We start from the raw sequence: 55,340 nt of genomic DNA on the forward strand, positions 1-55,340 counted from the left end.
CATGGACGGTTTCGCCAGACCGTCTGGTCGACGAATTGTCCGGCGGCGAGCGCCAGCGCGCGTGGCTTGCCATGCCGGTGGCGCAGAACGCCGGCGTGATGCTGCTCGACGAGCCGATCTCCGCACTCGATATTGCCCACCAGGTCGAGGTGCTGGGGCTGGTCAAGGAACTCAGCCGCAAGCGCGACCTCTGCGTCGTCGTGGTGCTGCACGATCCCAACATGGCGGCGCGCTATTGCGACGAGCTGATCGCGCTGAAGGACGGCAAGCTGCTGACGCGCGGCACACCAGGCGAAATCATGCCGGGCGATGTGCTGAAAGGCATTTTCGGTGTGGACACGGGCGTGTTCGCGCACCCGGTCACCGGACAACCCGTCGGCTATGTGCCGTGACGAGATTTGATGCGGTGGCGCAATAGGAAGCGGCTGGTCGCCGCGAGAACAAGGAAGAAGCTGTTGTCTAGAACTCGTTTGTTGGCGGCGTTGGTCGCATCGGTGATCCTGGCAGGCGGCGGGGCCTTGGCCCAGGAGCAACCGGCCGGTACTGCTCCCGCAGCCGAGGCTCCTGACGCTCCCGCCGCACCGGCCACGATGGCACCCGCGCAGCAAGTTGGCCAGCCGGCCACGGCGATGCCTGCCGGAGCCGCGCCCTCGGGGGCGATGGAACTGAACCTGCCGCACGATTTGTCGCCATGGGGCATGTTCATGGCCGCCGACATCATCGTGAAGGTGGTGATGATCGGGCTGGCCTTCGCCTCGCTCGTCACCTGGACGATATGGCTGGCCAAGTCGCTGGAGATTTTCGGCGGCAAGCTTCGTATACGCCGGGCAGTCCGCGCGATCGGCGATGCCGCGACGCTGAAGCAGGCCAGCCGCGCGCTCAACCGCAGCGGCGGCCCCGGCGCGCTTCTGGTCAAGGCTGCGGAAGAGGAGACCGCGCTTTCGGCTGGCGCGCTCGACCATGTCGGCGGCGACGGACTGAAGGAACGCGTCACCTCGCGCCTGTCGCGCATCGAGGCGGCGGCGTCGCGGCGCATGTCGCGCGGCACCGGCGTGCTGGCGACGATCGGTTCCACCGCGCCTTTCGTCGGCCTGTTCGGTACCGTCTGGGGCATCATGAATGCCTTCATCGGCATCTCGCAGGCGCAGACCACCAATCTCGCCGTGGTCGCACCGGGCATCGCCGAAGCGCTGCTCGCCACCGCGATGGGGCTTGTCGCGGCGATACCGGCGGTGGTGATCTACAACGTCTTCGCCCGCTCGATAGCCGGCTACCGGCAGATCCTCGCCGACGCCTCGGCGGGTGTCGAACGGCTGGTCAGCCGCGACCTGGATTTCCGCACTGTCTCGCCAGCGACAGCCCTGGCGGCGGCGTAGCGGGGCGACGCCATGGGAAGCAGAATCCGACAGACCATGGATGACGATCTCGAGGAGAACCACGAGATCAACGTCACGCCCTTCATCGATGTCATCCTGGTGCTGCTGATCATCTTCATGGTCGCCGCGCCGCTTGCGACGGTAGACGTCAACGTCGACCTGCCAGGGTCGACGGCAACGCCCGCGCCCCGGCCCGAAACGCCGCTGTTCCTGACCTTGAAGGACGATCTTACGCTGGCGATCGGCAATGACACCGTGCCGCGCCCGGCCTTCGCAACCACGCTGGCGAGCAGGACCAAGGGCGACAAGCAGACGCGCATCTTCCTGCGCGCCGACAAGGCGGTCGCCTATGGCGACCTGATGGAGGCCATGAACCTGTTGCGGGGCGCCGGCTATCTGAAGATCGCGCTGGTCGGCCTGGAGACGGCGCCCGTGGCCAACGCACCGGCAGCCGCGGGAGCCGCCGCGCCATGACACAGTCCGCCGCCCTGCCCACGCTACAGCTGTCGCGCTTCGGCTGGCGCGATCTTGGTCTTTGGGCGGGGGCGGCGACGCTTATCCTTGGAGCCCATGTCGCGGTTGCCTATGCCGTGCAGACCTTCAGCATGGTCAATGAAGCGGATGGCGGTCCGCCACCGGCCCAGGTGATCGAAATGGCACCGATGACGGTGATGCCAGCCGTGGAGGAAGACGTCGCGGCGCTGGACGCAGTGATGCCTGACCAGAGCGAGCCAACGCCAACACCGACCACCGAGCCAACGTCCGAACAGGTCGAGAAGGCGGAGCCGGTTACCGAACAGCCGGAAGCGATCGCGCCCGAAGAGACCGAACCCACCCAGACCGAGAAGACGGACCAGGTCGATCAGCCGCCGCTGAACGAGGTGATTCCGGACATTGTCGAGGCTGTCGCCCCGGATGTGGTCATTCCGTTGCCGCAGGCAAAGCCGGTCGAGACGCCGAAGCAAAAGAAACCGGTCGAGGCTAAAGCCAAAAAGCCTGTCGACAAGCCCAAACCGAAGAAGGAAAAGACGGCACCGCCCAAGACGGTGACCGCCGCCAGCGCAGATGCCAAGCCAGCGGCCAAGACAGCGGCGCCTAAGTCGGCGGAAGCGACGGGGCGAACCGGCGACTCCAGCAAATGGGATTCAAAACTGCGCTCATGGATCAATCGGCACACGCGCTATCCCAGTGCGGCGAGAGCCCGACGCGCCGAAGGCAGTGCCTACGTCACGTTCACGGTCGACTCATCCGGCCGGGTTCTGTCCGCCAGGCTGACCCGTTCCTCAGGCAATGCCGACCTGGATCGGGCGGCCCTGTCCGTGCTCCAGGGTGCCACCGTGCCGGCACCTCCGCCGGAGCTTGGCGGGCGCCAAAGCCGCACGGCGCCGTTCGTCTTCAACCTGCGCAATTAGCGCGTCCTGGGGCGAAACGGTGGTGCCGTCGACCCTCGCGCGGACAGCGGCCGATCAGCAACTCATCGACTGGCAGAGCGCCTCGACCTGCTCCAGGTAGAAACGGCATTTCGTGCGCAGGACCCGGAGGTTCGGATCGTCGGCGCCGTTGATCTCGATGGTTTGCATCATGAAATCGAAATGGATGTGAAAGGCGTCCGCCGCGCCCCAGAGGCTGTCGGCCTGCCAGGTGTCGGTCATCGCCGTTGCGACCAGTTGCCGGGCCTCGACGCGCGCGGCATCCGGTGATGCCGGTCGACTGGCGATCAGGACATGGAGCCGGCCGAAGACGCTTTCCCCGACGTCGGCGCTCCTGATGGGTGCGATCATGTTCATTGGCGGATCCCCCTCGATTCTCTAGGCATGATGTCCATTCTGCGGGCTGCGGGCGATCAAGGCGGAGATTGCTGCGGTATCGGACGGCCGCCCCCTGATGATGTTGGCAAGCTCCGCGTCGGCCTGCTCGAACCAGTAGACCATGTCGGGGCGCTCAAGGTCGCCGGCTGCCTTTTTCAGGAGCGGCAGCAGGGTTTGCAGCGCACACACTGTCTCCCACCGGTTCGGCTGAGAGCCCGCCGGCGCGCACAGGGCTGACGGTTGCATCCGCTACGCTCTCCGTGGCTGAGCGTGTTCCTTTACATTCGGCCTGGGATGCATCGGGTTGCTGCTGAGCTGCGCATGCCTTGCAGGCCGCGCGCCGCGCAGGACGTCGAAGGCTTCGGCATAGGCCATGCCCAGCAGATAGGAGATCATGGGAAAACGGCTTGCTTCGGCCATCTGCACCAGCTCATTGGTCATCGACGCGATATATTGAAGACTATCGATCTCTGACTGCCTTAGTGAATGATTTGCCACGTGCTGCTCCTGTTATCGGATGGAACTCGGGGAACGCGTACTGGCTACACAGAATAGAGTAAGTCGGCTAATTAATAGACTGGCCCGCCGAATGCGGGCTTGGTTCCGGGGTCGAGAGGGTCAACGCGTAAACGGGTGCGTCCGTGAGGCGGTCTAGGCCAAGGAGGCGCTTGATCGCCGAATGGCTGAGCGCTGCCGTGGGACAGGCCGACAAGCCATGTCTGGTCGCCGCCAACATCATGTTCTGGCCGATATGGCCGGCCTCGATCAGCACGACACGATAGGCGTTGGCATCCTCATATTTCCACATGGTGCGGTCGAGCCTGGCACAAAGCAGGATCAGGCATGGCATGGTATCGGCCCATTCCTGCCCGCCGACCAGTTCGGAGATCTTCGGCAGATGGTTGGCAGGAATCCTGCCGAGGTCGTGATCGGCGGCGGAATAATGATAGACGCCGGGGTCCAGACCCTCGACACCAAGCGCGACCACATAGGCCTCGTAAGGATTCCGCGCGCCACCCGAAGGGGTCATGCCCAGCGGCAGGGCGCCAACGCAGTTGCTGGTCTCGCCGGTAATGCCCATACCCGCGAACAGGCAATCGGAGAGCTGTTTCGCGGTGATGGTGGGCGCGGCCGCGGTGCGGTTGGTGCGGCGCCGCGCCATCAGGCTCAGCAGTTCGTTGTCGTCGAGTGCGTTCGGCAGCCGGATGGCGCCGGCGGCATTCTTGAGCATGAGGTCGGGCTGCGCGACGTGCCCGGCGCGTTCGATCTGGCGGGCCTCGGCCTGTTCGATGGTCATGAACTCCGAGTCCTGGACGCAGAAATGCATCAGCGCGGTCGGAATGCCCCAGCTCCACTGCCCGGAGAACTGTGTTTCCTGTTCGGCTAGCGGCGAGCCGGCGGTGACCAGGGCGGAAAAATCAAGCAATTGCGGCACGACGGCATTGAGATCGGATTTCGACCATCCGTGGGCGCGTGCGATCTCCGCCGTGGAGGCCCATTCGTCCCAGGACGCAAGAAGACCGATCACCTCGGGGCTGCAGTCGAAGACGCTTCTGGTCAGGAAATTACAGGCCGTGACCTTGTTGGTTCCGGGATAGAAGACAAGCGTTTTTGAAGAGCGCATTTTCATGATGCTGAATGCCGTTTTGTGAATTTGAGGCGCCGACGGGCGAACATCCCGTCGGCGCCGAACGACTTCAGCGCTTGTTGTAGTGCATGCCCTGCGAAAAGAAGACGGTCTGCGTGCCCGCGGCAACCGTCAGCTTCGGGGCATTGTTCACTTTCTTGGCCATTTTCGTCCCTTTCCCGACCCCCCAATGGGATCTGTTGAAGGATCCCCACCGTGGGATCCGCGAGAAGAAAGGTAAGTTCGAAAGAGTTAATGATTTGTTAAAACCGTAGTAAAGGGCACGCGATCTAAAATATCTTTCTTCGCGACAAAGTTTAAAAATCGATTTTTCTCGGATAGTGAGTAGGTATACGCTAGCATACGCTCTTTCGAGGTATTCTTATTCTCATTTAGCGTAAATTGGATGCGCGAGATCAGCCCTGCCCGTCCCGAGCGAGGCTGACGACCAACGGATCGATGCCCGGATCGTCAAGCTTGACGACATGCGCCATGCGGATCGCATGCCGTGGCCGGATGCCGGACATGTCCTGCCGCATGATGACGGATACGAATGCCGGCCCGGCCTCGGTCAGGAGCATGGCCTTGCCGATCAGAACCGGTTCGGAGATCGGCGCCCATTGCACGGAGATCAGCGACGGCTCGCCGGTCTGGCGACGGTTGACGCCGCTGAAATAAATCCAGTTCAGGCGAGAGATCGCCACGCCATAATGATTGCCGCGCGCCCGAGCCCATGTCGAGCCACGGCGCTCCGACCACCCGGTGACTCTGCGGAATGTGACCAGTTCGACGTCGCGACGCACGAAGGTTACCGACCGCATCAAGAGGTCGGAACGGGTCGGGATCGAAAAATAGGTGAAATAGGTGCCTCCCGCGATCGATGGAGCGGGCGGGCGGATCATCTGCTTGAACAGGCTTTCCGAAATCGGCGGCAGGCCTGGGGCCATTGGCTCGGGAAGACCCGGGTCCCGGTACAGTTCGGCTTCATCGATGCGGAAGTAGTCGCAGATCAGTTTGGCAGTGGCCTTGTTCGGAACGGTCTGCCCCTGCAGGTAACGTTCGAACTGCGTGCGGTTGATACCCAACTCGCGGCACACCGCGCTGACGGAGGCATGGTTTTCGCAGAGCCGTCTGAGATTTGCAGCGAGATTCTCGCGAATGGACACGTCTTTGCTTTCGCAGGCGAATTCTTCATTCCGACTCGGAATCCATATAGCGCCTTCGGTCGCCCCCCGCCGAAACGCCCTGCCGCAACTCACAGAAAAAACTGATTTGAGAACGGCAGTCTAATGAGGCGGCTTTCAAAAAAAATAGCGCAATCCCGACAACGGCCATCGCCATAAGTCCAATTGACAATCTCTCTTGCCTCGGACTTCGCCAAATCGCCTATGGCTTTTTTGGGGGGGCTTTGGCGCGCCGAACGCCGCGTCGCCATGCATCGCATGTGCCTGCGCCCCGACGGCGCGCCAAAAAAGGAGAAGCGATTATTCCGATGGTGGAGCTGAGGAGGATCGAACTCCTGACCTCGTCATTGCGAACGACGCGCTCTCCCAGCTGAGCTACAGCCCCGTCCAACGGATGGCGCATTTATCGGGCGCGGCGGATTTCTGTCAAGGCGGCGTTTTGCCGAAATGCTCGTCGGCCGGCGCGGCGGCTGCCGGCCCTTGCCGGTTTCGCGTGCAATGGCTACATGTCGGCAACAATCGGAGACAGGCATGCTCGCCCTCATTCAAACCATCGTCATGGCGCTCGACATCTACTGGTGGATCATCATCGCCTCGGCGATCTTTTCCTGGCTCTACGCCTTCAACGTCGTCAATTCACGCAACCAGTTCGTCGGCAGCATCGGCAACATGCTCTATCGGCTGACCGAGCCGGCACTGCGGCCCATCCGCCGCTTCATGCCTGACCTTGGCGGCATCGACATCTCGCCGATCATCCTGCTTTTGATCCTGTTTTTCGTCAGGCAGTTCATTCTCACCACGGTAGCCCCGCTGGTGCTGTGATCCCGACAATTGCATGAGCGCGCCGCTGCGCATCCGCGAGAACGGCATCGATCTGTTCGTGCGGCTGACACCAAAATCTTCCGTGGACAGGTTGGAAGGCTTCGAAACATCGGCGGACGGGCGAAGCCATTTGAAGGCGCGGGTCCGCGCGGTGCCGGAAAACGGCGCGGCCAATCACGCGCTGGAGAAGCTGGTCGCCAAGACGCTGGGAGTGCCGGCATCGGCCGTGTCGGTCGTCGCCGGCGGCACGGCACGGCTCAAGACGCTTCGCATAGCGGGCGATCCAGGGGCGCTGGCGCAGCGTGTCGAGGCGCTGGGCTGATCCGCAATCAGTGCTGTGGCAACTCCGGACTGACTGTCGGCGGGACAGCACCCCCTCTCTGCCCTGCCGGACATCTCCCTCAGGGGAGATCGGCACCCTCGGCGTCGACCCTCAATCGCCCAGCGGCAGACGCGGGTCGTCGACCTTCAGCGTGTTCACGCTTTGCTTGATGCGGCGCAAATTCTCCAAGACCTTTGGGCCGCGCGTCTCGGCGACCGAAGTCACGATCATGTCCACGATCGCCAGCAGCGCGTAGCGCGACGACGTGGGCTTGTAGATGTTGCCATCCTCGAGCGGCTGCAGGTGTATGACCGTGTCGGCCACCTTGGCCAGTGTCGAATCGGGTGCGGTGACGGCCACCGTGGTGGCGCCGTATTGCTGCGCGACCTGCACCGCCTCGATGACCGAGCGTGCATAGCCGGACACTGAAAAGGCGACCAGCGTGGTTTCCGGCGTGGCAACGGCGGCGTACATGCGCTGCAACTGGCCGTCGATCTGGGCCAATACCGGCAGGCCGAGCCGGAACAGCCGGTTCTGCATCTCGGTCGCCATCATCGAGGAGATGCCGCCGGAGCCGATGCACAGCACATTGCCTGACGTCGCAAGCCGCTCGGCGACAGCGACCAGCGTCGTCATGTCGAGGTTCTCGCTGGCGCGCTGGATGGCCGAGATGGCGGCTTCGGTGATGGCGGAGGCGATGCGCTGTTCGCGGGCGTCGCGGCTCAGCGGCTCGGGCGACAGATACTGGCCGCCGATGGCGATGGCCTGCGCCAGGTAGAATTTGAAGTCGCGCAGCCCCTCGCAGCCGAGATTGCGGCAGAAGCGCGTCACCGTCGGCTCGCTGACGCCGACGCGCGCGGCGATCTCGGAGATCGCGGCCTTGGAGGCGAAATCGAGATCGGATAGCACGAGGCCAGCCAGCCGGCGATCCGACTTGGTGCCGTCCTGCGACATCAGCTGCAGCCGCGTGATGATGTCGGCCGGCGTCTTCATGCCCGTGTGTTCGTCTTCATGTCGGCACTTCTCGTTTCACAGCGGCAGGCCTGTCGCCTTGTCGAACAGATGGATGTTGCCAGGATCGACCGAGACCGGCAGCAGGTCGCCCGGCCTGACCGGCACCCTGTCGCGGAACACGGCGCGCACCGTATCGGCGCCGATGGCGCCATAGACGTGGGTTTCGGAGCCGGTCGGCTCGACGACATCCACCTTGAGCGCCATGGCGTCGGCGGCTTCACCGATGATGAAGTGCTCGGGTCGGATGCCGGCCTCCACGGCGCCGCCCGCCGGCACCGCCTTGCCGGCAAGCGCCAGCCGCCCGCCGCCCGCCGATTCGAACCATGTCTTCTCAGGCGTTGTCTTCAGAGCCCCGGACACAAAGCTCATCGACGGCGAGCCGAGGAAGCCGGCGACGAACTTGTTGGCCGGCCTGTCATAGAGTTCGAGCGGCGCTCCGACCTGCTGGATCCGGCCACGGTCCATCACGACGATGCGGTCGGCCATGGTCATGGCCTCGATCTGGTCGTGGGTGACGTAGACGATGGTCGATTTCAGCCGCTGGTGCAGCGCCTTGATCTCGGTGCGCATCTGCACGCGCAATTGGGCGTCGAGGTTGGACAGCGGTTCGTCGAACAGGAACACCGACGGTTCGCGCACGATGGCGCGGCCCATGGCGACGCGCTGGCGCTGGCCGCCCGACAATTGCCGGGGATAGCGGTCGAGATAGGAGAACAGGTTGAGGACGCCCGAGGCCTTCTTGACCTTCTGGTCGATGGTCGCGCGGGTCTCGCCGCGGATCTTCGGTCCGAAGCCGATATTGTCGGAGGCTTTCAGATGCGGGAACAGCGCATAGGACTGAAACACCATGGCGATGTTGCGCTGCTGCGGCGGCAGGTCGTTGGCGCGCACGCCGCCGATCAGGAGATCGCCCGACGTGATCGTCTCCAGGCCGGCCAGCATGCGCAGCAAGGTCGACTTGCCGCAGCCGGACGGACCGACCAGCACCACGAATTCGCCGCTCTTGATGTCGAGGCCGATGTCCTCGAGGATCCTGTGCTGGCCGAAGGATTTCGACAGGTTGCGAAACAGGACGTCGGTCATGGTCACGCTCCCAATATGTCGTCGATGAACGGCAGGCAGCCGGCGGTCAGCCCCGCATCCACGGGCATCACCACGCCTGTTACGCCCGAGGCACGCTCCGACGCAAGAAAAGCCACGGCTTCGGCCACTTCCGAAGCATTGACGATGCGGCCGAGCGGGTAGAGTCGCTGCAACTTGCCCAGGATTTCCGGATCCTTGGCCAGGCGATGGTCCCAGGCGGCGGTGCGGATCGATCCCGGGCAGACGACATTGGCGCGCACGCCGCTGCGGCCAAGCTCGACCGCGATCGATTTGGCATAGGCGTTGATGCCGGCCTTGGCGGCCGCATAGGCCGGATTGCCGAAATGCGCGATGGCGTTGACGGAAGAGATGAAGACGATGCTGCCTGAGCCGCGCGCGGCCATCGCCTTGGCGATAGGGTCGGCGAAGGTCATGACCCCGGTCAGATTGAGGTCGAGTTCATGCTCGATATTGTCGGCGTTGAGTGCGGAGATCGTCTCGGCGCGCGTCCAGCCGGCATTGTTGATCAGGATATCGGGCACGCCGTCCTTGTCCAGCACGGCGGCGATCCCCGCCTCGATCGAAGCACGGTCGAGAAGGTTGAAGACATGGCGCGAGGCAAGCCGCGGGCTTGCCAGCGCCTCCTCGGACTGGTCACAGCCGACCACCCGCGCGCCCCTGTCGGCCAGCAGCGCGACGATGGCTGAGCCAAGGCCGCCGCCGGCACCGGTGACGACGACAGTGCGGCCGGCGAATTCGGCTTTCGAAACCACGGCGCTTGCTCCTCCCGCAGGTCAGGCAGATGCCGGCAGGCTAAAGAAAGGAATGTAATTAAGCAACATGATAATCTGCTTGCATGGCACGAATTCATCGATAATGTAGGAAAGTCACATAAATCTTGTGCCCAGCCATCGGCACAGGGAGCGCAAATGCGCGAAACAAATGGGAGAGATCGGATGAGCCTTGCCAAATGGACTGTCGGCCTGATGGCCGGAATGAGCATGCTGGCCTTCGCGGCGCAGGCGAATGCGGGTGAGGTGCGCGTCACCGTCGCCGAATACAGCGCAAAGACCGGCCCCTATTTCGAGAAAGTGAAGAAGGAGTTCGAGGCAAAGAACCCAGGCATCACCGTCAAGTTCGAAGTCGTGCCGTGGGACGTGCTCCTGCAGAAGCTGACCACCGACATCACCGCCGGCACCAATGCGGACCTGTCGATCATCGGCACGCGCTGGCTGATCGACTTCGTCCAGCAGGATGTCGCCGAGCCGCTCGACAGCTACATCACGCCCGAATTCAAGGGGCGTTTCATCGATACCTTCCTGTCGCCCTCGATCATGAACGGCAAGACCTACGGCCTGCCGATCGCGGCGTCTGCCCGCGCCATGTATTACAACAAGGAACTGTTCGAGAAGGCCGGGATCGCCAAGCCGCCGGCAACCTGGACCGAGTTGCAGGACGATGCCCGCAAGATCAAGGCGCTGGGGTCCGGTACTTTCGGGTTCGGCCTGCAGGGCAAGGAGATCGAGACCGACGTCTATTACTACTACGCCATGTGGTCGCAGGGCACCGAGATCCTGAACAAGGATGGCACGTCGGGCCTCGGCACGCCGGGCGCGCTCGAGGCCGCCAAGCTCTACAAGTCGATGATCGACGAAGGCCTGACCGAGCCGGGCGTCACCTCCAACAACCGCGAGGATGTGCAGAACCTGTTCAAGCAGGGCAAGGTCGGCATGATGATCACCGCGCCCTTCCTGTCCAACCAGATCAAGGACGAGGCGCCGACCCTGAAATATGGCGTCGCCGCCATTCCGGCGGGCCCGACCGGGGCGCGCGGCACTTATGGCGTCACCGACTCGATGATCATGTTCAAGAACTCCAAGAACAAGGATGAGGCCTGGAAGCTGATGGACTTCCTGTTCACCACGGAGCAGCGCGCCAAGTTCACGCAAGGCGAGGGCTTCCTGCCGGTGAACAAGGAAGAGGCAAAGATGGACTATTACGTCAACAATGCCGACCTCGCCGCCTTCACCGCGCTCTTGCCCGACGCCCGCTTCGCGCCGGTCATTCCGGGCTGGGAAGAGGTCGCCCAGATCACGTCCGATGCAATGCAGAAGATCTATCTCGGTGGCGACCCCGAGGCAGGCCTGAAGGACGCGGCGGCCAAGGCCAACGCAGTGTTGAAGAAATAGGGGCCGTGCCCAAGAATAGGGCGTATCTCCCTGCGCCCGTGGCGCGCCTCAGATTCAGGCGGGGCGCGCCACTCCCCTTGTAAGAAGCATGCAACGGCTCCCCTATGGGGATGGCGAGGGCCGACAAGGCAATCACTCCGGACAAAAGGATAAATCGCCAACGTCAGCGCCGCCCCTCATTGCCCTGCCGGGCATTTCTCCCCGTATAGTGACGGGAGAAAGGGCTGGCCGCGATCTCGGCTCCTCTTTTGAGACGCCGGTGATTGGCGAAAGCGGCAACGAAGGCGCCCCTCTCCCCGTCACTATACGGAGAAGGATGCCGGCAGGCAGGTGAGGGGCGGCGCAAACGTTGGGAAGAGTTTGTGAACCGAGCGCCTAAGAAGAACAAGTCAGTATTAGCCTGGCTCGCAAGCCAGCGCCATTGATGCCTCGCAACGCGGTACAAACCAGCCGATGCAAAATCGCTTCTTGCCCTATCTCCTGACCTTGCCCAGCCTGTTCCTGGCGGCGGTCGTCATCTTCTGGCCGGTCTGGGACCTGATCCAGATCTCGACGCATGACGTCAACCGCTTCGGCCAGTTGCGCGAATTCAGCGGCCTTGCCAATTTCGCGGCACTTGCCGCCGATCCCGACTTCGTCGCGGCACTCTGGCGCACCGGCCTATGGACCGTGCTGGTGGTGGGCGGCGCACTGCTGCTGTCGGTGCCGGTGGCGATGATCCTCAACACCGATTTCTATGGACGCGGTCTTGCCCGTGTCATCATCATGCTGCCCTGGGCGGTGTCGCTGACCATGACGGCGGTGGTCTGGCGCTGGGCGCTGAGCGGTGAAAGCGGCATGCTGAATTCCGCGCTGCTCGGGCTTGGCCTGATCGACCATAACATCCAGTGGCTGGCCAGCGCCGAGACGGCGTTTCCGATGCAGGTGCTGATCGGCATATTGGTGACGGTCCCGTTCACCACGACGATCTTCCTCGGCGGCCTGTCGTCGATCCCGGACGATCTTTACGAGGCGGCCGCGCTTGAGGGCGCCACGCCGCTGCAGCAGTTCCGCGAGATCACCTTTCCGCTGCTGAAACCGTTCATCAACATCGCCATCGTGCTCAACACCATCTATGTCTTCAATTCGTTCCCGATCATCTGGGTGATGACGCAGGGCGGGCCGGCCAACTCGACCGACATCCTGGTCACCCACCTCTACAAGCTGGCCTTCCGCATCGGCAAACTGGGCGAGGCCTCGGCGGTGTCGCTGGTAATGTTCGCCATATTGCTGGTCTTCACCATGATCTATGTGCGCCTCGCCATGCGGGAGCAACGCGCATGACGCCCAAGCTCAAACGCACCGTCATCGCCTGGCTGCTTTTGGCGCCCTTGATCGTGGTGACGATCTTTCCCTTCGCGGTGATGTTCCTGACCGCGGTCAAGCCACGGCAGGAAGTGCTGTCACCGACATGGTGGCCGAGCGAGTTCCGCTGGTCGAACTTCTCCGACATGTGGGTGGCGACCGGTTTCGGCCAGGCGCTGGCCAACTCGCTCTATGTGTCGGTCATCGCCACGGTCGGCGCCATCCTCATCTCCGTGCCCGCCGCCTATGCGATGTCGCGCTTTCGCTTTGCCGGCTACGGGGCCTTTCGCCAGTTCCTGCTGATCTCGCAGATGATCTCACCGATCGTGCTGGTGCTGGGCCTGTTCCGGCTGATGGCCGCCTGGGGGCTGGTCGAATCGACGACGGCGCTGGGCTTCATCTACATGGCTTTCAACGTCGCCTTCACCGTGTGGATGCTGCAGAGCTATTTCGACACCATTCCGCGCGATCTCGAGGAAGCCGCCTGGATGGAAGGCGCCGGCCGCTGGCTGACCTTGCGCAAAGTGTTCCTGCCGCTCTGCCTGCCGGCGATCGCGGTCACGGCGATCTTCACCTTCATCAACGCCTGGAACGAATTCGTCGTGGCGCTGACCATGCTGCGCAGCCAGGAAAGCTACACGCTGCCGATCCAGGTCTTTTCTCTCGTCGCCGGCCGCTACACGATCGAGTGGCATCACGTCATGGCCGCCACTTTGCTGGCGACACTGCCTGTGGCGATCCTGTTCATCTGGCTGCAGCGCTATCTCGTGCGCGGGCTGGCGCTCGGGGCGGTCAAATAGCAATTCCAGAAAGGTGTGCAGCGGTTTCCCACTGGAATTGCAAGAAACAGATAGCGTCACCACGGAGTCTTCATGCGTATCTTCACCGCCTCGCTGGCGACGGAAACCAACACCTTCTCGCCGGTGCCGACCGACCGGGCCTCGTTCGAGATGGCGTTCTATGCCGGGCCGGGCAAGCATCCTGAGACGCCGACCTTGTGTTCCTCGCCGATCGTGGCCTTGCGCCGCCGCGCGGCCGCCGAAGGACTGACCGTGATCGAAGGCACCGCCACCTGGGCGGAGCCGGGCGGCCTGGTGCAGCGGCAGACCTTCGAGGCGCTGCGCGACGAGATTCTCGGGCAACTCGAGGCGGCACTGCCGGTCGACGCGGTCATCCTCGGCCTGCATGGCGCCATGGTAGCGCAAGGCTATGACGATTGCGAAGGCGACCTGCTCGAGCGCGTGCGGGCAATTGTCGGACCCAAGGTGGTGATCGCCTCCGAGTTCGATCCGCACAGCCATCTGACGCCAAAGCGCGTGGCGGCCTCCGATATCATGGCCTATTTCCTCGAATTCCCGCACACCGACTTCTATGAACGCGGCGAACATGTCGTCGAGCTTGGCCTGGCTGCCGCGCGCGGCGAGATCAAGCCGGTGATCTCGACCTTCGACTGCCGCATGATCCAGGTGCTGCCGACCAGCCGCGAGCCGATGCGCTCCTTCGTGGACCGTATCAAGGCCATGCACGGCAAGGACGGCGTGCTGTCGGTATCGGTCATCCACGGCTTCATGGCCGCCGACGTGTCGGAAATGGGCACGCGCATCCTCGTCGTCACCGACAACGACAAGGCCGCGGGCGATGCGCTGGCGCAACAGCTGGGACGCGAACTCTATGCCATGCGCGAAAAGACGGCGATGATGATGCTTGATACCGCCGACGGCATCGACCGGGCGCTAGCCGTACGTGCCGGGAATCCCGGCAAGCCCGTGGTCATCGCCGACATCTGGGACAATCCCGGCGGCGGCGTTCCCGGCGACGGCACCTTCGTCTTGCGCCAGATGCTGGCGCGTGGCCTGGACAAGTTTGGCGTGGCGACGATCTGGGATCCGATTGCCGTGACCTTCTGCCTGGCGGCAGGCGAGGGCGCTGTCATCGACCTGCGTTTCGGCGGCAAGGCAGGTCCTCAGGCGGGTGAGCCGATCGATGCGCGCGTCAAGGTGCTGAAAGCCGTCAACGAGGGATGGCAGAGTTTCGGGCCAAGCCGGGTGACACTTGGGCCGGCCGCCTTGGTCCGCATCGAAGGCACCGAGGTCGACATCATCCTCAACACCAATCGCACGCAGACTTTCGAGCCGGACATTTTCTCCAACATCGGCGTCGATCCGCTGGCCAAGGACATGCTGCTGATCAAGTCGACCAACCATTTCTATGCCGGATTCGAACCGATAGCCGCCGAGATCATCTATGTCTCTGCGCCGAGTTCCTATCCGAGCAATCCCGCGGTGACGGATTACAAGAAGTTGACACGGCCGGTGTGGCCGAGGGTGAAGGATCCGTGGAAGAACGGCGCTGATGATCTCCCCCGTTGAGGGGTAGATGTCGCCGAAGGCGACAGAGAAGGGCGCCTCACGCGAAGCGCCAACCCGCATCCGCTGCAGCAGGCCGAGCCCGGTCGGACCGACCCCCTCTGGCCGCTTCGCCGCCATCTCCCCCTCGAGGGGGGAGATTGGCTGGCGCTACACCAGCCCGCGCTTCACCATCATCGCTTCCGGCGAAGGCATCTTGCCGCGGAACGCAGTGTACAGCTCTTCCGGGTCCTTCGAGCCGCCGGCGGCGTAGATGTTCTTCCTCAGCCGCTCGGCCAGCGCCGGGTTGAAGGGATCGCCGGTCTCCTCGAAGGCGGCGAAGGCATCGGCGTCCAGCACTTCCGACCACATGTAGGAATAGTAGCCGGCCGAGTAGCCGTCGCCCGAGAAGACATGGCCGAAATGCGGGGTGCGGTGGCGCATGGCGATGGTGTCGGGCATGTCGAGCCTGTCGAGCGTTTCAGCTTCGAAACGAAGCGGCTCCGCCGGGGCATCGGGCCGAGCGTGATAGGCCATGTCCATCAAGGCGGAAGACGTGAATTCGACCGTGGCGAAGCCGGCCCCGAACGTGCGCGTGGCCAGCATCTTGTCGAGCAGCGCCTTCGGCATCGGCTTGCCTGTCTTGACATGCAGGGCGTGCTTTTCCAGCACCGCCGGCACCGTCAGCCAATGCTCGTAGAGCTGCGAAGGCAGCTCGACGAAATCGCGGCTGACCGAAGTGCCCGCGACCGACGGCCAGGTGACGTCGGTCAGCATGCCGTGCAGCGCATGGCCGAATTCATGGAACAGCGTCTTCGCCTCGTCGACAGACAGCAGTGCCGGCTCGCCGGCCGGCGGCTTGGCGAAGTTCATGATGTTGTAGATCACCGGCTTCGAGCCTTGGCCAAGCTTGTATCCGGACTTCAGCGCGCTCATCCAGGCGCCGGACCGCTTCGAGGGCCGCGCGAAATAGTCGGCAAGGAACAGGGCACGCTCGCTGCCATCGGCATTCTTCACCACGAAGACGCGCGCATCGGGATGCCAGGCGGCAATGCCCTTCTTCTCCTCGAAGGTGATGCCGAACAGTTTGGTCGCCACGTCGAAGCAGGCGTCGATGACCCGGTCGAGCTGGAGATAGGGCTTCAGTTCCGCCTCGTCGAAAGCGAATTTTTCCGCGCGCAGCTTCTCCTGGTAGAAGCGCCAGTCCCAGGCGGCGAATTTTTCATTGCTGCCGGCTTCCGCCGCCAGCCGTTCCAATTCCTTCTGGTCGGCGGCGGCCTTTTCCAGCGCCTTTTCCCACACCGGATCGAGCAGCGCGTGCACCGCCTTCGGCGTCTTGGCCATGGTGTCATCGAGCTTCAGCGCGGCGAAGGAAGCGTAGCCGAGCAGTTTCGCCTTTTCGGCGCGCAGCTTCAGCATGTCGCGCACCACGGATGTGTTGTCGCTGGCGCCGCCATTCTGGCCTCGCATGGTGAAGGCGCGGAATGCAATCTCGCGCAGGTCGCGGCGTTCCGAGAAGGTCGTGAACGGCTCGTAGATCGAGCGCGACAGGGTGACTGCGTAGCGGCCTTTCTGGCCGCGCATCTCGGCGGCCTCGGCCATCGAACTTTTCAGGAAATCCGGCAGGCCGGCAAGATCGGCCTCGTCGAGGAACAGTGCCCAGTCGCGCTCGTCGGCCAGCACGTTCTGGCCGAAAGTCGTGCCGAGCGAGGACAGTTCCTCATTGATCCTGGCCAGCCGCTTCTTGCCCTCGGCATCGAGCTTGGCGCCGGAGCGGACAAAACCCTTCCAGGTCCTCTCCAGCACCCGCAAGGTCTCGGCGTCGAGCCCGAGGCTCTCGCGGCGCTGGTAGAGATCGTCGATGCGGGCGAAGAGTTTCTCGTTCATCGAGATCGCCGAGAAATGCCTGGACATTTTTGGCGAGATGTCGCGCTCCAGCGCCTGGATCGTATCGTTGGTGTAGGCGCCGGCCCGGCACCAGAAGATCGACGAGACGTGATCGAGCGCCTCGCCGCCCAGCTCCAGCGCTTCAAGCGTGTTCTCGATGGTCGGTGCCTCCTTGTTGGCGGCGATCGCGTCGATCTCGGCCTCATGCGCCTTCAGCGCCGCGTCGAAGACCGGGGAAAAATCACTGTCGCCGATATGGGCGAAGTCCGGCAGGCCGAGCGGGCCTTCCCACGCGGTCAGCGGATGGGCGGCGAGGTCGACGGCTTTCGTGGAGGACATGGAGGGTCTTTCGCTGGCATCAATGAGGAGGGTGTCACCGATGTAGGGCGCGGTCCGCGGGGCCGCAATATGGCAGTTGGCCGATCCGCCTCAATAGTCTTCGCAGTTTTCGGCGATTGCCGCTTGCGAGCTTGCGGTGATGCGGCTGTCTGTCACCGCGAAGGTTTCCTGCATCAGCATGTCATTGTTGGGGAAGTCGTAGCAGGCGATCACCGTGGTGACACCGCCCTCGCTCTTCTCGATCCGGTGGCGGATCGCGGCACCCGCTACCGCGCCTTTCCACTCATCGAGCGAGGCGATGAACTCCTGCTTGCCTTGAACGATGCCGAGGTCATCGAGCTTGATGCGGACATCGTCGGCAAGCAGGTCGGCGAGTTCTGTACGGTCGGCGACCAGGAGCGCCGCATACCAGCGGCTGATGATGGCGCCGTCATCGGCTCGGGCGGCGATAATTGCCACCAGCAACGCGGCCGCCGTGAGAACGACCGACCGGACGTTCATCACCTGGCGCACCGCCCCGTTCATTCCAGCACCGGCCGCTCGAAATCGCCGGTGTCCTTGTTCATCACCCAGAGCTCCCCGGTCGAAATGTCGAACCAGGCCCCGTGCAGCGACAGCCGGCCCTTGCCCTCGAGGATCGAGACGCAAGGAAAGGTCCTGAGGTTGGCGATGGAATACCGGATCGAGATGCGCTCGAGTGCTGTCTGGCGCTCCGTTGCCGTCATGAAGGTGCTGGAGGAGACGGTCTCGGCGGCTGGCGCGATCAGGCTCATCCACTTGCCGATGAAGTCGCCGGGGGACAGCGGCGCCGAATTGGGGTCGAGCGCGGCGCGGATGCCGCCGCAGCGGCCATGGCCCATGACGACGATATTCTTGACCTTGAGGCTCTGCACCGCGAATTCGAGCGCCGCCGAGGTCGAGTGGAACTCGCCATCCGGCTCGTAGGGGGGCACCAGATTGCCGACATTGCGCAGCACGAAGAGTTCGCCCGGCCCGGCGTCGAAGATCGCTTCAGGGGCCGATCGGGAATCGCAGCAGGCGACGATCATCGTCTCGGGGGCCTGCCCCTCTCGGGCGAGCTCGCGATAGCGGCCGCTCTCGGTGAGGTAACGGCCGTTCATGAAATTGCGGTAGCCGGTGAGGAGGTGGTCGGGAAGATGAGGCATGGGCGGCTAAGGCCTTTCCGTGGTTGGAGGCGGCAGCTCGTTGCGGTCGAGAAAGGCTCTAGCGGCAAATGCCGGTCGCGAGCAATGCAGAATTGTGGGAGCTGGGCATAAATGCCATGCGCCGAAGCGGGCGGGTGTCGATATTCATGCCCAGATGGCGACCGGTATGCCACGACCGTCAGCGAGCGGCGGGTTGGGAAATGGCTTCGCCCTGCCGCTGGCGATGCGGCCGGCGATCAGCATCATGACAGCCGCGTCGAGGAAATCGTCCGCGGCCGCCCCGCGCGGCGGCGGCTGGTCGAGAAAACCCATGTCATAACCGTGCCGGCAGAGCAGCGCCTTGCGCTCCGCCATGCCGGCCGGATTGATGCTGCCCTTGATCTTCTTCGGCAATTGCATGGCCTGATTGCCATTCAAACGGCAGAAGGCGACCTCCGGATGCGATTCGAAGACGCGGCCGCGCAGATCCGGCCGCGCGATCAGCAAGGCGTCGATCTCGCGGATTTTCGAAAAGATGCCGAAGGCCTGGATGGAAACGCCGCGCGGCGGGTCCGATGTGGCCCTGGCCAAATCGCTTGCCTTGCGATGCCCGGCGTACCAGGCTTCGACGGTGGTGAAATCGCTCGTGTCGGCATAGAGCGCGGCGCGGGACGGGATCGAAAAGACGCTGGACTGGCGTGCCCCAAGCAGCGGCCTGACCAGCGCTTCCGGTCCGCGCCCGCCTTTGCTGGAGAATTCGGGCAGGCCGATCGGCATGTCGACGGCGACAATCGCATTGTCCGGGCTTGCCTTGAGCAATGCAGCGAAGCTGGCGAACACCTCGACTTGGGGCGTCGAACCGGGGTTACGAGGCGTCGAACCGGGGTTACGAGGTGTCGAGCCGTGCTCGCGCCGCACGGCGATCCAGCCGGCCTTGCAGCCATCGGCGCCGACGAGCACGACCTCGGTCGAAGTCACGCCCGGCGGTCCCGCCCCGGATGCGTGAGGTGGCGCAGTTGCACCATGGCCATCGGGTGCGACAGGCTCTGGGCGTCGGTTTCGAGCTGCAGCTCGTCGCCGCCCCGCTTGGCGGTACGTGCCAGGATCTCGTAGACCGCCGCCGTGGTCGACTGCAGCGCCTTGATCGGCGGCTGGCCGGAAAGGATGCGGGCGAGGTAGACGGCCGCTGTCAGGTCGCCCAGGCCGTTCGGCGGCTTGTCGATCAGGCGGTGCTCCGCAAGCAGGGCCTGGGTGCCGTCGAGCAGCAGATTGCCAGTACCGCCTGAAATCATCGACTGTGCCGAGGTGACCAGCATGGTCGACGGTCCGGCATGGAGTGCCGCCGAAATCACCGATTTCAGATCGGGCAACGGAACGCCGGCCATCCATTCGAGTTCGTAGCGATTGGGCGTGGCGATGTTGGCGATCGGCATCAGCCGGTCGCGCATGGCGACGGCGGTCGGCTCCGGCACATAGAGACCGCCGGAATCACCCATCACCGGATCGCAGATATAGACAGCGTCAGGCGTCCTGGCCTTCACCGCGGCGACCAGCGAAGCGACGGCCTCGGCCTGGCCGGCTTCGCCGAGATAGCCGGACAGCACCGCGCCGACCTCGCCCAGCCATGGCGCGCGCTCGAGATCGGCCATCAGCGCCTTGAACTGGTCGAGTGGCGGTACGATACGCGTCGCCCGCCCGTGGCCGGGATGCCAGGGCAGGATGACCGTCGGCACCGCCCAGACCGGAAAGCCGAGGGTCTCCAAGGCGAAGACGGCGGCACGGTTGCCGACCGAACCGCGCGCGACATGGCTGGAAATGACGATGACCGCACGCGGCGCGTCGGGTTTTTCGGCACTCATTGTTTTGTGATTCCTAGCTGCCCCGGATGAGGAAAAGCACGAGCCAGACCATCAGGCCCAGCGCCAGAAGCAGGCCGAGTATCCTGCCAATGCGCGTGCCCCAGACTTCGATCGGGTCCGTGCGGTCGGCGTCGGCTGCGGCGACGTGGTCGCGCATGCCTTTCGTCGTCCGCGCCACGAAGGAGGCGCCGGCCGGGTCGGTTTCTCGCGCGATGCGCTCCAGGATACGGCGCGATTCCCTGTCGCTGTCGGGGCGTTCCGCCATGATGATGTCCCGTTTTGCCCGGACCTTACCGCGTTCGCGCGGCCAATCACAGGGCCTTGCGGCAGGACGATACACTGTCGGGCGGCTCAAGAGGCCGAGGCCGTTTTCTTGCGCGCTGATTGTGCTAATGCTTCGCATGCAACTTGTACCGAGGGACCCCATCATGCTTGCCCAGCGCCTTCCCCGACCGTCGACATTCCGCACGCTGCCCGCCTTCCTGATGATGGCGATCGTGCTGCCGCTGCTTGCCGGCTGCGGCTACAACACGATCCCGACGGCGGAGGAGAATGCCAAGGCGGCATGGAGCGAGGTGCTGAACCAGTACCAGCGCCGCGCCGATCTCATCCCCAATCTGGTCGAGACGGTCAAAGGCTATGCCTCGCATGAAAAGGACACGCTCGACGCTGTCGTCGAGGCGCGCGCCAAGGCGACGCAGATCACGGTGACGCCGGACACGCTGAAGGATCCCGAAGCCCTCAAGAAATTCCAGGATGTCCAGGCCGGGCTGACCAGCGCGCTGTCGCGGCTGATCGCGGTGTCGGAGGCCTACCCCGACCTCAAGGCCAACCAGAATTTCCTGGCGCTGCAGGCACAGCTTGAAGGTACGGAGAACCGCATCGCGGTGGCGCGGCGCGACTACATCCAGGCGGTCAGGGACTATAATCTGACGCTGAAGACCTTCCCGTCCGTGCTCTGGGCCACCTTCTGGTTCCGCGGCAACGAGCCCTTCGCCAATTTCACCGTCGACGAAGACAAGATGCAGCCGCCGAAGGTCGATTTCGGCACGAAGCAGGGCGGGTGACAGCCGGAGCCAAACGTCGTGATCTTGCAGGCCGATGAGGGACGGCGTCTGGCTCGCCTTGTCGCAGCCATGCTCTTCATCCTGGCGCTTCCGTTGGCGGCCTTCGCAGCGGATCTGCCGGCGCTCACGGGCCGCGTCGTCGACGATGCGGGCATCATCGACGCCTCGACCAAGGCGGCGCTGACTCAAAAACTCGCCGACTTCGAGACAAAGGGCTCCGACCAGATCGTCGTCGCCACCATCCCCAGCCTCGACGGCGAGGAAATCGAACCCTACGCCAACCGGCTGTTCCGCTTCTGGAAACTCGGCCAGGCCAAGGAGAACAACGGCGTCCTGCTGCTGGTCGCGCCGAACGATCGCAAGATGCGCATCGAGGTCGGCTACGGGCTGGAAGGCACGCTGACCGACCTGCACACCAAGCTGATCATCGAAAACGACATGGTGCCGGCATTCCGTGCCGGCGACTTCTCCGGTGGCATCTCCAAGGCCGTGGACGACATGGTCATGGTGCTGGAAGGCAACCCGGAGGAGCTGGAAGCGCGCGGCAAGCGCAACCAGGAAGCGCCGTTCAATTCCGACAACCTGTTCTTCGCCATCTTCATCAGCATCTGGGCGATCATCTTCTTCGGCAGCATTGCCGCCTCCATCCTGCCGCCGATCTTTGGCCAGAAGCTCGGGCCAGGCCGCTATCGCTGGCTTGGCATGACCTTCGAGCCCGGACGGCGCTCCTCATCCGGGGGCGGCTGGTCCTCGGGGAGCTCAGGCGGCGGCTGGTCTTCGGGTGGGGGCGGTGGCGGCTTTTCCGGCGGCGGCGGTTCGTCCGGCGGTGGTGGCTCCTCGGGAAGCTGGTGACGGCATGACGACACGCACCGTCAGCACGCCGAGGCCTGGTTTCCTTAGCCCGGCGATCCACGCTATCCTGACGACCCTGGCGTTGCTGATCTTCTGCTTCGCGCTTTCCGCCGCCGAGCTGCCTGCCCTGACCGGCCACGTCGTCGACGATGCGGGCATCATCGACGCCTCGACCAAGGCGGCGCTGACGCAAAAACTCGCCGACTTCGAGACAAAGGGTTCCGACCAGATCGTCGTCGCCACCATCCCCAGCCTCGACGGCGAGGAAATCGAGCCCTACGCCAACCGCCTGTTCCGCTTCTGGAAACTCGGCCAGGCCAAGGAGAACAACGGCGTCCTGCTGCTGGTCGCGCCGAACGATCGCAAGATGCGCATCGAGGTCGGCTACGGGCTGGAAGGCACGCTGACCGACCTGCACACCAAACTGATCATCGAAAACGACATGGTGCCGGCGTTCCGTGCCGGCGATTTCTCCGGCGGCATCTCCAAGGCCGTGGACGACATGGTCATGGTGCTGGAAGGCAACCCGGAAGAGCTGGAAGCGCGCGGCAAGCGCAATCCCGCCGACAGCAGCACCCCCATCGATCCCATCGTCGCGGTGTTCCTGATCCTGTGGGCGACGATGTTCCTCGGCGGCCTGGCGATGGCATTCCTGCCGCCGATGTTCGGCACGAAATTGTCGCCGGGCGTGTATAGATGGCTGGGCATGACGTTCCGTTACGGCCGGGGACCAAGCGGATCGTCCTCGGGCTCCAGCGGCTGGACAACGGGTTCGTCGGGCGGCGGCTGGTCGTCGGGAAGCTCCGGCTGGTCGTCCGGGTCGAGCAGCGGCGGCGGGTTTTCGGGCGGCGGTGGCTCGTCCGGTGGTGGCGGTTCTTCAGGAAGCTGGTGAGACAATGGCAACACGACCGATCAGCCCGCAGGATCATGAGCGTATCGCCGATGCGATCCGCGCCGCCGAGGCCAAGACCGACGGCGAGATCTACTGCGTCGTGGCGCATGCCAGCGACGGCTATTTCGCCCCCGCCGCCCAGATGGCGACGCTTGGCATGCTGGTCGTCAGCCTTGCCGTAGCCTACGGGCTGGAGGCATGGTGGCTCACCATCCGCCTGCCGCATTTTGTCATCGCCCAGCTCTTGGCGCTGGCCTGCGTGCTGGCCTTGCTGTGGGTGTTGCCTGGCCTGCGCATCCACATGGTGCCACGGCGGCTGCGCTATCAGGCGGCGCACGCCAATGCGATCAAGCAGTTCCTTGCCCGCAACGTCCATCGCACCACGGCGCGCACCGGCGTGCTGATCTTCGTCTCGATCGCCGAGCGCTACGCGGAGGTGGTCGCCGATTCGGGCATCGACGCCAAGGTCGGCCAGCATGTCTGGGACGGCGTGGTGCGCGACCTCACGGCGCACGCCGGCGACGACCGGCTTGCCGACGGTTTCGTCAAGGCGATCGAGCAGGTGGGGGCGGTGCTGGCCGAACATTTCCCGGTCACCCCGGGCGATACCAACGAGCTGGACGACCATCTGGTCGAAATCTGAAAGGCCTGCCTGCAAACGCGACCTTGCCGATCCGGCCTGTTTGCGGACATGCGTTGCCCCACGGCAGCGGTGTCCGCATCGGTTGTGAGAAAGCGATCGACGGGCCGCCCGGACTCTTGCAATCGGGCCATGCGGGTTTATGGTTAACAAATCATGAATACGCTGACGATCGACATCCGGAAAGCCGACCCGCGCGATGCAGGCGCCATCGCCGAGGTGCATCTGGAAGCCTGGCGCGGCGCCTATTCCGGCATTATCCCACACCGCACGCTGACATCGATGATCAACCGCCGCGGCGCCGACTGGTGGGCGAATGCGATTCGCCGCGCCGCCACCGTTCTGGTGGTTGAAATCGGCGGCACGATCGCCGGCTATGCGACGATCGGCAAGAACCGTGCCCGCGAGCTCAAGCAGCAAGGCGAGATCTACGAATTGTACCTGCGCCCGGAATATCAGGGCATCGGTCTCGGCCGTCGCCTGTTTTCGGCAGCCAGGGCGCGTCTTGCCGACCATGGCCTGAAAGGCATGGTGGTGTGGGCGCTGGAGGATAACCAGAACGCGTTGGCCTTCTATGCCGGCGCCGGTGGCCGCGATATCGCCGAGGGTGTCGAAATCTTCGAGCAGAAGGCGCTGAAGAAGGTCGCTTTCGTCTGGGAATGACTGCCCGGGGATGATTGCGGCAAGCCAAGCCGGTGCGCGGTTCGTATCCCCCGCCAAATCACGGCACTGAAACATCTTGTGCCGATGATTGAACGCGCCGGATGCCGGCGCGTCCCGCCTGACCTTCGTGAACACCATTCGCCGCATTGCACCATTCCGCGCCGCCCGCTATCTCCTCCCAATCGAGAGAGGGACAAAGCCATGCGCATTGAAGCCATAGCCATCGGAAAGAATCCGCCTGAGGACATCAACGTCATCATCGAAGTGCCGATCGGCGGCGAGCCGATCAAGTATGAGATGGACAAGGAGGCCGGCACGTTGTTCGTCGACCGCTTCCTGCACACCTCGATGCGCTACCCTGGCAATTACGGCTTCGTGCCGCACACGCTATCGGGTGACGGCGATCCGATCGACGTGCTGGTCTGCAACACGCGCGCGCTGGTGCCGGGCTGCGTCATCAATGTCAGGCCGATCGGCGTGCTGGTGATGGAAGACAATGCCGGTCAGGATGAAAAAGTCATCGCGGTGCCGTCGCCGAAGCTGACTCTGCGCTACGAGAACGTCACCGAATACACGCATCTGCCCGACATCACGCGCCAGCAGGTGCAGCACTTCTTCGAGCACTACAAGGATCTCGAGCCCGGCAAATGGGTCAAGATCGAAGGCTGGCACGATTCCAAATATGCCAAGAAGATGATCGTCGAGGCGATCGAACGGGCGAAGAAGAGCAAGTAGGCGACTCGGCTTTCGTCATCCCAGGACGGAGCAGCCGCGAAGCGGCGTCGTGTAGCCCCTGGTATCCATGCCGTGATTTCTGCGCAGTGCCCGGCGGTCCCCGGGGTCTGCGCCGTATCGCTGCGCTCCAGAATGACGAAGTGACGGGCGCTGCGGCAAATCTCCAACGTGCCTAATTATCCACCCGGCCGAAGGGCGGCACATTGCCGATGGCGGTGTGCCGGTCCTTGCCGCAGGCAAAGGTGCGCGCCTTTTCGTCGGCGAGTTTTCGTGCCTGGTCGTTGGCTTGCGGGTTACCGGTGGCGAGGACAAGGCCGATCGTGCAGCTTTCCCGCGCATCCATCTGGCCGACCTTGGCTACGAGCAGGACGTCGATCGACTTGTTCCCGTCCTCGCCATTGCTGATCGTGCGGCGGTGGATGACCGCGAAGGGCACGGCCTTGTCGCCATTGGTTTCGATGCGCCATTCGACCTTGGCTCCGGATGAATTGAAGCCTGAAAAACTCTCCCATGCGGACGTCATGTCGCCGCCCGGCGGAAAACCGTAAAACAGCGATTCGCGGGCGTCGTCATAGGCGATCAGCACGGGATAGCCGCGGTAGCCGGAGCAGGCGAGATCGGCCCAGTCGCCATCGCCTTCTCCGGCTTGTGCGTAGGTCACGCAGTCCTTCTTCCAGTCGAGGTCGGTGTAGGCGCTGGAAATGTCGCCGGCCAAGGCTGCCCGGCAGAGACCGGCTAGGGCAAACGGGATCAGAACGGCACGCATGACGGACACCTCCGGTTCGGGCCGGACCAGCGTACCGCCAATCGCTATTTCTTCAAGCTCGCTTCGATCAGCAGATCGGCGTTGCGGGCAACCGACTGCGCGGGGCCGCCGAGCCCGAACAACTGGCCGCTGATATAGGCGCCCTCGATCAAGAGCAGCAGCCCGTCGCCCAGCGTATCGGCGTCGCCGGCGCCCATCGCCGCGGCCATGGCGCGCAGGCGGCGGCGCAGTTCCTGCTTGTTGTCTTCACTCACCACGCGCGCCGGATGGCCGCGCTCGGGATATTCGACCGCCGCGTTGGTCATGCCGCAACCGCGATATTCCGGCATCTGCGTGCGTTTGCCGATGCGGGTCAGGAAGGCTCCGATCTGCGCCCGTGGATCGCCGGGATGGGCGTTGACCGCCTCGTCGAAACGCCCCCAGAACTCGAGGTCGTACCGCCTGAGATAGGAAGCGGCCAATTCGTCCTTGGACGGGAAACTGCGATAGAGGCTGGGCTTGGTGACGCCGGCGCGCCTGACGATCTCGTCGACGCCGATCGCCCTGATGCCGCGCCGGTAGAACAGGTCATACGCCACGTCGAGGATCTTCTTGGCGGCCTTCGGCGGCGCCGGTGCGTGACCGTCGCTGATCGTCAGTTCAATATTTTTGTCGGTTGGCATCATGGGACTCGATTGACAATGTTACCGATCGGTACGTATACATGCTCCCTTATTGCAACGTACCGGTCAGTAACATGGTAGCTCAATCCCGTCCGTTTGGCCAGCGCTACGCTTTCGTCGTGGTCGGTGTCATCTTCCTCTGCCTGCTGATCGCGGCCGGCCTGCGGTCCGCGCCCGCCGTCATGATGCTGCCGCTGGAAAACAGTTTTGGCTGGCGGCGCGACGTCATCTCGCTGGCGGCCGGCGTCGGCATCCTGCTCTATGGCCTGACTGGTCCGTTCGCCGCCGCGCTGATGGAGCGGATCGGGCTGCGCCGCACGCTGATCGCGTCGCTGGTGGTGATGTCGGGCTCGACGGCGCTCAGCCTGCTGATGACCGAACCCTGGCATCTGTTCATCACCTGGGGTGTCTTCTCGGGTATCGGCTCGGGCGCTGTCGCCAGCGTGCTCGGCGCCACTATCGTCAACCGCTGGTTCAAGACCAATCGCGGCCTGGTCATGGGCTTGATGTCGGCCTCAAGTGCAACCGGCCTGCTGGTGTTCTTGCCGCTGCTTGCCTCGCTGGCGCAATCCGGCGGCTGGAAGCCGGTCGCCATCGCGGTCGCGATCGCCACCGCCTGTCTTCTGCCGCTGGTCTGGCTGCTGGTGCCGGAGCGCCCGGCCTCGATCGGCATGGTGCGCTATGGCGCCGAGGCCGATGACGTGCCGCCGGTCTCGCCCGCATCGCAAGGCAATTTCCTGGCGCATACGCTGAACACGCTGCGCCGCGCCGCCGGCACGAGGGTGTTCTGGTACCTGTTCGCCACTTTCTTCGTCTGCGGCTTCACCACCAACGGGCTGGTCGGCACGCATCTGATCGCCTTCTGCGGCGATATGGGCATCGGCGAGGTGCAGGCCGCCGGCCTGTTGTCTATGATGGGTATTTTCGACCTGATCGGCACGACGCTGTCGGGCTGGCTCACCGACCGCTTCGACCCGCGCAAGCTGCTCGGCGTCTACTACGCCATCCGTGGCCTGTCGCTGATCTACCTGCCCTATTCCGGCTTCTCGGCCACCAGCCTGATCATTTTCGCCGTGCTCTACGGTCTCGACTGGATCGCAACCGTGCCGCCGACGCTGCGGCTCGCCAACGAGGCGTTCGGCGACCGCAGCGGCCCGATCGTGTTCGGCTGGATCGTTGCCGGACATCAGGTCGGCGCCGCGGCCGCGGCCGCCTTTGGCGGCACCATGCGCGAACTGCAGGGCAATTACGAACTGGCCTTCCTCATCGCCGGCATGACGGCGATCGCGGCGGCCTGTATCTCGCTGCTGATCAACACCAGCCGGCCGGCATTCGACCCGGAACCGCAGGCAGCTTGAGGTGGTGAGGCCTTATAATCTCCCCACTCGAGGGGAGATGTCGCCGAAGGCGACAGAGGAGTGCTGGCGCGTGAAGCGCTGACGTCCCGCGCCTGCGAAAATGAGTTGAGCCCGGTCGAACCGACCCCCCCTCTGGCCTGCCGGCCATCTCCCCCTCAAGGAGGGGAGACTGGCAGCTTAGACCCCGCCAGTTCCGCGATGAGGATTCTAATCCGGGTAGCAGACCATTGGAATGTTCGGCCAGACGGCGGTGTCGCAGTTGGCGGCGTCCTGGCGCTGCTTGAAGGCGGCGGTGACCGGGCCGGTCACCACCGGATCGACGCCGTCGGGTGCATCGGCGAAGACCTGTTCGGCCGGCGCATTGGACGGCAAGGCCGGCCGTGCCTCCTTAAGCGTCGCGGCCGACTGTGCGGCATTGGCCGCCAGCAGCATGGCAAAGGCCGCGGATGCGATGAGCGGCCAAAAACGATTGAGTTTATCGGTCATGATGTTCGAACTGTCCGGGTCCTGAAAGGTTCCCGCCTTGGTTAACAAAATCATCTCACACGCAGATGCTTAAGATTTGATGAGTATTTGGTGTCGCGCGTCCTCTTTCGCAAATGCGAAAAACCCTGTATGAGCCGCGCAACCGAAAGAGGCGGCGCCTTTGGCCTGCTGCCTGCAACGCTCCCGAGACCAGAACATGAAACTCCGTAATATCGCGATTATCGCGCACGTCGACCATGGAAAGACAACCCTTGTCGACCAGCTTTTGAAGCAGTCCGGCTCCTTCCGCGACAATCAGCGCGTCGCCGAGCGCGCCATGGATTCCAACGACCTCGAAAAGGAACGCGGCATCACCATCCTGGCCAAGGCGACCTCGGTCGACTGGAAGGATACCCGCATCAACATCGTCGACACCCCCGGCCACGCCGATTTCGGCGGCGAGGTCGAGCGCATCCTGTCGATGGTGGATTCGGCCATCGTGCTGGTCGATGCCGCCGAGGGTCCGATGCCGCAGACCAAGTTCGTCGTCGGCAAGGCGCTGAAGGTCGGGCTGAAGCCGATCGTCGTCATCAACAAGATCGACCGCCCGGACGCTCGTCATGTCGAAGTGGTCAACGAGGTGTTCGACCTGTTCGCCGCGCTCGACGCCACCGACGAGCAGCTCGACTTCCCGATCCTCTATGGTTCGGGCCGTGATGGCTGGGTTTCGGAAAATCCGGAAGGCCCGAAGGACCAGCAGCTGGCGCCGCTGTTCGACCTCATCGTCAAGCATGTGCCGGCGCCGACCGTTCATCCCGGCCCGTTCCGCATGATCGGCACCATCCTGGAGGCCAACCCCTTCCTCGGCCGCATCATCACCGGCCGCATTGAATCCGGCACGCTGAAGGCCAACCAGGCGGTCAAGGTGCTGCACCATGACGGCACCCAGATCGAAACCGGCCGCATCTCGAAGATCCTGGCTTTCCGCGGCCTCGAGCGCCAGCCGATCGAGGAAGCCCAGGCGGGCGACATCGTCGCCATCGCGGGCCTGTCGAAGGGCACCGTCGCCGACACGTTCTGCGACCTGGCGGTTACCGAGGCGCTGCATGCGCAGCCGATCGATCCGCCGACCGTGACCATGTCGTTCCTCGTCAATGACAGCCCGCTCGCCGGAACCGAAGGCGACAAGGTGACCAGCCGCGTCATCCGCGACCGCCTGCTGCGCGAGGCCGAAGGCAATGTCGCGCTCAAGATCGAGGAATCGCCCGACAAGGATTCGTTCTTCGTCTCCGGCCGTGGCGAATTGCAGCTCGCCGTGCTGATCGAGACCATGCGCCGCGAAGGCTTCGAGATCGCCGTGTCGCGTCCGCGCGTCGTCATGCAGAAGGGCGAGAACGGCGAATTGCTGGAGCCGGTCGAGGAAGTCGTCATCGACGTCGACGAGGAGCATGCCGGCGTCGTCGTGCAGAAGATGTCGGAGCGCAAGGCCGAGATGGTCGAGTTGCGCCCGTCGGGCGGCAATCGCCAGCGCATCGTGTTCCACGCGCCGACGCGCGGCCTGATCGGCTACCAGTCGGAACTGTTGACCGATACGCGCGGCACCGCCGTGATGAACCGGCTGTTCCATGCCTACGAGCCCTACAAGGGCGAATTGCCAGGCCGCACCAACGGCGTGCTGATCTCCAACGAGCAGGGCGAATCGGTCGCCTACGCCATGTGGAACCTGGAAGACCGCGGCCCTATGGTCATCGACCCGGGCGTCAAGGTCTATCAGGGCATGATCATCGGCATCCACTCCCGCGACAACGACCTCGAAGTGAACGTTCTGAAGGGCAAGAAGCTGACCAACATCCGTGCCGCCGGCAAGGATGAGGCGGTCAAGCTCACCCCGCCGATCCGCATGACGCTCGAACGCGCGCTGGCCTGGATCCAGGACGACGAGCTGGTCGAGGTGACGCCGAAGACCATCCGCCTGCGCAAGCTCTATCTCGATCCGAACGAGCGCAAGCGCTTCGAGAAGTCGGCCAAGGCGGTCGGCGCGGCGTAAATTTTTCTCCAGACGATTTCTGAGAGGGGCGGAGCATCACATGCTCCGCCCCTCTCTCGTTCATCCGCCGGCCGCGCTGATGATCGCTTCGTGGTCCGGCTCGCCGGCCAGGTCGACGCGGATCGTCATTCCCTGGCGGGCCGGCTTGCGCAAGGCCTTGGCTCCGTCCGGATCGATGACCAGCAGGCGCCGCTCCTCCAGCGCCTGAAGCCGCGAGCGCGAAATGCCGAGCTCATTGGCGAGCAGACGATCGAGCCGGAGCGATGTCGGCATTTCCAGCCCGAGCCGCAGTTCCAGGATCGCCGGGCTTTCCCTGGTATCGCCGAGCAACCGCTTGCGGACGGCGACATCGGCAAACTCCTCGACACGCCCCACCCGGTTGCGCAAGGCGACGATGTCGAAGGCATGGCGCCGCGCCAGCCCCGGGTCGTTGCTTTCGAGTGCCTGCAGCAGTGCGGGTTCGATGTCGCGGCGGTTGCAGCGTTCGAAAATGCCGAAATTCCAGGAATTGTCGCAATCGACGCAGCGGTAGATCAGCCACACGTCGATGCGCTTGCCATTGGCGTTGACGCGGAATTTGCCGCTGCAGCGATAGGCCTTCACGCCGCCGCAGCGATTGCAGTTGATGAGCGGTTGAGGTGCGATTGCGGGCGTGATCGCCCAGTGGATACGTACAGCGGAAGACATGCCGATAAGCCCTTCCCGTCGGGAAGTTCATCAGGTCGGCAATGTCGAGATGCCCATGCGGGCGCGGCGTGGCGGTAGGCTGCGGAGATGGTGAAGTCAGGTGTCGCCGGCGGAAAGCGCGCGACAGCGGTTCAGCAGTGCCAAACCGGTCTCGAACCGCCGCCCAGAAGAACACATGAACATGAAACAGGCACCACGGATGCGGTGCCATGCGAGTGTGTCGGGGGAGTTGACGAGACCGGCGGTTACTGAGGCAAAGTGAAGCTCGAAATTGTTTCGCGGCGGCTCTTCTAGCGGCGTGACGCCGCGCCGACAAGCGTCTTTTTCGTCGGTGCTACCGCAGGTCGACCGCATGCGCTAGTGTCAGGCTTAAGAGCTTGTCAGACAGAGATATTGGCCATGCATCTTACCTCGTTGCTGATTTTCGCCGCCGCCTTGTTCGTCGCCGCCGGTTCGCCCGGTCCGTCGATCGCCGCACTCGTGGCGCGTGTCATCGCGAAGGGCTTTCGCGACGTGTTTCCGTTCCTGCTCGCCATGTGGATCGGCGAGGGCATCTGGCTGTCGCTGGCGGTGTTCGGGCTGGCCGTGGTGGCACAGACCTTTCACTTCGCCTTTGTCGTGGTGAAATGGGCCGGTGTCGCCTATCTCGCTTACCTAGCCTGGAAGATGTGGACGGCGCCCGTCGACGCGAAAGAGGGCGAGATGCCGCGCGAGGATTCGCCGGCGAAGCTGTTTTTCGCGGGCATGGCGGTGACGCTCGGCAACCCCAAGATCATGATGTTCTACCTGGCGCTGCTGCCGACCATCATCGACCTGGCATCGGTCAGCATTGTCGGCTGGGTTGAGTTGACGGCGACCATGGCGGTGGTCCTGATCGCCATCGACCTTGCCTGGGTGCTTGCCGCATCGCAGGCGCGCAAGCTCCTGAAGAGCAAGCGCGCCATGAAGATCGCCAACCGCGTCAGCGCCACCACGATGGCCGGTGCCGCCGCGGCGATCGCGGCACGATCCTGAGGCGAGGCGTCAGCCCATCATATTGATGATGGGGGCGATCTCGACATTGCAGTTCGGCATGGCCAGCATCGGGCAGCCCTTGGCCTTCTCGGCGGCATCGTCGATATCCCTGGCCTCGATGATCGAGTAGCCGCCGGTCGGGTTGCTGCCGCCATTGTTTTCTATCTTGCCACCCGGCATGACGGTCTTCGACATGCCGACCGGATTGCCAGGGTCGACAACAGCCGAACCAAGCTTTCCAAACCAGCCTGTCCAGGCGTCGGTCATCGCCTTTCGCTCGGCTTCGCTCGTCGGCATCTTGCCGGAGCCGTGATAGACATAGAGAAACTTCGCCATGTTCTCCTCCCTTGATGAGCGGCATCGAACCGGCACGCGGTCATGCCGCCTGCCGATCATCGGACCAAACCGGCAAACAAGCAACGAGAATGAGGGTCGTCTAATATAAGGCCTAGTTGGGCTCCTGCCGTCGTTCACCGTGCCATGGCGTGGTATTCGTCGTTCGGCCGCATGTCGATCGCCGCAGCCACGCGGTTCGACATGTTGAAGAAGGCTGAAGTCGAGGCGATGTCCCAGATGTCGCGGTCGCTGAAGCCGGCCTGGCGCAAAGCCGCCCGATCGGCCTCGAGGATTTTTGCCGGCTCCTCGGTCAGCTTGACCGCGAATTCGAGCATGGCGGTCTGCCTCGGCGAAAGAGCGGCGGCGCGGAAATTCATCACCATCATCTCGCCGAGCGCCGGGTCGCCGGACAGCTGGCGCACCGCCGCGCCATGCGCGGTCAGGCAGTAATAGCAATGGTTGATCGAGGAGACCGCGACCGCGATCATCTCGCGCTCCAGCTTCGACAGGCCCGAATCACCCAGCATCAGATCGTTGTACATGTCGGTGAAGGCGCGCAGCTTCTTGTCGTCGAAGGCGTAGGCCTTGAGCACGTTCGGAACCAGGCCGAGCTTCTCCTCGCATTTGGCGAAATAGGCCTTTGTCGGTTCGCTCAGTTCCCTTGAATCGAGATCAAGCGCGGTGATCTTGCCGGTCATGGTCATTTTCTCCTCTTCGGGCGCGGCCTTGCCGCGGAATTCGGATAATTCTCGGCAAGCCGTCAAACCTTTGTCGCCAAACAGCGGTCATCTGCTACGATAGTCGTAAAAGCATTCGACGGGAGGCAATAGCGTCATGGCCAGCGTGAAATCCGCAGCGAAGCCGAAGAAAAAAACCACATCAGCGACAAAAACCGAGGAAAGGCCTGCCCGGCTCGCCGATTACCTGCTCGCGCGCGCGCCCGCCGAAGACATCGCCGCCTATGACGTGGCCGACCTCGAACGCGCCGCCGACCTCGCCGGCCAGGCGGTCGCCAGGCACAAGAAGGGCGCGTGCGTTGTTGCCGTCGAGGCCGATTCGGGCGTCGTTCGCGAAGGCCGGCCGGTGACGGTCATTACCGTCGTCAACGACAACATGCCGTTCCTGTTCGATTCCATCCTCGGCGAGGTTACCGAGACGTCGGGTGAGCCGACATTGGTCACCCACCCGGTCATCACCGTGCGTCACGGCAAGCGCGGTGTCGAGGAAATCCTGGGGGACGGCAATTTCGCCAAGGACGACGGCAATCACGACCGGCTGAGCGTCATCCACGTCCATATCCCGCGGCTGACGGCGGACGCGGCAAACGCCTTGACCGAGCGGTTGCGCAAGATGCTTGGCCAGGTCCACGCCGCCGTCAACGACTGGAAGCCGATGCTGGCCCGGCTCGACCAGGCGATCTCCGAGTTTCGCTATTCGCCGGTGCCGCTCGACAAGAAGAGCGTGGCCGAGGCGATCGCCTTCCTGGAATGGCTGCGCGACGACAATTTTACTTTCCTCGGCATGCGCGAGTTCAAATACACCGGCGGCGAGGAAAGCGGCAATCTGGAGCGCGCCGACAAGCCCGGCCTCGGCATCCTCAGCGATCCCGACGTGCTGGTGCTGAGGCGCGGCACCGAAGCGGTGACGACAACGCCCGAGATTCGCGCCTTCCTGCATGGGCCGGAGCCGCTGATCGTCACCAAGGCCAATGCCAAGTCTTCCGTGCACCGGCGCATCTATCTCGATTACATCGGCGTCAAGACCTACACGGCCAAGGGCGTGTTGTCGGGTGAACTGCGCATCGTCGGCCTGTTCACCTCGACCGCCTACACGCGGTCGGTGATGAAGATCCCGTATCTCCGGTCAAAGGCCGAGACCATCATCGCCAAGTCCGGCTTCGACCGGCATGACCACTCCGGCAAGGCGCTGATCAACGTGCTGGAAAGCTATCCGCGCGACGAACTGTTCCAGGTGCCGGTGCCGATCCTGCGCAAGCACGCCGCGGCCATTCTGGGGCTGATCGAGCGGCCGCGCGTTCGGGCGCTGGTGCGCGCCGACCAGTTCGACCGCTTCGTCTCGATTCTCGTCTTCGTGCCGCGCGACCGCTACGACAGCGTCGTGCGCGAGAAGATCGGCGCCTATCTCAAGACCGTGTTCGAGGGCCGGCTGTCGGCCTATTACCCGGCCTTCCCCGAAGGCGGGCTGGCGCGCGTGCACTTCATCATCGGCCGCTCAGGCGGCAAGACGCCGAAAGTCGAGCAGGCGACGATCGAGGCGGCGATCCGCGACATCGTGCGCACCTGGGAGGATGCCCTTTCCGACGCGGCGGACGCCGATGGCGGCGACCAGGCGTTGAAGGCCATCGCCGCAAGGCTGCCGGAAAGTTATCGCGACTCCTTCAGCGCGGCGGTGGCGCTGGTCGATGCCGGGCGCATCGCCAGGATCAGCGCCGACAATCCGATCGCCATCGACTACTACCGCCATGCCGAGCAGAAGCCGCATCAGGCGGCGCTGAAGATCTATCACCATGGCAGCCCGGTGGCGCTGTCGCGGCGGGTGCCGGTGCTGGAAAACATCGGCTTCCGCGTCATCAGCGAGCGCACCTTCGAGGTCGGCGACGACCAGTCCGGCTTGGTCTTCATCCACGACATGGAGCTGGAGAACAGCTACGGCAAGCCGATCGACCTTACCGATGGCGGCGCGCTGTTCGAGGATGCGTTCCTGTCGGTGTGGCGCGGCGATGTCGACAATGACGGTTATAACGGCCTCGCCCAGACAGCCGGCCTGTGGTCCGGTGAAATCACCATCCTGCGCGCCTATGGCCGCTATCTGCAGCAGGTCGGCATTCCGCAAAGCCAGGATTTCATCGCTGCCGCCCTCAATCGGTATCCCGAGATCGCGCGCGGCCTGCATGCGCTGTTCATTGCCCGGCTTGGCCCCACGGCCGAGGGCGAAGGGGTGGTGGCGGCAAAGCATCTCAAGGCCAAGATCAAGGATGCGCTGGAGGATGTGCCCAACATCGATGACGACACCATCATCCGCCGCTATCTCAACCTGATCGAAGCCTCGCTGCGCACCAATCATTTCGTTGCCGATACGAAGCAGAAAGGCCAGTCCCTGGCGATCAAGCTCGAGTCGCAGGCGGTCGAAGGGCTACCGGCGCCACGGCCGTGGCGCGAGATCTTCGTCTACGGGTCGGAGGTCGAGGGCCTGCACCTGCGCTTTGGCCCGGTGGCGCGTGGCGGCCTGCGCTGGTCGGACCGTGCCCAGGACTATCGCACCGAGGTGCTCGGCCTGGTCAAGGCGCAACAGGTCAAGAATGCCGTCATCGTGCCGGTGGGCGCCAAGGGCGGTTTCTTCCCCAAGCGCCTGCCGGCGGGCGGCAGCCGCGACGCGATCTTCGAGGCGGGCACCTCCGCCTACAAGAATTTCGTCTCCAGCCTGCTGTCGATCACCGACAATATCGGGCTGGACGGTGTCATTCCGCCAGCGGGTGTCGTGCGCCGCGACCAGGACGACCCCTATTTCGTCGTCGCCGCCGACAAGGGCACGGCGACCTTCTCCGACACCGCCAACGCCATCTCCGAGAAGCACGGCTTCTGGCTCGACGATGCCTTCGCCAGCGGCGGCTCGGCGGGCTATGACCACAAGAAGATGGGCATCACCGCCAAGGGTGCCTGGGAAGCGGTCAAGCGGCATTTCCGCGAGATGAACCGCGACATCCAGACATCGCCTTTCACCGCCGTCGGTGTCGGCGACATGTCGGGCGACGTGTTCGGCAACGGCATGCTTCTGTCCCCGAAAACCAGGCTGATCGCCGCCTTCGATCACCGCGATATCTTCATCGACCCCGATCCGGACATGGCGGCCTCGATGGCCGAGCGCGAGCGCATGTTCGCGCTGCCGCGCTCGAGCTGGCAGGACTATGACAAGAGCAAGCTGTCGGAAGGCGGTATCATCGTCTCGCGCAATCAGAAGTCGATCACCTTGCCGGCCGCGGCGGCGGCGGCAATCGGCCTCGGCAAGACGACCGCCACGCCGGTCGAGATCATGACCGCCATCCTGAAGGCGCCGGTCGATCTCCTGTGGTTCGGCGGCATCGGCACCTACTTGAGGGCATCCACCGAAACCAACGCCGAGGTCGGCGACCGCGCCAACGACGCCATCCGCATCACGGCGCTCGACGTGCGTGCCAAGGTGATCGGGGAGGGCGCCAATCTCGGCGTCACGCAGCGGGCGCGCATCGAGTTCGGCATGAATGGCGGCCGCTGCAATTCCGACGCCATCGACAATTCGGGCGGCGTCAACTGCTCCGATGTCGAGGTCAACATCAAGATCGCGCTGGCGTCGGCCATGCGCAAGGGATCGCTGACGCGCCCTGCACGCAACAAGCTGCTGGCCGAGATGACCGAAGAGGTCGGCGGGCTGGTGCTGTCCAACAACTATCAGCAGACGCTGGCGCTTTCGATCGCCCGCAAGCGCGGCCTCGCCGACATCGCGCACCAGGCCCGGTTCATGACGGCGCTCGAAGCGCGCGGCCTGCTCGACCGTGCCGTGGAAACACTGCCGTCACCGGCGGCCCTTGCCGAGCGCGAAGCACGTGGCGAGCCGCTGACCAGGGCCGAGCTCGGCGTGCTGCTCGCCTATGCCAAGATCGTGCTGTTCTCCGACATCGTCGCTAGCGACGTGCCCGACGACGCGCATTTCGACCGCGATCTGATGGGCTATTTCCCGGACCGGATGGCGAAGAAATACGCGGCCGAGATACATGGCCACCGACTGCGCCGCGAAATCATCGCCCGCGTCGTCGCCAACGACCTCGTCAATCGCGGCGGCCCTTCCTTCGTCAACCGGTTGCAGGAGGCCACGGGGCGCACCGCCGCCGACGTGGTGCGCACTTTCGCCGTGGTGCGTGACGGCTTTGCGCTGCCGGTGCTCTATCGCGAGATCGACGCGCTCGACAACCAGATCGACGGCCAGGTGCAGCTCGATCTCTACCAGATGGTCAGCCGGCTGATCTACGTGACCAGCGGCTGGTATCTCAAGAACGATACCGGCATGGCACCCCTTGGCCAGCGCATCGCGGAGCTGCAGGAGGCGCGCAGGGCGCTGGAGTCGAAGCTCGTTTCGCTGCTGCCGGCGTTTTCGCGCGAACGCATCGAGGAGAAACGGCACGGGCTGTTCAAGGCCGGCGCGCCTGAGCGGCTGGCCGAACAGCTGGCGCTGAGCGAGGTGGCGGAACTCGTCCCCGACATCGCGCTGACCGCGCGGATGGCAAATGCCGACATCGTCGCCGCGGCAAGGGCGTTCTTTGCCGTCAGCGATGCCTTCCGGATTCCCCGCGTCGAGGATGCCGCGCGCTCGATCACACCTTCGGACTACTATGATCAGCTTGCGCTTTCGCGCGCTACCGACACGATTGGTGCGGCGCGTCGCGGCATTGCGGTCGCGGCACTCACCGGTCATGCCAAGGCGGGGGATCCGGTCGCTGCATGGCTGGAAGCCGGCGGCGAACGCGTGGCGCGCATACGCGAGCGGCTGCAGGCGCTGACCGAGGGCGGCGACATCACCGTGTCGCGGCTGTCGGTCGCGTCAGGGCTGATGAGCGACCTGACGGGGATGTGAGCAGGTTCGTTTCGCAAGCTGGCGCCGCCCCTCATCCGGCTGCCGCCACCTTCTCCCCGTATAGTGACGGGGAGAAATGCCCGGCAGGGCAATGAGGGGCGGCGCGACGCTTGTCATTTGCATGAGCATCGGAAAAAATGCAGACATGGCGCCCGACGCGGGCGGGCCAAAGGAATCATCATGGCGGTAGAGACTGTGCAGCGTGCGTCCGGACGCGGCATCTGGGGATGGATGTTCTTCGACTGGGCGGCGCAGCCGTTCTTCACGGTCGTCACCACCTTCATCTTCGGCCCCTATTTCGTTTCGCGCATGGCTGGCGATCCCAACACCGGCCAGGCGGTCTGGGGCTACGGCATCGCGGCGGCCGGGCTGGTCATTGCCGTGCTGTCGCCGGTCCTCGGCTCGATCGCCGACCAGACCGGTCCGCGCAAGCCATGGATCGCTTTCTTCGCCGCGATCAAGATCACCAGTCTCGCCTTGCTCTGGTTCGCCGCGCCGGGCTCGAACCTGTTCCTGATCGTGGCGCTGTTTTCGCTGGCATCGGTGGCGGCGGAATTCTCCACCGTGTTCAACGATTCGATGATGCCGCGGCTGGTGCCGAAGAGCGAGATCGGCCGCATCTCCAACACCGCCTGGGGCCTCGGCTATCTCGGCGGCATGATCGCGCTGATCTTCGTCGTCACCTGTCTCGCCGGCTCGCCGGAGACCGGCAAGACGATCATCGGCATCAACCCGCTTTTCGGGCTCGACCCGAAGCTTGGCGAGGATGCGCGCGCCACCGGGCCGCTGTCGGCCGGCTGGTACTTCCTGTTCATCCTGCCGATGTTCTTCTTCACGCCGGATGCCATCAAGGGCATTCCGATCGGGCCAGCGGTGCGTGAAGGCCTGTCGGAGCTGAAATCGACGCTGGCCGAGGTACGCAAGCGCGGCGGCATCTTCCGCTTCCTCGTCGCCCGCATGATCTACCAGGACGGCGTCAACGCCTTGCTGGCGCTTGGCGGCACCTTCGCGGCGGGCATGTTCCACTGGTCGATCACCGAGATCGGCATGTTCGGCATCATCCTCAATGTCGTCGCCATCTTCGGCTGCTGGATTGCGGCCCGGCTCGACACCGCGCTCGGCTCCAAGGCGGTGGTGATGATTTCACTGGTCATGCTGTCCGTCGCCACCATCGGTGTCGTCTCGACCGGTCCTGGCTTCACCTTGCTCGGCCTGATCCAGCTCCCGACCACCGACTCAGGTGGCCTGTTCGGCACGGCCGCCGAAAAGGCCTACATCATGTATGGCCTGCTGATCGGGCTGGCCTTCGGTCCGGTGCAGGCGTCGTCGCGTTCCTACATGGCGCGCAGCGTCACGGCGGCGGAATCCGGCCGCTATTTCGGCATCTACGCACTGGCCGGACGAGCGACCAGTTTCCTGGCGCCGTTCCTGGTGGCGACCATCACCGCGCTGAGCGACTCGGCGCGGCTTGGCATGGCGGTGATCATCCTGTTCCTCGGCATCGGCATGGCGATACTGGTTCGCACGCCATATCCGGCGGACCGGCCGGCGGAATAGCGCTTTACCCTCCCCGCCGAGGGGAGGGTAAACGCGCTCAGTGCCTGAAATGCCTGACCCCTGTGAACACCATGGCGATGCCATGTTCATCGGCCGCGGCGATGACGTCGTCATCGCGCATCGAGCCACCCGGCTGGATCACCGCCGTGGCGCCGGCTTCGATCGCCGAGAGCAGGCCGTCGGCGAAGGGGAAGAACGCGTCGGAGGCGACCACCGAGCCCTTGGTCAGCGGTTCGGCCGAGCCTGCCGCCTCGGCCGCGTCGAGCGCCTTGCGGGCGGCGATGCGTGAGGAATCGACCCGGCTCATCTGGCCGGCGCCGATGCCGACGGTGGCGCCGTCCTTGGCATAGACGATGGCATTCGACTTGACGTGCTTGGCGACGCGGAAGGCAAATTTGAGGTCGGCCATTTCGGCCGGCGTCGGTGCCCGCTTCGTCACCACCTTCAGCTCGAGGTCGTCGACCACGGCATTGTCCCGACCCTGAACGAGCAGGCCGCCGGAGACGGACTTGACCGTCGTGCCGGGCGAGCGCGGGTCGGGCAGGCCGCCGGTGACCAGCAGGCGCAGGTTCTTCTTCGCCGCGACGATCGCCGCCGCTTCGTCGGTGGCGTCGGGCGCGATGATCACTTCGGTGAAGGTTTTCACGATTTCCTCCGCCGCCTCGGCGTCGAGGGTGCGGTTCACGGCGACGATGCCGCCGAAGGCAGAGACCGGATCGCAGGCAAGCGCCTTGGCATAGGCTGCCTTCAGCGAGGCGGCCTCGGCGACGCCGCAAGGGTTGGCGTGCTTGATGATGGCGACAGCGGCGGAGCGGGCCGGATCGAACTCGCCGGCGAGTTCGAAGGCGGCGTCGGTGTCGTTGATGTTGTTGTAGGACAGCTGCTTGCCCTGCAGCTGTCGTGCCGTGGCGACGCCGGGACGCTTGTCGCCATTGACATAGAAGCCGGCGCCCTGGTGCGGGTTTTCGCCGTAGCGCATCACCTCGGCCAGCCTGCCGCCGAAGGCGCGCCAGGTCGGATGCTCGATCTCCAGCGCCTCGGCGAACCAGCCGGAAATCGCCGCGTCATAGCTGGCGGTGCGGGCAAAGGCCTTGGCCGCCAGCTTCTTGCGAAAATCCAGCGACAGCGAGCCGATGTTCATCTCCAGCGCGTTGAGCACCGAAGCGTAATCGCCGGGATCTGTGACGATGGCGACATAGGCATGGTTCTTGGCCGAGGCGCGGATCATCGCCGGGCCGCCAATGTCGATGTTCTCGACGATCGCGGCGTAGTCGGCGCCGGAGCGGCGGACTTCCTCGAAGGGATAGAGATTGGAGACGACGAGGTCGATCGGCTCGATGCCGTATTTGCGCATAGCCATGGCGTGCTCGGGGTCGTCGCGCACGCCAAGCAGCGCGCCATGCACCGACGGGTGCAAGGTCTTGACGCGGCCGTCCATGATCTCGGGAAACCCGGTGAGCTCGGAGACGTCGCGCACCGCCATGCCGGCTTCGGCGATCGCCTTGGCGGTGCCGCCGGTCGAGACCAGCTCGACACCGGCCGCCGCCAATGCCCTGGCGAAGTCGATGAGGCCAGTCTTGTCGAAAACCGAAAGCAGGGCGCGGCGCACGGGGACGAGGTCCGGGGCGGGAATGTTCTTGGCGGCGACGGCCATGGCTGGCGGCCTTTCACGGCTGGAGGGGCAAGCCCGCGCCGTAGCACATGACATCAGGAAATCAAGCGGCAAGCCAGCGCCGCGCACTTTTCGGCGTCACGCTCCAGCGGCGGCCGGCACGATCAATTGTTTTCCGGATAGCCGGCGATGCTGGTGCGCGTCAGCTGCCAGTGGACTTCGGACACCTCGGAGGCCTTGAACGCAAGCACGATCTGCCGGCTGCGGCGCGGGCCGCCAAGACCGGCGAAATAGATCGATTCCTCGACCTCCGGCACCACTTCGCTTGACGTGAACACCCAGCTGTCGGCCTGGTCGGCGGTCAGTACCAGGCGGTCGTGCTCGTCCTGCAGCAGATTGATGTCGGGATGGACATGGAAGCGCACGGTGATGAAGTCGCGGCCATTGTTGCGGATCGAGGCATTGCCGGGCTTCTGGAACCGGTCCCTGCCGGCCAGTACATTGCCGTTCGTCGACAGTTTCAGCTCACGCTCGTGCAGGAAGCCGAACCGCTGGATATAGCCGTCGTGGCGGGCGATGAAGCCCTGGACGCCCTTCTGGTCGATGCGCTTGCACGGCACATGCTGCGGGCCGCCGATCAGCGGCGAACCGAGCAGGTCGTTGACGCGCAACGAATGGCTGAAGCGAGCCGACGAGGTATCGTTGATGGTGGCGGTCGAGTGCGCGGCCGTGGCGCGCGCCAGCGGCCGGAATTCGGCGGCGCCATAGGTATCGATGCCGGCATTGACGATATAATGCTGGCGGCCGGACGACAGTTCGAAGGCGAGACAGCCCGCGTGCGCGGCGTTGGAGACGTCGACCGGCGGCGGCAGGCCGGTGTCGGCAATGACCGTGACGCCGCCCATCGACAGCCGCTCATAGCCCGAATGCGGCGCGTGCAGCAGGGGTGCGCCGGCGGTGTCGTCATGGCGCAGGATGGTGGCGATGCGGTCATGGATGGTGGCGCCCATGCCGTTGAAGCGCGCGAGGCTGCCATCCTGGTGGCGGAAGAAGCGCAGCGCCGGCAGCATGCGGTCGATGGCGCCGATCAGTGCCTGCGGCGGGGTTTCGGCCTGGTTGGCGTAGGTCTGGCGCAGCGGCAAAAGGTCGGCGAGGATTTCCAGCACCGCCATCGGATTGCGCGAGATATGGCCGCCATCGGCGAGGATCTGGCGGTTGAGCTCCTCGGCGAGGTTGCGGGTTGCGCCGCGCAGCGCCGAAGCCGGCGCCGGCAGCGAAAGAGCGGCGAAGGCGAGCGCGATGCGGGCGCGCAGCCGGTCCTTGCCGTCGGGCATTTCGCGCGCCATCGACCTGAGATAGCGGATCTGGACGGCCAGCGATTTCAGGAAAGCGCGGTAGAAGGGAAATTCGGCTCCCTGCAGCACGACGGAGGAATGCTGCAGCCAGGCGATGATGCGCTTGGCCGTGGTGCCGGGCTCCCAGGCGACACCGGCAATGTTGTTGCCATGCATGGCGATCCAGTCGGACACCAGGGCACGCGCATTGGCGGCGGCAAGCTCGGTACCGGCGGCGCGCATGTGGCGCAGCCAGCGAAACCCATGCAGCGTCTTCTGCCAGCCGCGGTTGGGCACGTTGATCTGGAAAGGCGATTTGCCGCCGGTTTCGACCAGATGCCCCGACAAGGGATAACGGCCGTAATAGATCTCAAGCGCGATCTGCGGGTCGGCGAGGCGCAGGTCCGGTGGCGCGATCAGGACGCGTTCGGGCGTGCGGCCGGAATAGCGCCAGCGATAAATGGGCCCGGCACGCAGGCGCCGGCGCGTTTTGCGCCAGAACTCCTTCGCGACCAGCGTCCACAGACGCGTCGTGTTGCCGGCAGCAAGTGCCAAAAGCCCTCCTGGTCGTCCTCTACCCCGGCACCAAGTTTACATGATTGAACGACTCGTGCGAAGGCGAATTCCTGGGATCGGGACCGTTTCACCGGGTTTTGTCCCATCCCTTCCCTAAAAAAGTCAGCAAATCCGGATGCTTACATATTCAGCCAGCGCGCCGCATGCGGGCTGCGAAGAAGCCATCCAGGCCGGAGCGCTCCGGCGCGCCGAGATCGAGGTCGGCTGGCGTGGTGCGCAGCGTGCCTTGTTTCGTCAGGAACGAATCGATGCTGGCGATCTCGCCCTGATGCAGCGGATCGTCGACGACATCAGGCGATCGCTTGAGGAAAGCGCGATAAAGATCCTCGCCTTCGAGCGGGTCGAGCGAACAGTTGGAAAAGACGATCCTGCCACCGGGCTTAACCAGGGTGACGGCGCGGGTGAGCAGCCTGCGTTGCAGGTCGGCGAGCTTTTCGACATCGGCCATGGTCTTGGTCCACGGCACGTCGGGGTGTCGGCGCACCGTGCCGGTCGACGAACAGGGCGCGTCGAGGAGCACAGCGTCGAATAGCTCCGCCGGCTCGTATTCGAGCAGGTCGGCCTGGACGATGTCGGCCGTGAGGCCGAGGCGATCGAGATTCTGCGCCAGCCGCGCCAGCCGGTTCTTCGAGGTGTCGACGGCGGTGACCCTGGCGCCGGCCAGGATCAACTGGGCGGTCTTGCCGCCGGGCGCCGCGCAGAGATCGGCCACACGCAATCCCCTGGCATCGCCGAACAGTTTTGCCGGCAGACTGGCCGCCGCGTCCTGTACCCACCAGGCGCCTTCGGCGAAACCCGGCAGGTCGGTGACCGCGCCGACAAGGTTTTCCACGCGCACCGTGCCGGTCGGCAGCACGATCCCACCAAGCCTTTCGGCCCACAGTTCGGGATCGGCCTTGACCGAGAAATCGACGGGCGCCTCATGGCGATGCGCCGCCAGGATCTGTCGGGTCTTGTCCGCGCCATAAGCGGCCTGCAGGCGGTCGGAAAACCATTTCGGCGCTTCGTCCGTGGCGGCAAGGGCGGCCGGCAGTTCGGTTTCCTTGGCTCTAGCCAGCGTGCGCAGCACGCCATTGACCAGGCCGGAAAAACGCTGCGTGCGCGGATCGGACTTGGCGTGGGTGACCGCGAGGTCGACGGCGGCGCTGTCGGGAATGTCGAGGAACAGGATCTGTGCCGCCGCCACATGCAGTATGTGCGACAAAGCGGTGGCATTGGGCGGCAGCGGCTTTTCCAGGCGCCTTGCCAGCAACCCGGTGATGGTCATGCGGTAGCGCAGCGCGGTGACCAGGATGGCGCGCACCAGGCCACGGTCACGCAGGTCGAGCGCCCTGTATTGCGGATGGCCGTTTTCGTGGTCGGTCAAGCCGTCGAGCGGCGTCCTTGCGTCGATGACGGCGGCAAGCAGCCGTGCCGCCGCCTTGCGGGCGGCTAGACCGGCGACGAATTCGCCGCCGTCCTTGTGGTCCTGATCGCCTGAGCCTGTGCGCCGAGGTGTTCTGCCTGCCACGCTCACGACCACCGGCCTTTGGGCCCGGTCGGGTTGCGACCCCATGGATTCGGTTTCGGCCTGGCCGGTTCAGCCGGCGGTTCGGCAGCGGCCGGCCTGCCCCAGGGGCCGGCCGACTGCTGTTCGTCGGCTGGCGATGGAACCGGCGCCTGACGCTGGGTGGTGCGTACCGCACCGTCGCTCATCCCGCGCGCCATCTCCTGCAACGCGGCGATGCGGTTCTCGGTGCTCGGGTGGGTGGAGAACAGATTGTCCATGCGCTCGCCATGCAGGGGATTGATGATGAAGAGATGCGCCATCGCCGGATTGCGCTCCGCATCGGGGTTGGGAATGCGTTCGGCGCCGCGGGCGATCTTGTCAAGCGCGGATGCCAGCCAGAGCGGGTGTCCACAGATTTCGGCGCCGCGCCGGTCGGCCTCGTATTCGCGTGTGCGGCTGACCGCCATCTGCACGATCATGGCGGCGAAGGGCGCCACGATCATCGCCGCCAGCACACCGACAAAGCCGAACGGGTTGTTGTTGTCGCGATTGCCGCCGAGGAAAAACGCGAAATTGCCCAGCATCGAGATGGCGCCGGCAAAGGTGGCGACGATGGTCATGGTCAGCGTGTCGCGGTGCTGGACATGGGCGAGCTCGTGCGCCATGACCGCCGCGACCTCCTCATGGGTCAGTCGCTGCAACAGGCCGGTCGAGGCGGCGACCGCCGCGTTCTGCGGATTGCGGCCGGTGGCGAAGGCGTTCGGCTGCGGATTGTCGATCAGATAGGTCCTGGGCATCGGCAGCCCGGCCTGCTTGGCCAGCGCCTGGACGATGGCGTAATATTCCGGTGCGTTCTTCTCGTCGACCTCGACGGCACGGTTCATCGACAGCACCATCTTGTCGGCGTTCCAGTAGCTGAACAGATTGGTGCCGGCGGCGATCAGCAGCGCGATCATCATGCCGCCCGAACCGCCGATCAGGAAGCCGACGCCCATGAACAGAGCCGTCATCGCGGCAAGAAGCATGGCGGTGCGGATAGTGTTCATCGTCTGCTCCTGTCGTGATGGCAAAAAGAGGTCGATCGTCCTGGGTTCATGGCTATATGATGGGAAAGACCTGCCGCTGTTTCAATCCGCGGGGAATATCGCATGACCGACGAAACCAGTAAAACGCCCGCCGAAACCGATGGCGACGCCTTGCCGAAGGAGCTGACGCCGGCCGCACGGCGGGCACTGGCCGAGGCCGAGGCCCGGCGCACCGAATATCGCGAGAAAGAAGCCGCCCTGCCGAAGGAGATCGGCGGCCGTGGCGGCAAGGAACCTGGCCGCTATGGCGACTGGGAGGTCAAGGGCCTGACCAGCGACTTCTAGGGTGCGTTGATATTCAGGTGAGGCCGACCTGCAAACGGCGGCTTCCTGCGCTTCCGGTGCTCACGTACCCAAAAGTACGCTCCGCTCCGGTTCTCGGAAGCCTCCATTTTCGGCTCGGCCTGACCTGAATCCCAACACACCCTGGCCAGTGCTGCTTAGGCGGCGTTGCGCTGCCGCTCAAGCGCCAGCCAGCCGCGCTCGTCGATCGTGATGCCGATATCGTCGTAGCCGGCGATGGCTGCATGGTGCGTCGGCGACGGATGCGCGTGGGTGGCGCTGATCACCATGACCGCGGCTTGCGCGGCCTCGGCTGCCGAGATGCCGGCCGGAGCATCCTCGAACACCAGGCAGTCGCGCGCATCGACGCCGAGCCGTTCCGCTCCCAGCCGGAAGCAATCGGGCGCCGGCTTGCCGCGGGAAACGTCTTCCGCGGCGACGAGGACGGCGGGAACCGGAATGCCGGCGGCCTTCATGCGCGCCAGCGCCAAGGAACGTGGGGCCGAGGTTACGATCGCCCAGCTTGCGCTCGGCAACGCATTGAGAAACGCCACGGCGCCGGGGATCTGGACAATGCCATCCAGATCGTCGGCCTCGGCCTTCAGCAACAGGTCGGCCTCATGCGCCGGATCGACGCCTGGAAGGGCGAGGTTCGTGATGGTCTCGATCGCCCGCACGCCATGGATCGTCGGCAGGAAGGCGGCGACGTCAAGACCATGGCGGCGTGCCCAATCGCTCCACACCCGCTCCGCCGAGGCGATGGAATTGATGAGGGTGCCGTCCATGTCGAAGAGGAAGGCGGCGAATTTTCTGCCAGAAAACATGATTTTCCTTGAAGTCCGGGGGAGCGTGTCGAGGGAGGGCCCAACCGTAACGTCAAGCCACCGACATGGAAAGGCGCGAGGCGTATTTTGGGGCGGTGCAGGGAACCACCGCCACATTGCGACGTTTCAACGACATTGCTTTCCATGACGATCGAAGGGGACGTGCGATGCTGATCCGGCTCGGCTACGAAATCGCTATTGAATGCGCCGAGGCCACTCCCGTGATTTCGCTGCTGGAGATACACAAGGACAGGCAAGCCGACATCAAGCGACAGACGCGCGTGCTGACCTCGCCTGCGGTGCCGACCAGGCTCTATCACGACCTGCATGGCAATGGCTGCCGCCGCTTCACCGCGCCTGCCGGTACGTTTCGCATCCTCTATGACGCGGTCGTCGAGGACAGCGGCGAGACGGACGAAGTCAACACGCTGGCCAGGGAAGTGCCGGTGGCCGAGTTGCCCGACGAGGTGCTGGGTTATCTCCTCGGCAGCCGCTACTGCGAGACAGATCACCTCAGCAGCCTCGCCTGGCAACTGTTCGGTCATCTTCCGCCCGGCTGGGCGCGAGTGCAGGCGATCGTCGATTATGTCCACAACCGGCTGTCGTTCGGCTACGGCTACGCGCGTTCGACCCGCACGGCGGCGCAGGCGAATGAGGAACGGGTCGGGGTCTGCCGTGACTTCGCCCATCTGGCGATCACGCTTTGCCGCTGCATGAACATTCCGGCGCGTTATGTGAACGGCTATCTCGGTGACATCGGCGTGCCGATCGATCCGGCGCCGATGGATTTCTCGGCCTGGATGGAGGTGTTCCTCGACGGCAAGTGGTACACGTTCGATCCACGCCACAACCGGCCCAGGACCGGCCGCGTCGTCATCGCGCGCGGGCGCGACGCCACCGATGTGCCTTTGCTGCACAGCTTCGGCCCACACCGGCTCACCCTGTTCAAGGTGTGGACCTACGAACAGGAAGGCAAGCTGTTCAATCCGCCCCATCACGGCGTCGACAGGACGGTCAGCGCACAGATGCTGGCTTGAGCCGCATCGATATCCAGGCGATGCCGGCCTGCAAACGGCCTGATCTTGAATCTCAACGCAGCTCGGTTCTCTGCCGCATCATTTCTGTCCGCAATTATCGGGACAGTGATCCGCTTCGGTACAGAAGGGCTGTGCCGCAACAGGACGGCGCCGACCACGGCGTGGTTGCTTTGATCCGGGCATGGTAAGCGGTCCGTAAACACCACCGAAGTCGCGCGATCCTATTTACCGATCGTTCACCTTTATAAGGATCGAAATCCAATAAAAACAACAGGTTGAGACCGGCCAATCCGCTCCGGGGCATAATTGGAGCCGTCCGGCTGGAATCCTGCATTGCCCTCATCGCGGCGACGAGGCCGAGGCATGCGGAGGTTGTTGGATGCGAAATTACGGGGGTCTTGTCCACGCGGTCGGCGGGTTCGCCAGACATAGGGGTGGAAATTTCACGGTCCTGTTCGGCTTTGCTGCCTCGGTCCTGGCGCTGGCCGCCGGCTTCTCGGTCAACGTCGCGCAGCTCTACAATGCCAGATCGAGCCTGCAGGGCGTGGTCGACGCCGCGGTGACGTCAACGGCGCGCGACCTGACGACCGGCGCCATCAAGGAAGCCGATGCCGACAAGGCAGTGCAAGCCTTTCTCGACGCCAACAGCATGGCCGGCATCCTGTCGGCCGACCAGGTCGTGCTGGACAGGCTCACCGTCAACCCGACGGCCAGAACCGTGCAGGCGGATGTGCATGTCGATGTCAGCCTATATTTTCCGTTGTTCGGCATCAGTGACATGCGGCGCGTCGCCGCCTCCACCACAGCACTTTATTCGGACAAGCAGGTCGAGGTCGCCATGATGCTCGACATAACGGGATCGATGGCGAAACGAGGCAATGTCGACAAGATCGGCGATCTGAAAGCAGCCGCGAAGAACGCCGTCCAGACGATGCTCCAGAACCAGGATCCGAAGAACCCCCGCATCCGCGTCGCGATCGTGCCTTACGCATCCGGCGTAAACGTCGGCAAGCTGGCGGAAAACGTCTACGCCGAGAAGCAGGCGAGCTCTGATCTGCCGCCGGTCGCCGGCAGTTCGCTTCTCGTCGCAAAGACGGGCAAGACGACATTGCCGTCCTTCGGCGACTACAAATCCATTGTTGGCGCGGCAATGCCGAAGACCGACAATTGCGCGACGGAGAGGAAGGACAAGAACGGCAATGCGGATTTGAGTGCCGACGGCCCGGACACGGTTCGCACCGACAAGACCGGCAAGAACTACTATGCCCTGGTCAACCGGGATGATCATCTGGGTGGCGGGAGCATGAACAGATGCCCTGACGCGGAAGTGATCCCGCTGACGGCTGATTCCGGCGCATTGCTTGATTCGATCGGGGCCTTCCGGGCCGGTGGTTATACGGCCGGCGCGATCGCCATCCAGTGGACCTATTACATGCTGTCGCCGCAATGGCGGGCTGCGATCAAGAGTGCCGGTCTCGGCAACGGCGCCTCGGATGCCAATGCAAAGAAAATTGCCAAGGTCGCGATCCTGATGACCGATGGCCAGTTCAATACCGCCTTCGCCGGAGCCGGGGGGAACTACAACGGCCAGGGCAACCTTGCACGTGGCAACGCCGAGGCCCTGTGCGGCAACATGAAAAATGATGGCATCGAGATTTTCACCATTGGCTTCGATCTGAACGACAAGGACATGTCGCCAACCGAGCGGGACCAGGCAAAGGCGGTGCTGAAAGGCTGTTCGTCGAAAGACGCTTCCGCCGCGGACAGGCATTATTTCGAGGTGTCCACCGGAGCGGAATTGGACGCCGCCTTCCAGGAAATCATCCGCAACACCGAGAAGGTCGCACTGACCCAGTAATCCGCAAAAGGAAAAGGCCGCCGCTTCTTTCGAAGCCGGCGGCCTTCCGTGTTTCCGTCCATGGCGCGGCCTGTGGCGGCAACCCCTTCGGGTTACCTGCCGCGCATCTCGCGCCTTAACGGGAAGACTGCTTCCCGAAAGTGCAATCCGCTGAGGCCACGTTCTGGAAAACGAAATCACTCGACATCGGATCACCTCCTTTCGATTTGTTGAACACATGCTCATGATGGGGTGCGTTGCAGCAAATGACAAGGTGCCATGCTGAAAAAGGCGCCTGCCGGAAAATCCCGCCCGGGCAGATCCGCGTGCTTCGGCTTGCGATCCACGTCCCGAACGGACAAGATTGTGAGATCGGGCCGCGGGGGAACGAGCATGGATGCCACCGAAAGAGCCGCGCGCATCGTTCGAACGGTAATCGAGGCCCTGAAGCCGGGCTTTGCCGTCCGCCTGTGGACCGGAGAACGGATCGGTCCCGCCGAGGGACCGGTGCTTGCCATCAACGATCAGGACATTGTCTGGCAGTTGGCCCGCCGGCCCAATTTCTCGACGCTGCTGGAGATGTGGATTTCCCGGACGATCGACGTCGAGGACGGCTCGCTGTTCGATCTCTACGCCTTGCCTTCGAAGGGAAAGCTGAGGTTGAAGGCATTGCCGAAGCTGGCGATCCTGCGCGACCTGCCCGCGGTCCTGTTCTCGCGACGGCAAATGACGAAACGGGCCGACCTGACCGGCCGCAATCCCTTCGTCAGCGGTTCCAACAAGCAGGCGATCGAACACCACTACGATATTTCGAACGCATTCTACCGGCTCTTCCTCGACGAGCGCATGGTCTACACCTGCGCCTATTTCACCGATTTCGCCAATGGGATCGATCAGGCACAGAAGGACAAGCTCGACCATATCTGCCGCAAGCTCCGGCTGAAGCCGGGCGACCGTCTGCTCGACATCGGATGCGGCTTGGGGGGCGATGCTGATCCATGCCGCGAAGCACTATGGCGCCATCGGCCATGGTGTCTCGCTGTCCGAGGAACAGACCCGGCTGGCGCGCGAACGCATCCGCGCAGAAGGGCTGGAGGACAAGATCACCATCGACATCAAGTCCTATACCGAACTCGACGGCAGCTATGACAAGATATCGTCGATCGGCATGTTCGAGGCCGTCGGTCTCGCCAACCACGCAACTTACTTCTCAACCGTCCATCGGCTGTTGAAGCCGGGCGGCATCTACCTGCACCACGCCATCACACGCCGCGGCAAGGGCGGAACGCGGAAGACGCTGCGCAAGGGCGCGGAATACAAGGCGCTGATCAAATACATCTTCCCCGGCGGCGAGGTCGACACGATCGGCATGACAACAGGCAATCTCGAGGCGCACGGCTTTCTCGTCGCCGATGTCGAGAATCTGCGTGAGCACTATGCCCGCACCTGCAGGCTGTGGGCCGAGCGCCTGCATGCCCGTTTCGACGAAGCGATCGCCGAGGTCGGGGAGCCCAAGGCGCGGCTATGGCTGCTTTACCTGACCGGCTGTTCGATCACCTTCGATCGCGGCTCGGCGCAGATATTCCAGACCGTCGCCACCAAGCGCGCGCGGGGGCCGAGCGGCCTGCCGCCGACGCGGGCGGATTTATATCGGTAGCTACAGGAAGCGCATCGCGTCGCCGACCTTGATGCCGGCCGGCCGATCCACCGTGCAGTAGACGCCGAGATTGTGGGCGTTGTGGCGAACCAGGTTGCGAAGGATCGCCGGATCGTTGTCGAAGCCGTCCTGGGCGATGATGGTGAAGCCGCAGCGGCGGCATGGTTCGGAAATCGTCAGGAGCAGGTCGCCGATCGCGAGCTTGCGGCCGATCCATTCCGTTTCGGGAAACGAGCCTTCCATCGCCGCCATGTCGACGACGATGTTGGGGCGGAAGCGGCGCGCGTCGGCCGCCCCATCCGGATGCAGCGCCTTCAGCCGCGCAAGCGAAGCCGTGGTCAAGAGGTGGATCGGCGCCTTGGTGTAACGCGCCTGCGTGACCGGACCGGCATAGGCCGGTGGTGCATTCTCCCGGCTGAATGGTCGGATCGAGGCGGCAAAGCCGAGATAGGCCGATACGGCGCCGTCGCATTCGGTGCCTGGCGCGGCCAGCCAGTCGCCGTCAGGGACGGCGACCTCCAGGTCGCGATCATTGGCCAGCCGGGTTCGGATGCGCGGCACTTTGTGCCATTTCGCGTCGCGGTCCGGCCGGGCGATCTCGTTGTCCGAGGTATCGACGAGGCCGAACATGCGGTCGCCCGCCATGCCCGCCGGTCCGACCATGATGGCGTCCCGGCGCTCGCCGGCGAGCGAACTTGCCGGATAGCGCCAGAGCTGGCTGACCGAGCCCAATGCGGCGTCTTCCCGCATCAGCCCTTCTTGTTCTGCCGGTTGGCAACGAGGTCGTCGACGACCGCCGGGTCGGCCAGCGTCGAGGTGTCGCCAAGCGCGGCAAAATCGTCCTCGGCGATCTTGCGCAGGATGCGGCGCATGATCTTGCCAGATCGCGTCTTGGGCAGGCCCGGCGCGAACTGGATCTTGTCCGGCGAAGCGATGGCGCCGATCTCCTTGCGGACATGGGCGATAAGTTCCTTGCGCAGGTCCTCGGTCGGCTCTTGCCCTTTCATCAAGGTAACGTAGCTGTAGATGCCCTGGCCCTTGATGTCGTGCGGGTAGCCGACGACCGCGGCCTCGGAAACCTTCTCATGGCTGACCAGCGCCGATTCGACTTCGGCCGTGCCCATGCGGTGGCCGGAGACATTGATGACGTCGTCAACGCGGCCGGTGATCCAGTAGTAGCCGTCGGCGTCGCGGCGGCAGCCGTCGCCGGTGAAGTACTTGCCCTTGTAGGTCGAGAAATAGGTCTGCACGAAGCGGTCGTGATCACCATAGACGGTGCGCATCTGGCCCGGCCACGAATCGGTGATGCAGAGATTGCCGTCCGCGGCTCCTTCCAGCACCTTGCCTTCGCCGTCGACCAGCTGCGGCTTGACGCCGAAGAAAGGCCTTGTCGCCGAGCCTGGCTTGAGGTCGGTGGCGCCAGGCAGCGGGGTGATCAGAATGCCGCCGGTCTCGGTCTGCCACCAGGTGTCGACGATCGGCACCTTGGCATTGCCGACGACGTTGAAATACCACTCCCAGGCTTCCGGATTGATCGGCTCGCCGACCGAACCGAGAACGCGCAGCGACTTGCGCGAGGTCTTCTTCACCGGGTCGTTGCCGGCCCCCATCAGCGCGCGCAGCGCCGTCGGCGCGGTGTAGAAGATGTTGACCTTGTGCTTGTCGATGACTTCCCAGAAGCGCGACTGCGACGGGTAGTTGGGCACGCCTTCGAACATCAGCGTGGTGGCGCCGTTGGCGAGCGGGCCATAGACGATGTAGCTGTGGCCGGTGACCCAGCCGACATCGGCGGTGCACCAGTAGATGTCGCCATCATGGTAGTCGAAGACATATTGGTGCGTCATCGATACGTAGACGAGATAGCCGGCCGTGGTGTGCAGCACGCCCTTCGGCTTTCCGGTCGAGCCGGACGTGTAGAGGATGAACAGCGGATCCTCCGCCTTCATCTTCTCGGGCTTGCACTCGGCCTTCACCGACGCGACTTCGTCATGGTACCAGACATCACGGCCAGGCGCCCAGCCGATCTTGCCGCCGGTGCGGCGCACGACGACAACGTTCTTCACCATCACATGGTGTCTGGCGGCAATGTCGATCGCCTTGTCGGTGTTCTCCTTCAGCGGGATCGGCTTGCCGCCGCGCAAGCCCTCGTCGGCGGTGATGACGAAGGTCGATTCGCAGTCGACGATGCGGCCGGCCAGCGCGTCCGGCGAGAAGCCGCCGAAGACGATCGAATGGATGGCGCCGATGCGTGTGCAGGCCAGCATCGCATAGGCGGCTTCCGGGATCATCGGCATGTAGATGGTGACGCGGTCGCCTTTCTTGACGCCGTGCTTCTTCATCACATTGGCGAGCCGGCAGACATGTTCGTACAGCTCGTTGTAGGTGATCTTCTTGTCGTCGTAGGGATTGTCGCCTTCCCAGATGATGGCGGTCTGGTCGCCGCGCTTCTTCAGGTGGCGGTCGATGCAATTGTACGAGACGTTGGTCAGCCCGTCCTCGAACCACTTGATCGAGACCTTGCCGTCGAAGGAGGTGTTCTTGACCTTGCTGAAGGGCTTGAACCAGTCGATGCGCTTGCCGTGCTTGCCCCAGAATTTGTCCGGGTTCTTGATGCTGTCGGCATACCATTTCAGGTAGGTGTCATTGTCGATCAGCGCATTCTTCTTCCACGCCGGCTGGACGCGATGGACATGAACCTCGGACATTCCTGATCTTCCTCCCGAACCAATCCGCCGGCTTGAAACGCCGGCGGGATCGCGGCGACGCAGCCGCGAATTCGGCGGCATTATTACCAGTTCCGCCGTAACGGCAATATTAGACGTTGGATTCGCGCGGCGGGATGCCGCAGGGAGCCCCGTACGCGCTGTCAGCACTCGAACCGGTTCGCTGCTAACTGTATGTTTTCGCATCGAAAAGCCTGTTTCGATCAGGAAAAATCAATAGACAGTTAAGCAACGGCGCGCACAATCTGACGTTGGGAGGAAAGGAGACTCAACCTGGGGACCGCCATGCGCGACCATTCCGAAATGGACCTGATGCTCAAGGGCTATGGCTTGACCACGGCCAAGATTCTTTATCACTTTCCCGACCATCCCCATCTCCTGCAGAGCTTCATCTGGCAGGACTACGACCTGGCGCCGCAGTTTCCGGTATTGATCCGCTTCATCGAATTCTGGAGGGCGAAGCTCGACGGGCCGCTGCATTCGGTCGTCTACACGCACCAGAAGCTGATCGCGCCGAATGAATGGCGCAAGGTGGACGGGGAGTTCGTGCTGCACTGAGCGCGACCGCAGACGGTCTGTTTCCATTCTCATGCGGCGACAGCAACGCGGCGGTCGTCTATTGTTCGCTGGCGGCGCGGCAAGGCAGGGTGCCCCAAGGCGGCGTCCGCGATCGGGAGAACGGACATGACCGCTTTCGACTATGCCGCGCTGCTGCTTCGGGTCAGCGTCGGCGGCCTGTTTCTTGCCCATGCCTATTTGAAATACGCCGTCTTCACGCCGAAAGGCACAACCGACTATTTCCAGTCGCTCGGCGTGCCCGGCTATTTCGGCTTGATCGCCATTGCCGCCGAAACGGCCGGCGGGCTTGGCCTGATCTTCGCCGTCGCCACGCGGCTGGCGGCCATCCTGCTCATTCCGCTGATGCTGGGCACGATCGTGCTCGTCCACGGCAAGAATGGTTTCTGGTTCACCAATGCGGGCGGCGGCTGGGAATATCCGGCGTTGTGGATCGTCTGCCTGGTCGTCATCGCCCTCATCGGCAGCGGCCACGCGGCACTCTGGCCGATCTGGGGATAGGGCGTTCCGGGTCCTGGGGGGGGGGGGGGGGGGGGGGGAGGGGGGGGGGGGGGGGGGAGAGGGGGGGGGGGGGGGGGGGAGGGGGGGGGGGGGGAGG

At 64.1% G+C, this 55,340-nt stretch carries 52 protein-coding genes, 1 tRNA gene and 2 pseudogenes (1 of these 55 cut by a window edge); 27 read left to right on the plus strand and 28 right to left on the minus strand.

Annotation, left to right across the window (positions count from 1 at the left end):
• From AC07SZ_RS17600 to AC07SZ_RS17615, 4 genes and pseudogenes are all read left to right on the plus strand, one after another.
• A pseudogene (locus AC07SZ_RS17600) lies at window positions 1-392 on the plus strand (ATP-binding cassette domain-containing protein) (it extends 401 nt beyond the left edge of the window).
• Window positions 393-455: 63 nt separating this feature from the next.
• Complete coding sequence (exbB, locus tag AC07SZ_RS17605) at window positions 456-1,376, plus strand: tonB-system energizer ExbB (protein WP_494915256.1); 921 nt, start codon at window positions 456-458, stop codon at window positions 1,374-1,376.
• Window positions 1,377-1,388: 12 nt separating this feature from the next.
• Window positions 1,389-1,850: a TonB system transport protein ExbD gene (gene exbD, locus AC07SZ_RS17610; RefSeq protein WP_494915257.1), complete on the plus strand. Its 462-nt coding sequence runs from the start codon at window positions 1,389-1,391 to the stop codon at window positions 1,848-1,850.
• The gene (locus AC07SZ_RS17615; protein WP_494915258.1) at window positions 1,847-2,788 is read left to right on the plus strand and encodes an energy transducer TonB family protein; all 942 of its coding nucleotides are present in this window, start codon (window positions 1,847-1,849) and stop codon (window positions 2,786-2,788) included. Before exbD ends, AC07SZ_RS17615 begins: the two co-directional genes overlap by 4 nt.
• A gap of 54 nt (window positions 2,789-2,842) precedes the next feature.
• Here AC07SZ_RS17615 and AC07SZ_RS17620 read toward each other — a convergent pair whose 3' ends face one another.
• The 6 genes from AC07SZ_RS17620 to AC07SZ_RS17645 all read right to left on the minus strand — a co-directional run bounded on the left by AC07SZ_RS17620 (window position 2,843) and on the right by AC07SZ_RS17645 (window position 6,380).
• Window positions 2,843-3,163, minus strand: coding sequence for a hypothetical protein (locus AC07SZ_RS17620; RefSeq protein WP_056574926.1), 321 nt, complete (start codon window positions 3,161-3,163; stop codon window positions 2,843-2,845).
• Window positions 3,164-3,184: 21 nt separating this feature from the next.
• Window positions 3,185-3,430: a hypothetical protein gene (locus AC07SZ_RS17625; protein ID WP_494915260.1), complete on the minus strand. Its 246-nt coding sequence runs from the start codon at window positions 3,428-3,430 to the stop codon at window positions 3,185-3,187.
• A 3-nt stretch (window positions 3,431-3,433) separates the two neighbouring features.
• A complete protein-coding gene (locus tag AC07SZ_RS17630; RefSeq protein ID WP_494915261.1) occupies window positions 3,434-3,682 on the minus strand; it encodes a hypothetical protein in 249 nt (82 codons plus the stop codon).
• Window positions 3,683-3,749: 67 nt separating this feature from the next.
• Window positions 3,750-4,808 (minus strand): SagB/ThcOx family dehydrogenase, encoded by a 1,059-nt coding sequence (locus AC07SZ_RS17635; protein ID WP_244494120.1) that lies wholly within the window; start codon window positions 4,806-4,808, stop codon window positions 3,750-3,752.
• 419 nt (window positions 4,809-5,227) lie between these two features.
• Window positions 5,228-5,977 (minus strand): helix-turn-helix domain-containing protein, encoded by a 750-nt coding sequence (locus AC07SZ_RS17640; protein WP_056574938.1) that lies wholly within the window; start codon window positions 5,975-5,977, stop codon window positions 5,228-5,230.
• 327 nt (window positions 5,978-6,304) lie between these two features.
• Window positions 6,305-6,380, minus strand: a tRNA-Ala gene (locus tag AC07SZ_RS17645).
• Between the two features lie 146 nt (window positions 6,381-6,526).
• Between AC07SZ_RS17645 and AC07SZ_RS17650 the strand changes: the two genes are divergently transcribed.
• Both AC07SZ_RS17650 and AC07SZ_RS17655 read left to right on the plus strand, forming a co-directional pair.
• Window positions 6,527-6,817 (plus strand): YggT family protein, encoded by a 291-nt coding sequence (locus AC07SZ_RS17650; protein WP_494915262.1) that lies wholly within the window; start codon window positions 6,527-6,529, stop codon window positions 6,815-6,817.
• 13 nt (window positions 6,818-6,830) lie between these two features.
• Entirely contained in the window at window positions 6,831-7,139 is a 309-nt protein-coding gene (locus tag AC07SZ_RS17655) for a DUF167 domain-containing protein (RefSeq protein ID WP_056574941.1), read from the plus strand.
• A 111-nt stretch (window positions 7,140-7,250) separates the two neighbouring features.
• Here AC07SZ_RS17655 and AC07SZ_RS17660 read toward each other — a convergent pair whose 3' ends face one another.
• Genes AC07SZ_RS17660 through AC07SZ_RS17670 form a run of 3 tightly spaced genes read right to left on the minus strand, consistent with a single transcriptional unit; the run spans window position 7,251 to window position 10,009 of the window.
• Window positions 7,251-8,132, minus strand: coding sequence for a MurR/RpiR family transcriptional regulator (locus tag AC07SZ_RS17660; protein WP_056574952.1), 882 nt, complete (start codon window positions 8,130-8,132; stop codon window positions 7,251-7,253).
• A gap of 36 nt (window positions 8,133-8,168) precedes the next feature.
• On the minus strand, window positions 8,169-9,236 hold the full coding sequence (locus AC07SZ_RS17665) for an ABC transporter ATP-binding protein (protein ID WP_494915263.1): 1,068 nt from the start codon (window positions 9,234-9,236) through the stop codon (window positions 8,169-8,171).
• Between the two features lie 2 nt (window positions 9,237-9,238).
• Window positions 9,239-10,009: an SDR family NAD(P)-dependent oxidoreductase gene (locus tag AC07SZ_RS17670; protein WP_494915264.1), complete on the minus strand. Its 771-nt coding sequence runs from the start codon at window positions 10,007-10,009 to the stop codon at window positions 9,239-9,241.
• A 183-nt stretch (window positions 10,010-10,192) separates the two neighbouring features.
• Between AC07SZ_RS17670 and AC07SZ_RS17675 the strand changes: the two genes are divergently transcribed.
• The 4 genes from AC07SZ_RS17675 to AC07SZ_RS17690 all read left to right on the plus strand — a co-directional run bounded on the left by AC07SZ_RS17675 (window position 10,193) and on the right by AC07SZ_RS17690 (window position 15,138).
• Complete coding sequence (locus AC07SZ_RS17675; protein ID WP_494915266.1) at window positions 10,193-11,425, plus strand: ABC transporter substrate-binding protein; 1,233 nt, start codon at window positions 10,193-10,195, stop codon at window positions 11,423-11,425.
• A 453-nt stretch (window positions 11,426-11,878) separates the two neighbouring features.
• Window positions 11,879-12,748 carry a carbohydrate ABC transporter permease gene (locus tag AC07SZ_RS17680; RefSeq protein ID WP_056574965.1) on the plus strand — a complete coding sequence of 290 codons (870 nt, stop codon included), beginning with the start codon at window positions 11,879-11,881 and terminating at the stop codon, window positions 12,746-12,748.
• On the plus strand, window positions 12,745-13,569 hold the full coding sequence (locus tag AC07SZ_RS17685) for a carbohydrate ABC transporter permease (protein WP_056574968.1): 825 nt from the start codon (window positions 12,745-12,747) through the stop codon (window positions 13,567-13,569). The genes AC07SZ_RS17680 and AC07SZ_RS17685 overlap by 4 nt, the downstream gene beginning before the upstream one ends.
• Before the next feature lie 72 nt (window positions 13,570-13,641).
• The gene (locus AC07SZ_RS17690; RefSeq protein WP_494915267.1) at window positions 13,642-15,138 is read left to right on the plus strand and encodes a M81 family metallopeptidase; all 1,497 of its coding nucleotides are present in this window, start codon (window positions 13,642-13,644) and stop codon (window positions 15,136-15,138) included.
• Window positions 15,139-15,285: 147 nt separating this feature from the next.
• Here the strand turns inward: AC07SZ_RS17690 and AC07SZ_RS17695 are convergent, their stop codons facing one another.
• From AC07SZ_RS17695 to AC07SZ_RS17720, 6 genes are all read right to left on the minus strand, one after another.
• On the minus strand, window positions 15,286-17,340 hold the full coding sequence (locus AC07SZ_RS17695) for a M3 family metallopeptidase (RefSeq protein ID WP_494915268.1): 2,055 nt from the start codon (window positions 17,338-17,340) through the stop codon (window positions 15,286-15,288).
• A gap of 90 nt (window positions 17,341-17,430) precedes the next feature.
• Complete coding sequence (locus tag AC07SZ_RS17700) at window positions 17,431-17,865, minus strand: hypothetical protein (RefSeq protein WP_056574979.1); 435 nt, start codon at window positions 17,863-17,865, stop codon at window positions 17,431-17,433.
• Window positions 17,862-18,506, minus strand: a complete 645-nt coding sequence (locus AC07SZ_RS17705; RefSeq protein WP_056574982.1) for a carbonic anhydrase — start codon at window positions 18,504-18,506, stop codon at window positions 17,862-17,864. Before AC07SZ_RS17705 ends, AC07SZ_RS17700 begins: the two co-directional genes overlap by 4 nt.
• Before the next feature lie 144 nt (window positions 18,507-18,650).
• The gene (locus AC07SZ_RS17710; RefSeq protein ID WP_494915270.1) at window positions 18,651-19,463 is read right to left on the minus strand and encodes a DUF429 domain-containing protein; all 813 of its coding nucleotides are present in this window, start codon (window positions 19,461-19,463) and stop codon (window positions 18,651-18,653) included.
• Window positions 19,460-20,344: a pyridoxal kinase PdxY gene (gene pdxY / locus AC07SZ_RS17715; RefSeq protein ID WP_056574988.1), complete on the minus strand. Its 885-nt coding sequence runs from the start codon at window positions 20,342-20,344 to the stop codon at window positions 19,460-19,462. The genes AC07SZ_RS17710 and pdxY overlap by 4 nt, the downstream gene beginning before the upstream one ends.
• Before the next feature lie 13 nt (window positions 20,345-20,357).
• Window positions 20,358-20,609 (minus strand): hypothetical protein, encoded by a 252-nt coding sequence (locus AC07SZ_RS17720; RefSeq protein ID WP_494915271.1) that lies wholly within the window; start codon window positions 20,607-20,609, stop codon window positions 20,358-20,360.
• A 163-nt stretch (window positions 20,610-20,772) separates the two neighbouring features.
• Between AC07SZ_RS17720 and AC07SZ_RS17725 the strand changes: the two genes are divergently transcribed.
• The 6 genes from AC07SZ_RS17725 to ppa all read left to right on the plus strand — a co-directional run bounded on the left by AC07SZ_RS17725 (window position 20,773) and on the right by ppa (window position 25,193).
• Entirely contained in the window at window positions 20,773-21,411 is a 639-nt protein-coding gene (locus AC07SZ_RS17725) for a LemA family protein (RefSeq protein WP_056574994.1), read from the plus strand.
• A 69-nt stretch (window positions 21,412-21,480) separates the two neighbouring features.
• Entirely contained in the window at window positions 21,481-22,263 is a 783-nt protein-coding gene (locus AC07SZ_RS17730; RefSeq protein WP_065005492.1) for a TPM domain-containing protein, read from the plus strand.
• Between the two features lie 4 nt (window positions 22,264-22,267).
• Complete coding sequence (locus tag AC07SZ_RS17735) at window positions 22,268-23,155, plus strand: TPM domain-containing protein (protein WP_494915272.1); 888 nt, start codon at window positions 22,268-22,270, stop codon at window positions 23,153-23,155.
• 4 nt (window positions 23,156-23,159) lie between these two features.
• Window positions 23,160-23,798, plus strand: a complete 639-nt coding sequence (locus AC07SZ_RS17740) for a TPM domain-containing protein (protein ID WP_172371833.1) — start codon at window positions 23,160-23,162, stop codon at window positions 23,796-23,798.
• A gap of 153 nt (window positions 23,799-23,951) precedes the next feature.
• Window positions 23,952-24,458 (plus strand): GNAT family N-acetyltransferase, encoded by a 507-nt coding sequence (locus tag AC07SZ_RS17745; RefSeq protein ID WP_056575000.1) that lies wholly within the window; start codon window positions 23,952-23,954, stop codon window positions 24,456-24,458.
• A gap of 201 nt (window positions 24,459-24,659) precedes the next feature.
• A complete protein-coding gene (ppa, locus tag AC07SZ_RS17750) occupies window positions 24,660-25,193 on the plus strand; it encodes an inorganic diphosphatase (protein WP_056575002.1) in 534 nt (177 codons plus the stop codon).
• Between the two features lie 172 nt (window positions 25,194-25,365).
• Here ppa and AC07SZ_RS17755 read toward each other — a convergent pair whose 3' ends face one another.
• Together AC07SZ_RS17755 and AC07SZ_RS17760 are read right to left on the minus strand one after the other, a co-directional pair.
• Window positions 25,366-25,959 carry a hypothetical protein gene (locus AC07SZ_RS17755; RefSeq protein WP_172371835.1) on the minus strand — a complete coding sequence of 198 codons (594 nt, stop codon included), beginning with the start codon at window positions 25,957-25,959 and terminating at the stop codon, window positions 25,366-25,368.
• Between the two features lie 44 nt (window positions 25,960-26,003).
• A complete protein-coding gene (locus AC07SZ_RS17760) occupies window positions 26,004-26,621 on the minus strand; it encodes a TetR/AcrR family transcriptional regulator (RefSeq protein WP_056576428.1) in 618 nt (205 codons plus the stop codon).
• Window positions 26,622-26,695: 74 nt separating this feature from the next.
• Between AC07SZ_RS17760 and AC07SZ_RS17765 the strand changes: the two genes are divergently transcribed.
• Entirely contained in the window at window positions 26,696-27,979 is a 1,284-nt protein-coding gene (locus AC07SZ_RS17765) for an MFS transporter (protein WP_056575005.1), read from the plus strand.
• A 207-nt stretch (window positions 27,980-28,186) separates the two neighbouring features.
• Here the strand turns inward: AC07SZ_RS17765 and AC07SZ_RS17770 are convergent, their stop codons facing one another.
• Entirely contained in the window at window positions 28,187-28,465 is a 279-nt protein-coding gene (locus AC07SZ_RS17770) for a hypothetical protein (RefSeq protein WP_244494121.1), read from the minus strand.
• A 196-nt stretch (window positions 28,466-28,661) separates the two neighbouring features.
• Between AC07SZ_RS17770 and typA the strand changes: the two genes are divergently transcribed.
• A complete protein-coding gene (gene typA / locus AC07SZ_RS17775; RefSeq protein WP_056575012.1) occupies window positions 28,662-30,491 on the plus strand; it encodes a translational GTPase TypA in 1,830 nt (609 codons plus the stop codon).
• 60 nt (window positions 30,492-30,551) lie between these two features.
• Here the strand turns inward: typA and AC07SZ_RS17780 are convergent, their stop codons facing one another.
• Window positions 30,552-31,178, minus strand: a complete 627-nt coding sequence (locus tag AC07SZ_RS17780; protein WP_056575016.1) for a DUF1062 domain-containing protein — start codon at window positions 31,176-31,178, stop codon at window positions 30,552-30,554.
• A gap of 399 nt (window positions 31,179-31,577) precedes the next feature.
• On the opposite strand from AC07SZ_RS17780, the gene AC07SZ_RS17785 reads away from it, so the two are divergent.
• Window positions 31,578-32,192, plus strand: a complete 615-nt coding sequence (locus AC07SZ_RS17785) for a LysE family translocator (protein ID WP_056575019.1) — start codon at window positions 31,578-31,580, stop codon at window positions 32,190-32,192.
• A gap of 9 nt (window positions 32,193-32,201) precedes the next feature.
• On the opposite strand, the gene AC07SZ_RS17790 is transcribed toward AC07SZ_RS17785, so the two are convergent.
• Together AC07SZ_RS17790 and AC07SZ_RS17795 are read right to left on the minus strand one after the other, a co-directional pair.
• Window positions 32,202-32,528: a YciI family protein gene (locus AC07SZ_RS17790; protein WP_056575027.1), complete on the minus strand. Its 327-nt coding sequence runs from the start codon at window positions 32,526-32,528 to the stop codon at window positions 32,202-32,204.
• 134 nt (window positions 32,529-32,662) lie between these two features.
• On the minus strand, window positions 32,663-33,226 hold the full coding sequence (locus AC07SZ_RS17795) for a peroxidase-related enzyme (protein WP_494915273.1): 564 nt from the start codon (window positions 33,224-33,226) through the stop codon (window positions 32,663-32,665).
• A gap of 136 nt (window positions 33,227-33,362) precedes the next feature.
• Here AC07SZ_RS17795 and AC07SZ_RS17800 point away from each other — a divergent pair, with 136 nt between their 5' ends.
• Both AC07SZ_RS17800 and AC07SZ_RS17805 read left to right on the plus strand, forming a co-directional pair.
• The gene (locus tag AC07SZ_RS17800; protein ID WP_494915274.1) at window positions 33,363-38,153 is read left to right on the plus strand and encodes an NAD-glutamate dehydrogenase; all 4,791 of its coding nucleotides are present in this window, start codon (window positions 33,363-33,365) and stop codon (window positions 38,151-38,153) included.
• 180 nt (window positions 38,154-38,333) lie between these two features.
• Entirely contained in the window at window positions 38,334-39,710 is a 1,377-nt protein-coding gene (locus AC07SZ_RS17805; RefSeq protein ID WP_494915276.1) for an MFS transporter, read from the plus strand.
• 37 nt (window positions 39,711-39,747) lie between these two features.
• Here AC07SZ_RS17805 and purH read toward each other — a convergent pair whose 3' ends face one another.
• From purH to htpX, 4 genes are all read right to left on the minus strand, one after another.
• Window positions 39,748-41,364, minus strand: coding sequence for a bifunctional phosphoribosylaminoimidazolecarboxamide formyltransferase/IMP cyclohydrolase (purH, locus tag AC07SZ_RS17810; protein ID WP_172371847.1), 1,617 nt, complete (start codon window positions 41,362-41,364; stop codon window positions 39,748-39,750).
• Between the two features lie 122 nt (window positions 41,365-41,486).
• Window positions 41,487-43,211 (minus strand): heparinase II/III family protein, encoded by a 1,725-nt coding sequence (locus AC07SZ_RS17815; protein ID WP_172371849.1) that lies wholly within the window; start codon window positions 43,209-43,211, stop codon window positions 41,487-41,489.
• 148 nt (window positions 43,212-43,359) lie between these two features.
• Window positions 43,360-44,748 carry an RsmB/NOP family class I SAM-dependent RNA methyltransferase gene (locus AC07SZ_RS17820; protein ID WP_494915277.1) on the minus strand — a complete coding sequence of 463 codons (1,389 nt, stop codon included), beginning with the start codon at window positions 44,746-44,748 and terminating at the stop codon, window positions 43,360-43,362.
• A complete protein-coding gene (gene htpX / locus AC07SZ_RS17825) occupies window positions 44,745-45,767 on the minus strand; it encodes a zinc metalloprotease HtpX (RefSeq protein WP_494915278.1) in 1,023 nt (340 codons plus the stop codon). Before htpX ends, AC07SZ_RS17820 begins: the two co-directional genes overlap by 4 nt.
• 102 nt (window positions 45,768-45,869) lie before the next feature.
• Between htpX and AC07SZ_RS17830 the strand changes: the two genes are divergently transcribed.
• Entirely contained in the window at window positions 45,870-46,091 is a 222-nt protein-coding gene (locus AC07SZ_RS17830) for a DUF1674 domain-containing protein (protein ID WP_056575042.1), read from the plus strand.
• Between the two features lie 155 nt (window positions 46,092-46,246).
• Here AC07SZ_RS17830 and AC07SZ_RS17835 read toward each other — a convergent pair whose 3' ends face one another.
• Window positions 46,247-46,912 (minus strand): HAD-IA family hydrolase, encoded by a 666-nt coding sequence (locus AC07SZ_RS17835; protein ID WP_056575045.1) that lies wholly within the window; start codon window positions 46,910-46,912, stop codon window positions 46,247-46,249.
• A 167-nt stretch (window positions 46,913-47,079) separates the two neighbouring features.
• Between AC07SZ_RS17835 and AC07SZ_RS17840 the strand changes: the two genes are divergently transcribed.
• The 3 genes and pseudogenes from AC07SZ_RS17840 to AC07SZ_RS17850 all read left to right on the plus strand — a co-directional run bounded on the left by AC07SZ_RS17840 (window position 47,080) and on the right by AC07SZ_RS17850 (window position 51,443).
• Complete coding sequence (locus tag AC07SZ_RS17840) at window positions 47,080-47,949, plus strand: transglutaminase-like domain-containing protein (protein WP_494915280.1); 870 nt, start codon at window positions 47,080-47,082, stop codon at window positions 47,947-47,949.
• Window positions 47,950-48,328: 379 nt separating this feature from the next.
• On the plus strand, window positions 48,329-49,807 hold the full coding sequence (locus AC07SZ_RS17845; protein ID WP_494915281.1) for a TadE/TadG family type IV pilus assembly protein: 1,479 nt from the start codon (window positions 48,329-48,331) through the stop codon (window positions 49,805-49,807).
• Window positions 49,808-50,179: 372 nt separating this feature from the next.
• Window positions 50,180-51,443 (plus strand): annotated as a pseudogene (locus AC07SZ_RS17850) (class I SAM-dependent methyltransferase).
• Here AC07SZ_RS17850 and AC07SZ_RS17855 read toward each other — a convergent pair.
• Both AC07SZ_RS17855 and acs read right to left on the minus strand, forming a co-directional pair.
• On the minus strand, window positions 51,444-52,193 hold the full coding sequence (locus AC07SZ_RS17855; RefSeq protein ID WP_056575073.1) for an MOSC domain-containing protein: 750 nt from the start codon (window positions 52,191-52,193) through the stop codon (window positions 51,444-51,446).
• Window positions 52,193-54,148: an acetate--CoA ligase gene (gene acs / locus AC07SZ_RS17860; RefSeq protein WP_494915282.1), complete on the minus strand. Its 1,956-nt coding sequence runs from the start codon at window positions 54,146-54,148 to the stop codon at window positions 52,193-52,195. Before acs ends, AC07SZ_RS17855 begins: the two co-directional genes overlap by 1 nt.
• A 303-nt stretch (window positions 54,149-54,451) precedes the next feature.
• Here acs and AC07SZ_RS17865 point away from each other — a divergent pair, with 303 nt between their 5' ends.
• Window positions 54,452-54,724 carry an usg protein gene (locus AC07SZ_RS17865; protein WP_056575079.1) on the plus strand — a complete coding sequence of 91 codons (273 nt, stop codon included), beginning with the start codon at window positions 54,452-54,454 and terminating at the stop codon, window positions 54,722-54,724.
• Window positions 54,725-54,850: 126 nt separating this feature from the next.
• Window positions 54,851-55,243 carry a DoxX family protein gene (locus AC07SZ_RS17870; protein WP_494915284.1) on the plus strand — a complete coding sequence of 131 codons (393 nt, stop codon included), beginning with the start codon at window positions 54,851-54,853 and terminating at the stop codon, window positions 55,241-55,243.
• The last annotated feature ends 97 nt before the right edge of the window (window positions 55,244-55,340 follow it).

It is taken from the genome of Mesorhizobium sp. GW821-FHT07A06 (assembly GCF_059419085.1).

Excerpts from the sequence above, each read along its gene's own strand:
- exbD (WP_494915257.1), top strand. The coding sequence starts at position 1,389 with ATGGGAAGCAGAATCCGACAGACCATGGATGACGATCTCGAGGAGAAC.
- AC07SZ_RS17615 (WP_494915258.1), top strand. The coding sequence starts at position 1,847 with ATGACACAGTCCGCCGCCCTGCCCACGCTACAGCTGTCGCGCTTCGGC.
- AC07SZ_RS17620 (WP_056574926.1), bottom strand. The coding sequence starts at position 3,163 with ATGAACATGATCGCACCCATCAGGAGCGCCGACGTCGGGGAAAGCGTC.
- AC07SZ_RS17625 (WP_494915260.1), bottom strand. The coding sequence starts at position 3,430 with ATGCAACCGTCAGCCCTGTGCGCGCCGGCGGGCTCTCAGCCGAACCGG.
- AC07SZ_RS17635 (WP_244494120.1), bottom strand. The coding sequence starts at position 4,808 with ATGCGCTCTTCAAAAACGCTTGTCTTCTATCCCGGAACCAACAAGGTC.
- AC07SZ_RS17650 (WP_494915262.1), top strand. The coding sequence starts at position 6,527 with ATGCTCGCCCTCATTCAAACCATCGTCATGGCGCTCGACATCTACTGG.
- AC07SZ_RS17655 (WP_056574941.1), top strand. The coding sequence starts at position 6,831 with ATGAGCGCGCCGCTGCGCATCCGCGAGAACGGCATCGATCTGTTCGTG.
- AC07SZ_RS17660 (WP_056574952.1), bottom strand. The coding sequence starts at position 8,132 with ATGAAGACGCCGGCCGACATCATCACGCGGCTGCAGCTGATGTCGCAG.
- AC07SZ_RS17665 (WP_494915263.1), bottom strand. The coding sequence starts at position 9,236 with ATGACCGACGTCCTGTTTCGCAACCTGTCGAAATCCTTCGGCCAGCAC.
- AC07SZ_RS17675 (WP_494915266.1), top strand. The coding sequence starts at position 10,193 with ATGAGCCTTGCCAAATGGACTGTCGGCCTGATGGCCGGAATGAGCATG.
- AC07SZ_RS17680 (WP_056574965.1), top strand. The coding sequence starts at position 11,879 with ATGCAAAATCGCTTCTTGCCCTATCTCCTGACCTTGCCCAGCCTGTTC.
- AC07SZ_RS17685 (WP_056574968.1), top strand. The coding sequence starts at position 12,745 with ATGACGCCCAAGCTCAAACGCACCGTCATCGCCTGGCTGCTTTTGGCG.
- AC07SZ_RS17690 (WP_494915267.1), top strand. The coding sequence starts at position 13,642 with ATGCGTATCTTCACCGCCTCGCTGGCGACGGAAACCAACACCTTCTCG.
- AC07SZ_RS17695 (WP_494915268.1), bottom strand. The coding sequence starts at position 17,340 with ATGTCCTCCACGAAAGCCGTCGACCTCGCCGCCCATCCGCTGACCGCG.
- AC07SZ_RS17700 (WP_056574979.1), bottom strand. The coding sequence starts at position 17,865 with ATGAACGGGGCGGTGCGCCAGGTGATGAACGTCCGGTCGGTCGTTCTC.
- AC07SZ_RS17705 (WP_056574982.1), bottom strand. The coding sequence starts at position 18,506 with ATGCCTCATCTTCCCGACCACCTCCTCACCGGCTACCGCAATTTCATG.
- pdxY (WP_056574988.1), bottom strand. The coding sequence starts at position 20,344 with ATGAGTGCCGAAAAACCCGACGCGCCGCGTGCGGTCATCGTCATTTCC.
- AC07SZ_RS17720 (WP_494915271.1), bottom strand. The coding sequence starts at position 20,609 with ATGGCGGAACGCCCCGACAGCGACAGGGAATCGCGCCGTATCCTGGAG.
- AC07SZ_RS17725 (WP_056574994.1), top strand. The coding sequence starts at position 20,773 with ATGCTTGCCCAGCGCCTTCCCCGACCGTCGACATTCCGCACGCTGCCC.
- AC07SZ_RS17730 (WP_065005492.1), top strand. The coding sequence starts at position 21,481 with ATGCTCTTCATCCTGGCGCTTCCGTTGGCGGCCTTCGCAGCGGATCTG.
- AC07SZ_RS17735 (WP_494915272.1), top strand. The coding sequence starts at position 22,268 with ATGACGACACGCACCGTCAGCACGCCGAGGCCTGGTTTCCTTAGCCCG.
- AC07SZ_RS17740 (WP_172371833.1), top strand. The coding sequence starts at position 23,160 with ATGGCAACACGACCGATCAGCCCGCAGGATCATGAGCGTATCGCCGAT.
- AC07SZ_RS17745 (WP_056575000.1), top strand. The coding sequence starts at position 23,952 with ATGAATACGCTGACGATCGACATCCGGAAAGCCGACCCGCGCGATGCA.
- ppa (WP_056575002.1), top strand. The coding sequence starts at position 24,660 with ATGCGCATTGAAGCCATAGCCATCGGAAAGAATCCGCCTGAGGACATC.
- AC07SZ_RS17755 (WP_172371835.1), bottom strand. The coding sequence starts at position 25,959 with ATGCGTGCCGTTCTGATCCCGTTTGCCCTAGCCGGTCTCTGCCGGGCA.
- AC07SZ_RS17760 (WP_056576428.1), bottom strand. The coding sequence starts at position 26,621 with ATGCCAACCGACAAAAATATTGAACTGACGATCAGCGACGGTCACGCA.
- AC07SZ_RS17765 (WP_056575005.1), top strand. The coding sequence starts at position 26,696 with ATGGTAGCTCAATCCCGTCCGTTTGGCCAGCGCTACGCTTTCGTCGTG.
- AC07SZ_RS17770 (WP_244494121.1), bottom strand. The coding sequence starts at position 28,465 with ATGACCGATAAACTCAATCGTTTTTGGCCGCTCATCGCATCCGCGGCC.
- typA (WP_056575012.1), top strand. The coding sequence starts at position 28,662 with ATGAAACTCCGTAATATCGCGATTATCGCGCACGTCGACCATGGAAAG.
- AC07SZ_RS17780 (WP_056575016.1), bottom strand. The coding sequence starts at position 31,178 with ATGTCTTCCGCTGTACGTATCCACTGGGCGATCACGCCCGCAATCGCA.
- AC07SZ_RS17785 (WP_056575019.1), top strand. The coding sequence starts at position 31,578 with ATGCATCTTACCTCGTTGCTGATTTTCGCCGCCGCCTTGTTCGTCGCC.
- AC07SZ_RS17790 (WP_056575027.1), bottom strand. The coding sequence starts at position 32,528 with ATGGCGAAGTTTCTCTATGTCTATCACGGCTCCGGCAAGATGCCGACG.
- AC07SZ_RS17795 (WP_494915273.1), bottom strand. The coding sequence starts at position 33,226 with ATGACCGGCAAGATCACCGCGCTTGATCTCGATTCAAGGGAACTGAGC.
- AC07SZ_RS17800 (WP_494915274.1), top strand. The coding sequence starts at position 33,363 with ATGGCCAGCGTGAAATCCGCAGCGAAGCCGAAGAAAAAAACCACATCA.
- AC07SZ_RS17805 (WP_494915276.1), top strand. The coding sequence starts at position 38,334 with ATGGCGGTAGAGACTGTGCAGCGTGCGTCCGGACGCGGCATCTGGGGA.
- purH (WP_172371847.1), bottom strand. The coding sequence starts at position 41,364 with ATGGCCGTCGCCGCCAAGAACATTCCCGCCCCGGACCTCGTCCCCGTG.
- htpX (WP_494915278.1), bottom strand. The coding sequence starts at position 45,767 with ATGAACACTATCCGCACCGCCATGCTTCTTGCCGCGATGACGGCTCTG.
- AC07SZ_RS17830 (WP_056575042.1), top strand. The coding sequence starts at position 45,870 with ATGACCGACGAAACCAGTAAAACGCCCGCCGAAACCGATGGCGACGCC.
- AC07SZ_RS17835 (WP_056575045.1), bottom strand. The coding sequence starts at position 46,912 with ATGTTTTCTGGCAGAAAATTCGCCGCCTTCCTCTTCGACATGGACGGC.
- AC07SZ_RS17840 (WP_494915280.1), top strand. The coding sequence starts at position 47,080 with ATGCTGATCCGGCTCGGCTACGAAATCGCTATTGAATGCGCCGAGGCC.
- AC07SZ_RS17845 (WP_494915281.1), top strand. The coding sequence starts at position 48,329 with ATGCGAAATTACGGGGGTCTTGTCCACGCGGTCGGCGGGTTCGCCAGA.
- AC07SZ_RS17855 (WP_056575073.1), bottom strand. The coding sequence starts at position 52,193 with ATGCGGGAAGACGCCGCATTGGGCTCGGTCAGCCAGCTCTGGCGCTAT.
- acs (WP_494915282.1), bottom strand. The coding sequence starts at position 54,148 with ATGTCCGAGGTTCATGTCCATCGCGTCCAGCCGGCGTGGAAGAAGAAT.
- AC07SZ_RS17865 (WP_056575079.1), top strand. The coding sequence starts at position 54,452 with ATGCGCGACCATTCCGAAATGGACCTGATGCTCAAGGGCTATGGCTTG.
- AC07SZ_RS17870 (WP_494915284.1), top strand. The coding sequence starts at position 54,851 with ATGACCGCTTTCGACTATGCCGCGCTGCTGCTTCGGGTCAGCGTCGGC.